Source organism: Neorhodopirellula pilleata, assembly GCF_007859915.1.
Taxonomy (GTDB): Bacteria; Planctomycetota; Planctomycetia; order Pirellulales; family Pirellulaceae; genus Rhodopirellula; species Rhodopirellula pilleata.
The window spans coordinates 1,196,100-1,253,770 of the sequence record NZ_SJPM01000001.1; the positions used below are offsets into that span (position 1 = coordinate 1,196,100).

The window sequence follows — 57,671 nt, forward strand, 5'->3', positions numbered from 1 at the left end:
CGCCATTTCGACAGCATGGCCTTATCTGGCCAACCCCGATCGGTTCTTGCGACACGCCGCGCGAATCGCCGTCGAAAGCCAACCGGTCGATCGCTGGTCGGCGATGGCCCTGAGCAGCACCGATCCTCAAACCGTGATCACTTCGGCTGTTGCGTTGGCTCGTATGGGCAACGAATCGCACGCCGGGCCGTTGCTCGATCATCTTCTGTCGCTACGTGCGGAAGAACTCGACGACGCCAAACTGCTCGGTTTGTTGCGTGCTTACGCATTGACCTTCATGCGTTTGGGCGATCCCGCCGAGGAGCAGCGAGAACGAATTATCTCGCAGCTTGACCCGATGTTGCCCAGCGCTAACGCCGACGTGAACCAAGAGTTGATCCGTGTCTTGGTTGCCCTGCGACACCCCGGTGTCGTTGCCAAGGCGATGCAGTTGATTCGCGACCGAGGCCCTGCGGCGGCACCGGATTGGTCGCAGATTGCTTCACGCAACAGCGGTTACGGCGCGGGCGTTCAACGAATGATCGACAACCCGCCGCCGGCGCGTGAGATCCAATACGCCTTCATGTTGCGAAACATTCGTAAAGGCTGGACGTTGGACTTGCGTCGTGAATACTTCACCTTCTTGAATGAAGCCGCCACAGCGTCTGGAGGGGCGAGCTACCCCGGTTACTTGACCCGCACCCGTGACGAAGCCCTCGCGCTCTGCAGCAGCGAACAACGCAAGGCCCTCGAAGAAATCACAGGTGAGGATTTCAACCCGTTGCCGGATTTCGAGATCCTCCCGATCCGTGGACCCGGTAAGGTATGGACGATGGAGACCGCGTCCGCCGCTTCACGCGGCAAACCCGATTTCGACGCCGGACGGTCGCTGTTCTTCAGCGCCCAATGTGCCGCCTGCCACCGTCTCGCCGGACTCGGAGGTGACATCGGACCGGACCTGACCAGCGTCCGAAACAAGTTTGACGAAAACTACGTGCTCGATGCGATTGTCCACCCCAGTCGGGTGATCTCGGATCAGTACGGTTCCTCGACGGTGCTTTTGGCCGATGGCACGATTTTGACCGGATTGGTGGTCGAACAAGAAAACGGCAATTTATTGGTCTACCCTAATCAGACCCAAGGCAGCCAAGAGCCGCTTCAAGCGATCAAGGTCGACGCGGACGACATCGAAGACATCAGTGCATCGAAGATCTCTCAAATGCCTGAGGGATTGCTCAACAACCTCAACGCCGAAGAAATACGCGATCTGATGGGTTACTTGATGTCCGGCGGCGATCCCAACGATAAACGCTACCGTAAATAGGGTCTGCTCCGTCAAAACGTAAAAATTAGGGTTAGCGAAGTGAGCCGACGGCGCTAGCTGCGGGCATTGCTCAACACCCGACGCTAGCGGGTTGTTGATTTAGTCGTTTAACGGCAAGCCGCAGGCGACAGAGCTTGAGAACGCAGACGCCTGCGGCTTGCCGTTAAACGAAAACGCCCAATCGTGCACTCAATCAACAGCCCGCTAGCGCGTTCGGCTCACCCTGAAACTAAATTTTGACGAAGCACTCGTGTTGAGTGTTGACGATACAACTCTGGACGAGGCAACAAAACCCCAGTTTCCTCTTGACATCGATGTGATGAATCCTGTCTTTAAAACCACCAAGCGGAGGGATGGATTACTATTTGCAATAGACAGAATTGAATAATGGTAATTCAATAAGACTCATCACCAACCTGTCCTGTGTTCCAAATGACTGCATGATGGCTAGCAAAACGAATCCAGCATCCTGCCACCCGTTCAGCTTCGTCCAAGCCCGCACCCTGATCGCCGATCTCCAGCGTCCCAACCCGTGGATTTACTGGGCGGATTTTTTGGTGTCGATCATCATCGGCCACATCACGTTGCACGCCATTTTTTGGATGCATCGGCTGTATGGTTTTGAGCCCTGGTCGATCGCCGTGATGGGGTTGTGCTATGTCGTCACCGTGATTTTGTACATGCGGGCCTTGATGTTCATACATGAACTCGTGCATTTGCCGGACAAAGGATTCACGTTTTTTCGCATCGCCTGGAACGGACTGTGCGGAATCTTTTTCCTGGTTCCATCGTTCCTGTATTACCCGCACGTCGACCATCACCGCCGCAAACACTACGGCACCGAACACGACGGCGAGTACTTGCCGCTAGCGAATCGTGGTCCATGGATGATCGTTGGGTTCATCGCCCAGGCCTTGATCTTGCCATTGCTAGCGGTGCTACGTTTTCTGGTCATCAGTCCGTTGTGTTGGATCGCACCGAAACTTCGTCCGATCGTTCACCGCCACATGTCGACGATGTTGGTCGACCCGACCTACCAACGGCGGGACTCGTCACCGAAGGTGATGCGGATCGTGATCTTGCAGGAGGTTCTGTGCTTCGCTTGGTTGGTTTGGTTCTTCATTCGCGGGTATATCATGCGTGATCAACTGATCGATCCGTTTTGGTTCATTGCGTATTCCGTCGGCGTTGGCATCTTGGTGCTCAACGAAGTGCGTACGTTGGGAGCCCACCGCTGGACCAATGACGGCGGCGAGATGAGTTTCGCCGATCAACTAACCGATTCGGTGAACTTTCCCGAGCGACCTTGGATCACCGAACTTTGGGGACCGATCGGAACCCGTTACCATGCGTTGCACCATCTGTTCCCCCGACTACCCTATCACAACTTGGGCGAAGCCCATCGACGACTCACGGCGGGGCTTCCGGCGGATTCGATTTACCATCAAACGAACGAAGTCTCGTTGACCGCAGCGATCCGAAAATTATGGCAACAATCCCGAGCGGCGGTCGCCCGACAATCGCAAACCAGCCCGACGAAAGTGCCGGCATAGGAAACGACGGCAACCTTCCGACGGACGTATTTGTCCCGATCGGATTTTTCTGTTGTGATGCGATCGGACAAAACGGATGGCTGCCGACCGATCAGATTCGGTTGCCCATCGAGGATCTCGGTTTCCGCCAAGGCGTGACCGCCGTCGAGCGTCTGCGAACCTATGACCGCCGTCCGTTCGCCGTCGATCGTCACTTGCAGCGGTTCGCTCAAACGCTTCGATCGATCGGAATGGACGCGAGTGTTTCGATGGATGCGATCGAGCGGTTGATCGATGAGATCATTGATCGCAATCGCGATTGGGTGAGCCAACAAGTCGACGTCGGTATCACCGTCTGGGCGACTCCCGGTCGTCGCTTGAGCAACCAAGGTGGCGTGACCTATGCCGTGCATCTCAATCCGATCGATCACGAGGCGGTCCGGATTCGCCGCACCGAGGGGCAGTCGGTGGTGCTCACCGATATACGACAGCCCGCCCCGGATTGTTGGCCTCGGTCGGCGAAGGTCCGCAGCCGCTTGCATTATTTCTTGGCCGATCAACAGTCCGAGTCCATTCGGCGAGGCAGCACCGGTGTCTTACGAGACGAAGACGATTCGTGGACCGAATCGAGTGTTGCCAACTTGGCGTTGGTAGTCGACGATGAATTGGTCTTCGCCCCCGTCGACCGGGTGTTGCCTGGCGTGACGCAGTGCATCGTCCGAGAGATCGCATGGAATCAAGGCATTGATTGTCGAAACCAACTGATTCAAACGGTGGATATCGGTCGCGCCCAAGCGATGTTGTTGATGGGCACGGACACCGGATTGTGGTTCGCCAGTGAAGTCTGGGATGGTCAGGGAAATTGCATCCGATCATTCGATCGCCCCACCAAAGTTTCCCTCACCAAGCGTCTGCAAACAGCCATGCCACAATCATCGACAGGGTTGCCACTGTAGGCTGGGTCGCAGCCGCTTCGGCGGAGACCCGGCATTCTGCAGCGCGTGGATCATCAATGCTGGCGTCGCTTGCCCGATTCCTGACCAACTCGCAACGATCTTTGAGATCAACCATCCGAAAGGCGAGAGACTCTACTTCGATTGGGAAGATTCAATGTCGGCAACGTTCGGAACGAGCGGCAGTCGAGTCGCGGCACGTTTACCCCATTCTAATGACACGACACCGATCGGCCCGACGATCCGCCTTTCGGATTTTAAAGATGGTCAGGGAAACACAGTCCTATTCAGCGAATCGCTTTACGCGTTGCCTTGGCACCGATCTGGATTTACCAATGCGGAAGATCTAATCTTCGTCCAGCAGCCAGATGAAATCATTTACCCGGTCCTTAGTCGCTTCACTAACGCAATGGTCTGGCAATCGATTGATTATCGAGTATGGCAAGCACTGATGACTCCCGCTGGGCGAGATCAAGTACCGACTGATGGATGGTAGCGACGTTAAAAATCATCTCGTTAGGATCGACCACGGTGCACGATTCAATTGGCAGCGGATTGTTTTAGATAGTGTCTGCGTTTGCGAACGACCAAAAGGATGATCGCGAGAGCCGCTACACTCGCCAACACGAGTATCCTGACAACGAGACGTTGAGGTGAACGTCGCGGCTGAACGACCAAGGGTGCGATTTGTCCGTAATCGGCCGCAAACATCTCATCTAAGTTTTCTCCGCGTTCGCCCCAGTTCTTTTCATCTTGCTCGATGCGCCGCTGGAGTTGTTCGGCTTGAATTAATTCCGCCCGAAGTTCGGCCTCAACCGATTCGATTGATTCGCCTACCTGCATGGCAATGGCCGCTTGGGCGAGTTCCCGATTTCTTGTGCGAGCTGGTTCGTCGGAATTGTAGGAAGCGACCAAATAAGCACGCGCGGCCAGACGATTCGCGTTGATCGAATCGCGTTGCTCCGGGGCAAGTTGGGAAGCGAGCAGGTCCCCCAACGCGGCCAGTAACACCGGCGAATCGTGGTTTCCGAATCGCAGCATACCGATCAACCCCCGGATACCGGCCTCGTACTCATCTACCGATTCCTCTGCCGATTTATTTTCATCTCGTTGATGATAGAGGTATTCGTCAAAACGCATCGGAAACTGTAAAGCGTGGGTTCGGTTTGTCCGGACGTCTTTTTGCAACAGATATTCAACTAATCGCTTTTGATAGATTTCTCTTCCAAAATGCGCTTTCGGATTGATGGCCAGTGCCGCTTCAATGTGTTCAATCCCTTCTTCCAGTCGACCGGCATGTATCAGGAACGTAGCTAAATTTGCCTCGGACTCATAACGTCCGATCTCAGGCCAACGTGATATCTTGGCGTCGATGACTTCGATGGCTTTGTCGTGTTGGTTAAGTTTTTCGTAGGCGACCGCAATATCGTCATAGTCACTTGGCGAACGCTGATCGACCGGCGTCGATTCACGGTCTTTGATTCGCCACCGGTAGTAATGTTTGCTATGTCGGGGAAAATAGCCGACGATTGATTCCAATGCAGTGGGCACTGCCGAACGTTCCATAATGAGCGTGTCGTAGTCCCACAGACACGCCAAGGGAAGCAATCCGGAAAGGCTTAGAGTCAGTAAAAAAGTTACGCCGTGCGTCATCGTCGTTACTGTGTTGGGTGAGTTATGTCCGCGTCAGCGGAAACTTCGGATGAATAAGCTAATCACTAACAGCCAAAGGCCAATTGCCGTAATGCCGGGTGTTCGTCGCAAAGCCTCCTCCAGCCAGCCTACTTTTGGCCAGCCTATCTTTTCTCTAGGTCGAGCAGGAATGTTTTGCGGGCTAGACCTCCGGCGAAGCCGGTTAGCTTGCCATTGCTACCGACGACGCGATGACAGGGAACGAGGATCGAGATCGGGTTGCGGGCGACCGCCGCTCCGACCGCCCGGATCGCCGCTGGTCGGCCGATTCCGATGGCGACCTCGCGATAGGTTTGAGTCTCGCCGGGAACGATGCGGGTTAGGTAACGCCAAACCTGAGTTTGGAACGGCGTCCCCACGAAATGATAGGGGATGCGGAACTCGGTTCGCTGACCCTGAAAATACTCGTCGAGCTGCTCGACGATGGTGGTTAAGATACCGGCTTCCCCGGTCGCGGATCGGGTGTTCTCAAGCGGATCTCGTGAATTCCAGTAACGGGGCTGCGGTGAATGATCAGGGAAGTACAATCCAAGGCACCCGTCGCGGCGGGCGACGATTCGCAATTCGCCAATCGGACTAACCCAAGCAGTTTGAAAATGGGGCGTCTGATGTTGGCGCGTTGGAGTGGACGTCATGACCGTCATCGTCAATTCCTTGTGAGTTACCTTTGAATCCTTTTTCCTCAAGACGAAGAGTCTATATGATTTCTCAACGCAAGCATGTTTTTTCTCGCCGGCAAGCAGCGGCATGGTCGGTTTTTACCGGCGGCTTGATCGCCGCGACGGTCGGGATCGTGGGGCTCGAACCGGCGAACGCCCAAGAGAAAACGTTCGTTTCCCCGACGATCAATTTGGCGAACCCTCCCGAATCGCTCAATACATCCCCGATGCCGATCGAAGTTGTGCGGGCGTACCCGAACTTGAACATCAGCCGCCCGATCGTGATCACCGGTGCGGGCGATGGCAGCGGTCGTTTGTTTGTCGCCAGCCAAACGGGTGAGATCTTTGTATTTGACGAAAGCAACGAACAGGTCGACGAACCCGAAATGTTTGTCGACTTGAGCGACCGGGTGATCTACAAAGATCGCGAAAACGAAGAAGGCTTTCTCGGGTTGGCGTTTCATCCTCGGTTCAGTGAGAACGGTAAGTTTTACGCTTACTACACCACATCGGACCGGCCGCACGTTTCGGTGCTGAGTGAATTCCGAACCGTCGAAGGCTCGCAAAACCGATTCGGTGACCCGAGTTCGGAGCGGGAACTGATGCGGATCCAACAACCGTTTTGGAACCACAACGGTGGCACCGTCGCGTTCGGTCCGGACGGGTATCTGTATGTCGCGTTGGGCGACGGTGGAAAGGGCAACGATCCGCTGAAGTCCGGACAAGATCTCAGTAAGCTGCTCGGTTCGATCCTGCGGATCGACATCGATCAAACGCAAAATGATTTGCCCTATGCGATTCCGAAGGACAACCCGCTCGTGGGAAGAGGAGCCAGTGTTTGGCCGGAAATCTATGCGTGGGGCGTGAGAAACATTTGGCGAATGTCGTTCGACGAACCGACGGGACGACTGTGGGCGGCCGACGTCGGCCAGAATGAATGGGAAGAGATCAACCTGATTCGTAAGGGCGGCAACTACGGTTGGAGTCTCCGCGAAGCGGCTCATTCATTTACGCTCGATGGCAGCAAGGGATCCGAGGCGACCCCCAGCCTGATCGACCCGTTGATCGAATACCCGCACACCGACGATTGGGGTAAGTCGGTAACCGGCGGGGCGGTTTACCGCGGCAAGGCGACGCCTCAACTGGACGGGTACTATCTCTACGGCGACTACGTCAGCGGCCGTTTATGGGCGATGAAAATTGACGAAAAGACCGAAGCCGTTTTGGAGAACCGCCCGATCGCGTGGCAGCAACTTCCCGTATTCACGTTCGGCAGTACCGACACCGGTGAAGTCTTGATGAGCACGATGATGGGCGGAGGCCAAATCTACCGCTTCGTCGCCAAATAAATTTGAGTGCTTCGTCCAGGTCGAACCTAAGGGTAGCGAAACTCGCCAGTCGTTTCGGTCTGATCTGCTAATCGCCGAAAGTGACGCCTACCAGATTTCCAGTTCGATCGCTTCGCCTTCGGCGGGGCGGTCGATAAGGGCTTCTTCAAACGTGGGCGGCCCAAGTTTTCCGCGGGCCGCGTTGCTGAAGCCATAACGCTCCGTCGGAATGCCCAACGCGTTTCGATCGAGTTTCTCATTGTTGTTTTTGTCGTGATAAACCGCGATTGCAAACGGCTCAGCCAGGACATCGTTCGGAATATCGTAGGTTGCTTGACCGTCCTGTCCCGCTTCGAAAGCTTGTTTCCAGATCGCTTGACCGGGATCGTTGAAACTCTCCGGCGTGCGATAGATCGCGATCCGAATCGATCCCCCTTCTGCGGCCCCGGTAACGATCGTCCGTGTTGCGCCCGCGAGCGAGCCTGATTCGCCGTTTTCCAATCCGGAACTCGGACTGATCAGATTTCCCTGCACGCTTTGGATCGCATCGGCCGAAGGGAACGCGGGTGGGCGAAATCGGTTTTGTTGAAAATAGATCAGCACGCAACCGAGGAGGAAAACGCCACAGGCAAACGCCATCAAAGCTGTCCCGTGATTTTCTTGCCATTGGTTCGAATATGTTTTCCAAGAAACGTCGCCCCGACTGGAAAACCGTGTTGGTTTGGGGGTATCGACGACCGGTTCGGCCTGCGTTTCGACTTCGTTGCTCAATTTCATACCTTTTCAAAAATGACAGAAAAGAACGTTACCTGATAAGGACTAAGACGCTCGGAACCGCTTTCAGGTCCCCGCTCAGGTTAACCGATTGGAACGCCTTTCGCGAACTCACTTGATGTCTTAGACTATAGTGATGACGACACCGCGTGATGGTGGCGACCCTTGCGATTGCAAGCTGTGAACCTGGTCAGGCCTTAACTGGAGCAGCCATAAACGGTGCCGCTCTGTGTGGGGGTCGCCTCCAATGCGCGGTGTTTTTTTCTTTCAACCCCGAACACGTTTCGTCCATGTCCGGAAATCCTGGAGCCGCTGGAAAGTCGCCCGATTCCGGTGATGGATCGTACGTCGTTGTCGCACGACGGTATCGTCCTCGAGATTTCGATCAGCTCGTCGGCCAAGACCATGTCGCCCGTGCTTTGCAAGGCGCGATCGAAACGTCCCGCGTCGGCCACGCGTACTTGTTCACCGGAGCCCGCGGGGTGGGCAAGACCAGCACGGCGCGGATCTTTGCCAAGGCGCTTAATAACCCGGGCGGGCCGACCTCGCATCCCGACAGTGACAACGACATCGCCCAGGCGATCGATTCGGGCGAAGACGTCGACGTGATCGAAATCGACGGGGCGAGCAACCGCGGGATCGATGAAATTCGCTCCCTCCGGGCGAACGTCGGCGTGCGACCGAGTCGTTCGCGGTACAAGATTTATATTATCGACGAAGTCCACATGTTGACCGGTGCGGCCTTCAACGCGTTGCTCAAAACGCTCGAAGAACCGCCCGAACACGTCAAGTTTATCTTTTGCACGACCGACCCGGAAAAAATTCCGATCACGGTCCTCAGCCGTTGTCAACGATTCGACTTCGCGCCGGTCGAAAGTAGCAAGATCGTCGGGCGTTTGCGTGAGATTGTGCAGTCGGAAAGCGGCACGGCCGACGAAGAAGCCTTGGAACTGCTCGCCCGCCGCGCCGCCGGTTCGATGCGAGACAGCCAATCGCTACTGGAGCAAGTCCTCAGCTTCAGCGACGGGCATTTAACGGCCGATCAGGTCCACGTGATGTTGGGTACCGCCGACGACCAGCGGTTGCACCAGCTCGCCCAAGCGATGCAGCAGCGCGACGCGGCCGACGCGTTATTGCAAGTCGACCAGGCCATCGCGGCGGGAGTCGACGCCGGACGCCTGACCGAACAAATGCTTGGTTATTTTCGCGACTTGATGACCGTGGCCGTCGGATGCGATGCCAAGTTGATGCGTTATGCGGCGGCGTCCATGCATCCGGCACTAAGCGAACTGGCGCAAAAATGGGGACTGCAAACGGTCCTTGCGATCGTCGGGCTGGTGGATGAAACGCTCGTGCGGATTCGGCACAGCGTTCACGCTCGCGTGCTACTCGAATCGACGTTGATTCAAATCTGTCACCTGCCCGACTTGCAAGCGATCGTGGACTTGACTTCGGCCAGTGGTGCCGCCGGAGGCTCGGCAACGGTCGCGGCAAAATCAAAACCGGGTAACATCGAAAAAAAAAACGCGATAGTTAACCCGGTCGCCCGGACTGCGGGGATCGCATCGTCGCCGATAGCATCACCGGCAACGGTGGCTACGGACGAAGCCCCGTCAGCGGCGGCCCCACAAGCGGCGGCACGGTCTGCTGCCGTCGCACCTTCGACGCAATCGCCCTCCAAGCCCGCTGATACGTCGCCCCGCGACCAGTACACCGATCCGATCACCAACGACATTTTGCAGTCGACCTGGGAGCAAGTTCTCGCCGAGATCGATCCGATCACGGCGACTTTGGTGCGGGCGACCGAACGGGTCGAAGCCCCCGAACCTGGCGTTGTTTGCCTCACGTTTCCGGAGTCTTCCGGCCTCGCGATGAGCCGCTGCGGATCGCCCACCAACCGCGATGAGATCGTCAAGACGATCTCCCGCGTGACCGGCAAACAGGTTTCGTTGGCGTTCGCCACGGGCACCAAAGCGAACGTGGTTCAAAAAGAAGTTGCCAAACCGAAAGCTAAAAACCGCATGCAGCGGATGCAAGAAATCGAAGCCAAGCCGATCGTGCGGGCTTGCATCGAATTGCTCGGTGCCGAAATCGTCAAGATCGACACGCCCCGCTGAACTGGGCATTCAATCATTCGGTTTTGTTCCGGTTTCGCTACCTTGAGATTCAATCTTGACCGAAGCAACAAGCACACTGCCCAAGTAAATCAACAAAACACATAGGCGAGTCTCTCCGAAACTCGCGGCTTTCAACATCTCGGAGAGACGCTGCTACGTGCGTTTGGCCAAAAACTTATGTTCGTGTGCTTAGGCAATCGGGCGACTTAGCATCGCGGGAACATTAAGTGGTGGCGACTTTCAGTCGCCAAACCCTGAAACGTCGACTGAAAGTCGACGCCACGTTAAGAATCCAGCACTTATTGTTCACGCGATGCTTAACACCCGATACAGGGCGATGCACTGACGGTGGCGCCGCATCCGCCGCAACCACTGCCGACCGCGGGCGCGGTCATCATGACGGGAGCGCCACAGCCATTGCCGCCTCCGCAACCACCTTCCATCACCGAAGGACCCACGTTGATGGTTTCCCCGTGGACCATTCCGACCGAAGCATTGCTGCTCGTGCAAGGCGAGATCGTCTCTTCGACCAAGGTCGGAACCATTTTGCAAACCTGAACGGTTTGTTCTTTGGTTACCGTGTATGGAACGCTCACGGTGTACTCTTCGATTTCTTCTTCGGCGACTTGCTCGTAGCGAGTCGTTTGGTAAGGCTCGACGGTGTACTCAGGCACGTTGTAGGTGTAGCTGACTTCCTTGGTACGCTCTTCGGTCGTGTAGGTGACGTACGGTACAGTCTGCGTCTTGGTGACCGTGTTGTACGTTAACGTCTTACGCATCCGCGTACGGGTCTCTTCGTTGTACTGGACTTGCTTCCGCATGCGGGTGCGAGCCTCGTCGACGTAATCGACGACCTTCTTGGTACCGGTGCGAGTCTCTGGGTGATAAACCAATGTCGTGCACTGATACGGAACTTGGATCGACTCTTGTTCGTAAACCGTGTAGGTGACGACTTGCGATTCTTGACTGCTGGTGGTCACCGGCACCGTTTCGGTTTGAACATTCGGAACCCAAACGCGTTTGGTTTGGGTGGTGGTCGTCGGTCCACAATTCGAGGCCGTTGCGACGATCGGAGCGGAGTGGCTGACGCTGCCCCCGCATCCACCGTAGCTGACGCTCCTGCAGCCACCGCAGCGTGATGAGCAGGGACTTGATCCGCACGGGTTCGACGAACCACATCCACAACCGCTTCCGCTGGCGTAGCTCACACCACTGCCGCAACCACAACCGGTGCCGCTGCTATAAGCGACGTTCGTGGCGACCGGAGCAGCGGCCACTTCCACGATCTGTTCTTCCCAATGTCCATAGTCCTTGGTGACCGTTTTCATTTCCGTCTTGGGGACACAGATCGAAATCGTGCGAGTCTTAGTCACGGGTACCGCGTTGGTGACCGTGCGAGTCTTTTCCTCGGTGACGACTTGCGGGACGTTGACCGTGTAAGTGAAAGACTCGTCGCGAAGTTGTGGAACTTTCACCGTGTATTCTTCGGGCACGTCGACCAATGAGGGAACGCGAACGGTGTAGGTCTCGGGAACCTCATTCCATTGTGGCACCGTCTCGGTGATCTCGACGGACTTTTCGCTTTTGACCGGAACGAGGACCGAATAGGTAACCGTCTTGGTTTCCGTTTTGGGAACATTGACCATCTTGGTGCGGTAGTTTTCCTCGACGATCGGCACCGTCTTGTAAACCGTCTTGGTGCGATAACGGGTTTCGCTGCGAGTTTCCTGAACGCAAACCGCTTGAGTCTCGGTCACATAAGTCGGCTTCATCACGACGCGGTAGGACGTCATCGGCTCGCACAGGGTTTCCGATGCGGGCATGGAACTAACAGACACGGATTGATCGTAGGAATCACCATAGGAAACGACGGATTCGGCGTAGGTGGCACCGCTGGAAACGACGTAGCCTTGGCCACAGCCGATCGCGCCACCACAGTGACTGCTCACAACCGTTGGAGAAACTCCGCACGGGTCAGAACATCCCCCGCATGGCATGCATTGGGCTGACGCGATGCCGGCACAGGAGGCAAGCATCGCGGCAGCGACGCTCAGAAAACGGGGAAGGGTCTTCACGAGAGGTTCCTCTTCAGAGAAATGTGTACACAAGATGACTGGCAAACCAATCTAGGACCAAGCGAACTGGATCCGAGCGGAGCGTTCGTCCACGAGATTAGACGGAACATTTGCCTGTACAATCGTTTTTACCAGTTTTTTTGTCCCATTTTTGCCAACCGTGACATTGAACACATCTCGCCTATTGCATGCAATCCACTTAAACACTTTGTTCGCTGCAAATTAACACGCTTTTTGGACTGCAGCCGAATCGTGCGGCTAGCGGGCTGTTGATTTTGTCCTGATCGAAACCCGATGCGTGACGGGCTGTTGATTTAGTTTGCATCGCAACCCGAAGCGTGAGCGAGGGATACCTACCAAGGATTTAATGGCGTTCGATCCCTCGCTTACGCATCGGGTTACGATTAAATCAACACGCCGGTGAGCGAGGGATACTCAAAAGAGAATTAATAACGTTCAATCCCTCGCTTACGCATCGGGTTACGATTCAATCAACAGACCGCCTGAGCAGAAATCCCTGAAATAAAGCCTGACATTGGCGTTCTCGGGGGTGGGGAGTTTCCGCCAGGCTGTGATAAATTGCGTGCTGCAATGCATTTTCCCCCCTCCTCACCGTCTCGGAAACCACGCGGATGATATCGACGACCTTTCACGGAACTCGGAAATACGCTCGTCATGAACCGCTCCGGCGGATTGTCGGCTGGCTCGGAACAGCCGGTTTTAGCTTGGGAGCGTCGGTCGGTTTGAGCGTCTCGAGCGACGCCGCGAATCCCGGCCAGCCCGTGGTCGCTCGTGTCGAAATGCGGTTTGCGACCGAGGATGAGGTTGTCGACATTATCTCCAAAGGCGACCTGTTAACCGTCGTGGAAGATCGCGGCGAGGATTACGTGATCGTCACCCACGAGGGCACCCGGGGCGCCGTCGACAAGGTCAACGCCGTTGAACTCGCCGAGTCGACCGACATTTATACGGAATTGATCGAGGAGTTCCCCGACGAGGGACGCTATCACACGCTCCGAGCGTCGGCTTGGTGGGCCTTGGGGAAACAAAAAGAAGCGATGGACGATTTCAACGCCGCGATCAAGAAGGGTTACGAAGAAGCTCACGCTTACAGCAGTCGTGGTTTGTTTTACGCGGCTCAAGGAGACCATGACGCAGCCATTCGCGATTATGACAAGGCGCTTCAGATCGACCCCGAAGACGTCACGCCGATGATCAATCGAGCGGCCGTTCACATGGCGCAGAGCGAATTCGTCAAAGCGATCGAGGATTACTCGGCCGCCCTCGAAGTCCGGCAAGATAACGCAGCGTTACTTCGTCAGCGTGCGATCGCCCACAAGGCGGCTGGAAAACTCGATGACGCGATTGCGGATTTCGATCGCATCGTCGACATGAACCCCAAGGACGTCGCGGCGGTGATGGGACGTGGCTACATCCGTTTTCAACAACGTGAGTTTGCCGCTGCCGCATCCGATTTTTCAGCCGCCTTGGAACTCGACGATCAAGACCCGGTGGCGTGGAACAACCGCGGCTACAACCGATATCAATTGGGCAAGTCCGCTGCGGCACTCAAGGACTACAACCAAGCGATCAAGCTGGCCCCGAACTACGCGCTTGCCCACCAAAACCGAGCGTGGTTGTTGGCGACGGCCGATGACGAGTCGTTGCGAGACGGCGAGGCCGCGATCGAATCGGCTGAGAAAGCTTGCGAGATCAACGCCTACGGCAACATCGGCGACCTGTCGGCACTCGCCGCCGCATTGGCGTCGGTCGGCCGCTTCGAAGACGCCGTGGGTTGGCAAGAAAAAGTCGTCGAGTTGGCACCCGAAGATGTCAAAACATTCGCCGAAAGAATGCTGAACCGTTACCGCAACGAAAAACCCTACGCCGCCGATCCGGTCGCGGCCGAGAAATCGGAAAAGGAAGCCGCCGAGGCGAAGGCCAACGCGGAAGCGGAAAAGAAGAACGCGGCGGCTTTGGAAGAGGCGATGAAAAAGAGTAGCGAGTAGCGAGAGGCGAGTGGCGAGATCAATCATCCGTACGGATGAAATCTAACGAATGCCAAGCATGCAACAGGAAGATGCTCGCACCTCGCACCTCGCACCTCGCACCTCGCACCTCGCACCTCGCACCTCGCACCTCGCACCTCGCACCTCGCACCTCGCTACTCGCTACTCGCTACTCGCTACTCGCTACTCGCTACTCGCTACTCGCTACTCGCTACTCGCTACTCGCTACTCGCTACTCGCTTCGACACGTAGACGATCGCTATTCCGACAAACAAACATCCGCCGGCGGTCGCTAGCCAAGTCGGCGGAAGGTGGCGACTGGCTTCCATGTCGGCACCCAAAAAGTCGAGCTTCTCGTGGTAGCGGGCGACGAGTTCCAAAAGTCCGTTGTGCAGGAAGTGCATCAGCATCCCCGGCAACACACTGCCGCTACGATACGCCAACCACCCCAGCAGGAATCCCAAGAAAGTCGTCGGCAAGAATCGTTCGACCAGCAAGGTGCTGCCGACAAAAACGTGAAATAACCCAAACAAAACGGACGTCAACGCGATCGTTTGCCAAGGCCGCAGGGCTTTTGAAAAAGCGGAAAACAGATAACCACGAAAACACAACTCTTCGATCACCGCAGGCGTCAGAGCCATCGTTGCCAAAAGAATGACCGGCGAGATCGTCTTCCATTTTTCAAGGACGCCTTTGGTGCGTTCGATCTGGTCTTCGTTGAGCAACGCGATGCCCCATTGATCGGCAAGCACCAATGCCTCATGTGCGAACGCCCAACCGCCCAGCGCCATCGCACCTCCGCCGATGAAGAACCCGATCGACGTGCGGTGCATCCGATAGGTCGCCCGGTAGCGGTGACGTCCCAGAAACGTCGCCACCAACGGAATCAGCCCAAAGGCGAGGATCAAGCCGATCGCATTGAGCCCTAATTGCCAAGCGACGCTGACTTCGGGCCCTCGGGTGCGGAGCCATTGCATCAACGCGTTGGAAACGATGAACGAGATCGGCAACAGAAGCGCGATCACCATGCCGGCTTCGCCGATGGTCGGGGTCAAGGTCGCTTTGGCCGGACGTTGAAACAGCGATCCGATCGATTGGTCGCTGGTCCGCGTCACCGCGTCGTTGCCGAACAACTTGGCTGCGACGGCCAGCGCCGCGATCGCATACAGCACGGTCGTCGTGATCGCGATCGTGGCACCTAAAACCGGCACGGTTCCGGATAGGATTTCACGCGCCAACAACACGATGTTGATCAACGGCGCGACCGCGAGCGGACCAGATAAATCGATGCCGGGCATCAACGACAACATCGCCGGAGCCAACGACAACAACATCACCGGGATCAAATACGCTTGGGCTTCTTTGAAGGATCGAGCAAAGCTGGTCAACGACAACAACACGGCGGCAAAGAAGGCACTGAAGAGCACCAGCAGCAACAAAATTTGAATGATCTGCGGCAGTCCCAATCCGGCTCCGTCGCCCGATAGCAGCGGCATCAGTCCGGTTAACGAGAGCGTGATGAACATCGCGCCCAAGTTCGCGATTGCGGTCATCATCGCGACGGTCACAACGGCGATGTACTTGGCCAGCAACAGCCACCACCTTGGCACCGGCGATGCCATCAAGGCTTCCATCGTACCTCGTTCGCGTTCGCCTGCCGTCAAGTCGATCGCGGGATAGACGGCCCCGGTGATCGTCATCAGGACGAGCACCAACGGGATGATCGAACTGAGCACGTTCCCGCTCGGCTTTTCGCCGACTTCTTCCGTTCGGACTTCGAAACTCGAAAACTCCGGCAGGACACGTTGCAAGATGTCGACGGCGTCTTTGAGTTTGAGCCATTGCAAACGTTCGACAAGGATCCGTCTGGCCGATTGACTCGCTTGATCACCTACAAACGCGGTAACGGTGATCGAAGTCGGCTCGCCATCTTCGATCACCAATTCCGCTGCGACGTCCAATTGATTGGCTAATAACGCATCGGTCGCCTTGACCTCCTCGGTCACGACGACTTTGAATTCGGCAAGGTTTCCGCCACTGGCCTCCAAAATCGCTTCGGGTGGTTGGCTGCGAGGATCATTGAGCAGCGATTGCAGCCACTCGCTTTCGGCGACCGTGTCGACGCCGACGACGAACCCGGACTCGCCGGGACCACCGGAGGACAGCAAGAATCGATTCAACGCCATGCTCAGCAGCGGATAAACCAAGATCGGCATCATGACTAAGGTCAGGATGGTTCGTCGATCTCGCAGCGTTTCGCGAAGCTCTTTTCGACTCAGACGGGCCAGCCGAGACCAGGAAAGATTCACGCGGGCGTCTCGGTGAGGGTGGGATTCATCAAGTCGTCAAACATTTCAACCAAGTGTTCCCGTCCGGTACTTTGTCGCAATTGTGAAAGCGTTCCGTGATGTCGTAATCGACCGCGGTGCAGCAACCCGAAACGATCGCACAACCGCTCGGCCTCGTCGAGACGGTGAGTACAAACCACAACCGCCTTGCCGGTTTCTCGCAGATGCCCGATGTAACGAAAGATGGTTTGAACGCCGACAACGTCGAGACCCCGAGTCGGTTCGTCGAGCAGCATCACGGGGGGATCATGGATCAAACCGCGAACGAGTGTGACGCGTTGCCGTTGCCCGGTCGAGAGCGAACCGGCCCGGCGATCCAGTAAACCATGGATGTCCATGACGCCGGCGAGTTCGGCTAGGCGGGTCTCGGCGGTCTCAGGCGGGACCCCGTACAGATCCGCGAAGTAAAGCAGCATTTCACGAACGCTCAGCCACGGATAAACCCCGTCACTGGCCGAAACGAACCCCAGTTTGGCCTTGGCCGCGAACGGGTCGACCGAGGTCTGAATTCCCGCAACCTCGGCAATTCCCTCGTCCGGCACCACCAAACCGAGCACCATTCGCAATGTGGTCGTTTTTCCCGCTCCGTTAGGACCGAGCAACCCGTAAACTTCGCCCGGCGCCACCTCCAGCGACAACCGATCGACCGCGTGAACGGTTTCGTTCTCGGCGGTAAAAAACTTCGTCAGTGACTGGATTTTCAGCATCGATTCGTTTGCCGAGTAGAGGAGGTTTCGCGCCGCAGACCCGGCAAAGTCCCTCGCCGACGCGGATCGGCGGGTTGATCTAGTGAGCCGACGGCGCTAGCCGCGGGCTTTACGGCAAATAAGCCACCATTCGGAACCCGTGGCTAGCGGGCTGTTGATTTAGTTTGCATCGTAACCCGAAGCGTGAGCGAGGGATACCTACAAAGGTTTTAATGGCGTTCAATCCCTCGCTGACGCTTCGGGTTACGATTAAATCAACACGCCGCTAGCGCCATCGGCTCACAAAAACTGACGAACGGGATAAATGAACATGCCGGGATGCGACCGGCTCGAGTACGCAACCAGCGAAGCTTTGGGTCGGCACTGGGTTTTCCCAATTCCGACCTTGTCTGATTCTAGGATCGCGGATAGGCTCGAGGGAGTTACACGGATGTTTCACGCGATCAAGGGCCAGGGAGGCCGTCAGATGCGCAAGTTGAGAATCTCGAGTCGACTTAAGGGTCGTTTCCGTCGTTCCCCGAGCGAGGCTTTCACTGAGGGCGGTCCCACTGGTGATTCAAAACCGGGCAATCCCTTGCGCCTCGCCCAAGCCGGGACCACAGCACCTCCGAACGGGGGGATCGCTGACAATTCTCTTGGCCCGCATCGATCCAAGGCATCCGATTCGGCCATTTCACGCCGGGGCACGCCGGTAACCGGACTGCTGCAGCGATATACAATCCGCGGCAAATTGCTGTTCGGAATCGTGATGTTGGTTGCCACGATCATCACCCTTACCCTCGTCGGATTGGCCGGGTTTTATCGCTACCAGGCCCTCGCCGACGCTATCAGCACCCGGGCGACGGAACTGCCTTTGGCCACCGACCTGAGTCAGTGGGCGGCCAGAGCCCGAGACAGCAACGCCAGCATCTGCCAGATGAAATCCCGCGAAGGGATGATCGATTCTTCGGTCCTGGCGACTTCAGATCAACAGCTCGAGCGGCTTCATTTCGACCAAGCCATGCTGGAATTGAATTTGATCTGGAGCCGCTACGGCGATGCGATCGGGCTGAGTTGCTCGATCTGCGATGGTCCTGTTTCACGACATGCGCAAACGATCCAGTCCGACGAACTCGCCGCCATGCTGATCGATACCGAAGAACAGCAAGACTCTCTCGTCGCGATCGGCCAGACGATTCACGAACTCGATCGACAGCGGCAGGACCCGCGGGCTCAAGCGGTCTATCAACAAACCGGTTGCAACGAACTCGCCGAGGTGCTGGATCATCTCGTCGAGCAGTGCAATGAGCACCTCGATCTAATCCACGGCCAAATGGCTCAGTCGAGCGACCACGTCCGCTCGCAACATCGATTCGGAATTGCCTGCGCTTGGATCGCGTTTCTTGTCGCGAGTCTCGTCACATTCGTGATGGTGATCTATTTCCAAATGATGGTCATCGGCCCGTTTAGCAATCTGGTCAGCAGCGCGCGGATGGTGGCCTGCGGGCAATACGAAAACACGATCGACTTGGGAAGCGACGACGAAATCGGGGAACTTGCCGCGATTTTGAATCAAATGACCGATCGGTTCCGCCGCAGTTTGGCGCACATCCAAGAACTCGTTCAACAACAAGACGAGGAAATCAAGATCCGTTCCCGTGAGGTCATCCGCAACGAACAACTCGCCAGCGTTGGTTTTCTCGCTGCCGGATTCGCTCACGAGATCAACAATCCGATGGCCGCGATCGCTTGGAGCGCCGAAGCGTTGGAATCTCGCGTCAGCGAATTGCAAATGCTTGCGCCGGAGAATCGTTTAATGGATGACGAAATGATGGAGTCGTTACAGGAAAGTTTGCAACGGATCGAGGGCGAGGCGTATCGTTGTAAATCGATCACCGAGCGAATGCTCAGTTTCAGTCGCGTCGGGCAAGTCGAACGCGAAATGATCGACGTGGTCCCACTGGTCAAGGACGTCGTGGATCTGATCGGAACGTTGGGGAAATATCGATGCCAAGACGTCTCGGTCACCGGCCTTGAAGAACTGATTGCCTACGCGAACTCGCAAGAAATTCGTCAGGTCGTCTTGAACTTATTGACCAACGCGATGGAGAGCGTCGACGAAGACGGGCGAGTCGTCGTCGAGCTGAAACACGACGGCGACTTCGCGAGCATACGTGTACGTGACACCGGATGCGGGATGAGCAACGAAGTCATGCAACATCTGTTCGAACCGTTTTATACGCGTCGACGCGACGGCTCGGGCACCGGATTGGGGCTGAGTATCTCTTATCGCATCGTGTGCCAACACGGCGGCCAGTTGATTCCTCGCAGCGAAGGAATCGGAAAGGGCACCGAAATGGAACTTCGATTGCCGACCGAACCGGTCGCCCCGCCATCGGCCCAGCAACCGCTCAGGCAAATGAACCAGACACCTTGGCGAGAAACATCACGAGCCGCCTCCACGCCGCAAGCCGCCTAACACACAGTCGTTTCGCGAAACTTTTAGCCATTCAATCACCTACGACCAATCTCACCATGAACGCTACGCCTGTCATCACTGTTGAACCGACCGCTAAATCCAGGTCGAACGGTCCCGCGAAATCCGGCGGCGACTCCTCTGCCAATCGAGGCGCGGCAATGCATGTGTTGTTCGCCGACGATGAAGAGCAAATCCGCGAAGTCATGCGGCGGGAATTGCCCCGTTTGGGATACCGCGTGACGATCTGTCCGGATGGTTTGACCGCGTTGGATGTTCTCAAACGCGAACGGATCGATTGCCTATTGGTCGATCTGCACATGCCGGGACTGACCGGCATCCAATTGATCGAGAAAGCACGCGAGGTCCGTCCAGAAGTCGAAGCGATCTTGATGACGGCCAATCCCGACATCAAGAGTGCGATGGAAGCGTTCAAGCACGGGACCTATCTGTACTTGGACAAACCGACCAAGCTGACCGACATCGCCACGATCTTGGGAAGGGTCAGCGAACGCCGTGAAGGCCGACGGTTGATGGCCGCCCTGATGCACCGGCTCAACCGCGCCGAGGGCAAAGGCGACTTGATCGGGGAACATGATTCCATGAAAGCGGTTCGCAAGTTGATAGGTCGCGTCGCCCCGACCGATTCGACCGTCCTCATCCGAGGCGAAACCGGGTGCGGAAAGGAATTGGTCGCACGAGCGATCCATGAACACAGCCTGCGAGCGGACAAGCCATTCGTGGCCGTCAATTGTGGAGCCCTTCCTGAGACGTTGATCGAAAGCGAATTGTTCGGCCACAACAAGGGTGCTTTCACGGGGGCCGACATGACGCGGGTTGGGCTGTTCGAGGTTGCTAACGGCGGCACGTTGTTCTTAGATGAAATCGGTGAATTGCCGCTCGCCGTCCAAGCCAAATTGTTGCGGGTGTTAGAAACCGGAGACATCCGACGACTCGGCGATAACGAAAACATCCACATCGACGTTCGTATCGTATGCGCGACCCACCGCGACTTGGAAAAGATGGTCAGCGAACAGACTTTCCGAGAAGATCTGATGTTCCGCATCAACACGTTTGAACTACGCGTGCCCGCGTTCCGCGAACGGATCGAAGACTTGGAAACGCTTGCCAACCATTTGGTGCGCCGGCATCGTCGCGACGGCGTCGACGGCCACCTGTTCACCCCCGAAGCGATCGACGAACTCAGGGGGCACCAATGGCCGGGCAATGTTCGCGAGCTCGCCAACGTCATTGAACACGCTTCGGTCCTGTGCGATTCCCTACCCATCGGGGTAGAGCATTTGCCGGCGCACTTCTCGAGACGACGATTGCGTGATGATTTACTCAACGCCAAACCGATGTCCCTGAAAGAGATCGAGCAACTCGCCATCGATCGGGCGATGGAGCGTCATTCAGGAAACAAAAAGGCGGTTGCCGAGGAACTCGGTGTGAGCTTGAAGACGCTCTACAACCGCCTCAACGAAGCTAACGAGAACGACTCCGCAGCCGCCTAACAACCCGTTTTGGTGACACTCCGTCTTTATCCCACTCAACATCGATTGACGCGTCGATCGAAACATCGATGCCAGGGGCTCGAACGGAACTTAGCGAGGCCGGACCAAACGTTCGAGGTAGTCCTCGGTGTCGCGATGCAGCACTTCTGCATCGGTCATCTCGCGTCCAGCCTCCGGCTGTTTTTCTGGAATCAAACGGACACCACTTGATCTCCAAGCGAGCATGGCGCGGCCAACCACGAAGATCACGACGGGCAACGTCGCCGCCAAACAACCTGCCGTTAGTGGGATCAGGTTCATCATCAACAGGAAAACGGGTTCCAATACAAAGTCGGACCCACTATCGAACGGGATCGCGACCGCCGACACCAGCTCCATTGCCGACGAAACCAATCCGACGAGGATCGGTAACAGCGTCAACGGAAAGAAGGAAACCAACAGGTTCTCACGCTTGACCGAAAACGTGAGATACAACGCGATCAACGTTAGCCCGATCGATAGCACCGCGAGAACGATCAAGAGCGGCCACCCGCAAATCTGCAAGAACATCGTCAGTGACATCGGGGCAATCCTTCACAAAGTGGCCGCGTCCATGGGACGGAACAGCAAGGGTATCGAAAAACGAGAATTGTGCAGTCTCTCGCGTTCCCGTCCAGCGTCCTTGTCGCAATCTTCACATTCGCGTTTCGCCAACCTGGACGTGCCTTGATCGCTCAGGGCACCCACACGACATTGACCAATCGGGCGTTCCACTGATTCTCGGTATGATCACGCGTGCTTTGTCCGCGATTCTCATCAAAACGAAACAATGCGATCGTTGCCGCGGTGTCGGTGAGTTGCTCGGCCGTCGCGGCCGGGATGAATCCTTTCCCCATCGAAAGTCGCAAACCATGCAGCTCGCCTGAAAAGAACCGAGGCCCCTGTTCGATCGGCAGGATGCCTTCGGGAACCCCGCCAAGGTATAAGCCGAGCCGGCTCGGAAACGGTTCAAAGTTGAGCGACCGGGTTTGCACACGCTCTCCATCGATCCACAACTGCAACTGATCTGTGTCACGAACGGCGGCGACCATTTGCCGTTGTCCGAATCGTACCGGTTCGGCGGAAACTTCTAAAATGGGTCGCCCCCGATGCATGGCGGCAACACCCCATCGGTCATCCTTCGAAAGGAATAAGATCAAACTCTCGTCGCCTAACCAATTCACCAAGTTGGACGGAGACGGCCCGGGTTGCGGCGTTACCCAAGCCTCGATGATGGCGATGGTATTGATCGGTATGTTGAATCCTTCAACTTCTGCGTAGCTCGCTTGTCCGTCGAATCGCAAGCCGTTGGCGGTTGCCTTTAAGTCGGTTCCAAAACCAAAGAAGTGATTGACCGCTCCTAACATCAATACGACCGCGACCGCTAGACCCGCATACTGGAACGGGCGACTGCGTACGGAATCGTTCGGGGTTCGTACATTTTCGGGATCGCGAGAAGACAACGTCGGCTGATCGCACGGTTCGAGCCATTGCGACAGCGCCTCCTTCACTTCGCTCATCGTTCCAGGCCGTTCGTCGGGAGCCTTGGCCATCATGGATCGAACATAATCGCTCAAAGCGATCGGAATCGATTCGACGCCAACGACATCGACGAGTCCCGGAACTTCCGCTTGGCAATGTTGCAAGACCGTGTCCAACCCGGTATCGCCTTGATAGGGCGCCTTGCCGCTTAGCAAATAAAACAACGTGCAACCAAGACTATAGATGTCGCAGCGCGCATCAACCTGGTCGGGCGAACGCGCCTGTTCTGGTGAAACAAATTCAGCGGTCCCCAACATGTGTTGAGAGCTGGTCAGCGGCTCGCTAGATGAAACGCCATCCAGTTCGCTGCGCAACTTCGCCAGCCCGAGATCGAGGACTTTGATGTCGCCCTTAAAGTCCAACAACAAATTGCTCGGCTTGATATCACGATGGATCACTCCGGATTGATGTGCGTATTGCAACGCCTCCGCGATCTGAATGCCGATTTGCAAGGTTTCTTCGACTGGAATCGGACCATCTTGGGCAACGATCGTTGAAAGCGTTTCACCTTCGACCCACTGGGTAACCAAACACAAGACACCATTGATTTGCCTCGCATCTAACGCGGCTAAGATGTGCGGGTGCGATAGGCCGGCCGTCGCGTGTACCTCCCGTTCGAACCGTTTCCGTGCGAGCGGATCGTGATGGATGGATTGCCGCAACACTTTGATGGCGACTTGCCGCCCCATCAATTCATGCGTGGCTCGATAGACCTCGCCCATTCCTCCGCGTCCGATAAGTGCTTCGATCACGTAGTCACCAACCCTTTGACCGGCCTGCCACTCGTGCGGCGATACGTCCATGCCGATGGCTGATTCCATGAGTTGACTGATTTGATGATCGTCGTAGGTCGGGATGAGTTCTTGATAGGCTTTGGAATGAATCTCGATCCCAAACCGGGTTCGGTAAAATACATCCAAGTAAATCAACTCACGGCGAAACGATTCCGATGCGAGTGGCGGCTCGTCGTCGATCGATTGAAGGTAGTCACGCAACGACGCGTGTTGGGTTTGTTGCCAAAGTCGCTCGAATTCGTCGCATCGGCGATTGATCCAGATCATCGTCGATGAATCGAACCCGCCAAACTTGGTCGACCCGGCGCCGCTCATGGGAGACTATCCGTTTGCCAAAGCTGTTGAATTGTTTTGAGTTTGCGTTGCACGGTGCGTTGAGTACAACCCAGCGCCGCAGCGATCTCGGAGGGCCGACTGCCTTCGATACTCGCGATCGCAATCTCTCGCAAATCCGTGTCACCGGTTAGATCGAGTCGCATCAGCAAACACTCGAGTGAATCCGACGCAGTCGCAACCATATCGGGTGTAGGTTCCACGCTTGAGATTTTTTGCCAGTCCGGAATCGATTGCCCAGTCGTAGTTGTCGATCCGCGTTTTTGACGATTCTCAAATCGAATCGAATCGACGGCCTTGTTCATCGTGATGGTCAACCTGGAGTGCCAATCAGCGATCGTGGAATCGAGCGGTTCGGATCGTTGATTCGAAGGCGTCTTCACAGCAGCTATTACGAACGAATGTGAGTGCGTTTGAAAAAATTCAAAAAAATGTCGCGATCAAGGTCGTTTCGACGAGGAGATCAATAGAAACTTTCTTCTCGCACTTTCATCAAACCTTTTTGAATGAACCTAGTTTACTTCAATCTCGCTGTCGCGTTGGCAGTTCTGGGTGGCGTCACTTCGTCGATTCAGGCAGCTCCGGTGACCGTCATCAACCCCGGATTCGAAGACATCAGCGGGGAATCGACCTTCAATGAATTCACCTTCGGCCCGCTCAACGGTTGGGACCTGTATGACCCCAACGGAATCACCAATGGCGGTGCCGGAAATACTTACTTCATCGGAACGTTGAGACCCACCGCACCGACGTATTTCACCGCCGGAGCACCGGAAGGCCAGCGGGTCGGGATCGCGTTCAATTTCGAGGGCAGTGGCGGAAACGGCGAGTACGGGATGTCGCAAACGCTCACTGAAACCCTCCAGGCGAACACTCGCTATACCCTGCAAGTCGACATCGGTAATATCGCATCGGGAACGGGTCTTAACGGAGATTTCTTTAACCTGGATGGTTTCCCCGGCTATCGCGTCGATTTGCTCGCCGGCGGAGTGCTGTTGGCTCAAGATAACAACTCGCTGAGCGGCTTGATCGGCGAAGGTGATTTCTCGCTGAGTTCGTTTTCATTTCAAACCGGCGCGACTCATGCCCAGCTCGGTCAGTCACTTGAAATACGGTTAGTGAATTTGAATCAAATCGATGCCGCGTTTCCGGCGGCGGATCTGGAAGTGGATTTCGATAACGTGCGATTGTCAGCGACCTCCGTACCCGAACCATCGTCATTCGGTTGGCTCGCGATCGCGTTCGCCGCTTGGTGGAAGCGCCCACAAAAAAGGCCGAGAGCGGGATCAAGATCCCACGCCCGGCCAGAGTAGCAGTTCAATAGACAGCCTGCGGTTTCCTGATATCAAGAGCCGCAGACGACAGCCGCAGACGAGCATGCCTAGGTCTGAGATTTCTCCGTTTCAACCTTTGCCTGATCCTTGGTGTCATGGGCGACCACTTTCGCGTCGTCCTTCAATTGCTTCGGGTGCAAGCCTTCTTCTTTGACAGCCTCGTTGATCGAACCGGCTGCCTTCTCGGCGACGCGTGTGGCCCGTTCGGCCAAACTTTCGCCGGTCAAGCCTTGAGTTTCCGCAGAATGCTTGGCCGTTTCGATTGTATTTTCGACGGCATGTTGGCCACGTTGGTAAGTCTCTTCGGCCTGCTGACGAGCTTGATGGATCGTTTCGTCGGACGTCTCACCCATCCATTCATCTTCAGGACGAGTTCGTGGGATCAAAGCACCAGCTATTGCCCCCAATGCCATGATGCCCAGCCCTAAGGCGAGCGGCGATTCCTGATGAGCCCGTCGCACACGGCGTTCGGCCGAATCATACAAAGCCGAGATTTGCTGTTCGGTCCGGTCGGATGCGGATGACATTCCCCGGCCCGTTCGCTGTTTTAAACGTCTCGTGCCTCGGGCGGCATCTCGGGCCGTTGCACGGCTTCGCAGATAAGCGCGACGCGACGCACCACTGGTCTTGGATCCGGCGGATGACACGGCATCGCCGACCGACGACGCGGCGGACTTAACTCCATCGACGAACGCCGACGCGGTATCACTGATCGCTTCGCCCGCAGAACTAGCTGCACCGGAAACCTTTTCGGATGTCGATGAAGCGGTCGATTTCGCCGAACGAGTGGCCCGATCCAAGACGCTTTCCGACTCGTCATCAAAATCGCTACTTGGAAAGAGAAGGCCCGGATGATCATCCGCCAAGCGGTCCTGTTCTCGGAGCAATAAATCTTCGTCGGTATAATACGGCGAATCGTACTCAGCGACGGGTTCACGATCATCAATGCCGATGAGGTAATCGTCTTGTAAAGCTCGACCCCGTGGGATCGGTTCACACTCGTCCTCGTATTCGTCTCGACGGCTGCCCAGTGCCAACCACGCCAATCCGGCGCCGACCAGGGTCGCACCGATCGGATTGTCTCGCACTTGCCGTCCAAGGTTGTTGGCGAAATCGCCTGCAGCCGCGCCAGCATGCTTGGCCGTGTCGCGGGTTTGCGGACTGCGGAAGATTGAGATCACATCATCGAACAGATTGCGTGGATTCAATCGTTCGCTGAGTTCATCGAGCGTCTCATCCATGGCACCACGTGTTTGATCGATTCGGTGTTTGATCTCGCTACTGTCGCGATACTCCAGATCGTCGGTCGGCGGAATGCGATTGACGTGTCGACTATTCGAGTGATGTCCATTGGTTTCTAGCGGGTCTTGGCTTGTAGCCATTGCTTGTCCTCCTTCAATGATTCTTTGGTTCGTTGGGGCACAGGCGAGATATTCGCGAGTGCCTGTTTCGCGCTGGAAAACATCGCCAATCCGATGCCTCCCACAACGACGCCGACGATCAGCGGGGCGATCCACAAGGCGTGAACCGGCAATCCGGCCAATCCGATGGCAACGTACAGTCCATACGAGGCGGCCAGCAGCAGGAAGATTAAACCGAGGTGCGCGATCGCGCTTCCGGCGATTAACAATCCCGTGTTGCGACCAACCGCACTGGCCTTCTCGCTTATTTCGGTTTTCGCCAGCGCGACTTCTTCGCGAGCCAATGCGACCGATTCGTCGCGAAGTTCTTTGATTAGATCCGACAGCGATCGAGATTCGGGCGCGTCGTACTCGTCAACGCGATTTTTAACGTTGGTTTGATATCCGGTACTCATGATTGGATTCCTCCCTTGGTATGCAGGGCACTGTTCGCACGAGCCTTGACCGGGTCGAGCGAAGCCACCACATCCGTCGTGATCGCGGGATCGGTTGCCGGAGCCGGGGTATCGAGCGATTGAGCCGACTCCACGACCGTATCGGGATGGTGACCGAATGCGGCCGGAGGACGATTGCGATCAAGCGACAGGTCTTGGCGAGGATGATTGCTTCGTGGCGGCTTGGATGCTTTCAAGAATCGCATCGCAGCTAATCCGGCGACAAACATTCCACCGTAGACAATCTCAGGACGCCGACGGGCAAAGTCCTGGACGTCGTCCATCAGCTCGCTAACGTCCTTGGATTCTAACGATTGTCGACAGCGATCAAGTTGCTCGGCGGCAACGTCCACATAGCTTGCAATCGAGTCGTGTTGCTCTTCGTGCAACTTGTGCGATGCCTTTCGGATTGCGTTACTAAAAACGCCGATCTCCTCTGCCATTCGCGTTTTTTTCTGATGCGCATACTGCACTCCGGAACGTTTGGCTTGTTCGGCTGCCTCACAGGCTTTCTGTTTAGCCGCGTCGGCCACCTCAGTGGCTTGACGTTTCAATTCTTCTTCCGTGGCAGATGCTTGCTGTTTCACCGATTCGGCGGCATGCGACGCAGTTCGGCGTGCATGTTCGGTGCCTTGATGGCGATGTTCTTGCGACTTGTCATCGGGCGCGAACGTTGCGCTCGAACTGGCATTGGTCGCACTGTGGGTGGTTTGATCCATTTTCAAACTCCTGTGTGCGAGTAATTGGTTGATACACCATCAACAAGTTGCAACGACTATGCCAAACGGACCTGAGTCACTTCGCCGCTGCGACATCGCTGCATACCAGCAGGTGTTTGAACCAGCAATTCGCCGGAGTCCTCGATTCCTCGGCAAATTCCTTCGACGACTTGTCCGTCAACCACACATCGCACACCCCGCGACGTTAACACGCAACGAGATCGAAATGAGGCCACCACATCGCTAGTCTGGCCCGATAACTCTTGTAATCGCTCGATCAAACGCGGCACCAACTCCGCCAATACCTCCGCTTGCGAAATCAATCGGCCGGTCGCTTCGACCAAAGACGTGGTTGCCAGTTCGTCGAGCCGCGGGCTTGATCCGATATTCAATCCGATACCGATGATCAACAGCGGTTTGCTTTCAATCACCGTTTCGCTCTTGGGCTGATCCACCCGTTCGATCAGAACTCCCGCAACCTTTTGTTCCAACATCCAAACATCATTGGGCCATTTCAGACCGCACCGTGTGGGGCCAACGAGATACTCGATGGTTTCGGCAATCGCCACACCAACGGCAATCGAGGTGAGTTCGTGATAACCGGGCCAGACAAGCGAGAACGCTAATCCATCGTGGCGAGCCGTCCACGATCTTCCCATTCGGCCACGTCCGGCGGTTTGTTCGTCGGCGACAACTAAACGCGGCAACAGGGACTTTTCCAAAGACGATGGCGGGTGCGAATGGCTGATTTGTTGAATCCACCGAGCCGCCTCCGTGTTGGTCGAATCCACCGATGCGAGATGACTCGCCGACGACAAAACACCCTCTTGCAGAAGCGTCTGAATGGCACGTTGAAGTTTGGAATTGAGAGCGGTCACGGTACGCCAATCGACTCAAATAGCCAGTTGCGAGGCAGCCAAACATCCTAGCGTTGCTAGGACCGCAGTGGGATTGGCGATCGTCGGATGCGGTAGAACGGAAGCGTCGACGATCGACAAGTTGGTCAAGCCATGAACGTTGAATCGGTCGTCGACGACCGGGCCGATCGCGCACGTCCCGCCGGGATGATACAACGTTTGCGCATAACGTGCGATCGCGGCGACAAGCTGTTCATCACTCTCTCGCCGGCGTCCAGGCACGGTTTCAAATAACCGCATTCCGGACTCGCTCAGGTGCACGGCCATGTTACGAGTCACTCGCACCCCCTCGATCATTCGCTCGATGTCATTCAGATCGTCCAGATAGCCTGCCTCAATAACGAGTCGGAATCCAGACGACGATGCGAGGTCACGGAACAATCGGAGTTGGCCTCGTGATCGTGGTCGGGTCAGGCTCACCCCGAGGGTTATCGCCGCCTCGGCTTTGGCGTTTGGGTAACGCAGGTAATCCGTCGGCGTGACGTGCCACTGGAACTCATGCTCCCGATCAAATCCACCACACTCGGCGATATTCGAAGCAAGCGGTCCCGTTCGGCCGTGTTGCCAACGCGTCAAATCGCTCATGTTCGGCGGCGTGCCGGGGAACGCTTGGCCGTCGTGCGAATGAACGACCGGCATGATCAGATGATCGTGCAGTGATCGCCCAACCGCCGGCAAATGGACGGACGTCTTCAGACCAAGTTGACTGAGTTCATCGGCGTTCCCGATTCCGCTCTGCATCAACAGCCGAGGCGTGCCGAGAGATCCGGCACAACTGATGATTTTCGTTTGCGATGACAGATTGGTACGGTTCGTTGAATTCGAATCCGACCAAACGACCGACTCGATCCGTCCGTTGCTCACATGCAACGTCGAAACCGATCCACGGATGATTCGCAGCCGAGCGGCGGCAGCGGGATTGTTGTGCCTCACATCGTCCAACAACTGTTCGGTGGTCCAGCGGCGCGAGTTCCGATTGATCCGGCGATAAGCGGCGAACGTTCCAAAGTCAGACCGCATCGCCATGGCAGCAAGAAACAGCCGCGATGGTTCACTGAGGTAACTGGGACTTTCGGTCGCCATCCGATTCATCGCGACTTCAAAAGACCGCTCGAGTTGACTCGGTTCCAGACCAGCCTCACTCAGCATCCGCCAATCGTGACGATGAGGCGGTACCCAAATCATCGCATTGATCCGACCACTTCCGCCGAGCCCGCGTCCACGGGGCCAATCCATCTTCCGACCCGCTAACGAGCGACTCGGTTCGGTCGGGTGTGAATCGTCATCGGACGAACCGAGCAAATGCAACCAGCGGCCCGGTCGCTGTCGATCGGTCGCATTCTCGGCTTGTTCACCGCCCGCTTCGATCAGCCAAACGTTCGCGTCGGTTCGCGTGATTAGCTCGTGGGCAAGCAAGCATCCGCAAACGCCGCCACCGATAATAACAAAACCATCGAAACAATCACGCAATCGTTCAGCTCGCAGGCGTTTGCAGACCTTCGGGAAGGATACCCTGAGCGACTTCGTCGTCCCATTGATCCATCAACGGCCATCCGTCGGCGAGCGTGCCAAAGTCGGCCATGTGCAGATAGCCTTCGACACGACCGATCACGCGATCCAACATCGCGTTGTCTTTGGCGAAGATGGGGCCGTGGCTCGGAGCAAGCCATTTGACGTCACTATCGCGGATGCGGGTCAACGATCCGATAAACGCTTTGATGTCGCTGCCGTGGTGAGCGTCGATCGCGCCGATGCAACCATCGCGATAGATATTGTCACCGGACAACAATACGTCGCCCATTCGAAACGCGAGTTGGCTATCGGTATGCCCCGGTGTATGCCACACCTCGAGTTCCAAGTTCCCGACGCGAATGATATCTCCGTCACTGACTTGATGTTCGATTTCGACCGGTGGCATTTCCAGGTTGAGGTTCTGTGCCTCGATTTCGGCAAGCGTTTTCAACTTGTCGCCGGTCTGCAACGGTTCGACCGCATTGGGGTGTGCCGTCACGGATGTCTTGAGGGCCTGTTTCGCTTTGGCAAGACCTTGAATGTGGTCGACATCGGCGTGGGTCGCGATCAACGTCTTGCACTGCGAAAGCGGAAAATCCAATTCGCGAATGATGTTGATGAAATCATCCACGGTTTCTTCATAACCGATATCTATTAGCACCCATTCGTCCTGGTCGTAAACCAGATACAAGTTACACCCAAGAACCTCGCCGGCTTGGAAGTTGAGTTCGATGACACCAGGAAAAATGGGCTTGCGAGGGATCATGCGGTTCGGTGCAGGAGGAGTGAGAGGAGTCGGGCGGGTCGAGTCGCCGCTCGTTCGGACGCAGTGTAAACCTTTTCAGCGACCTTCGTCAGACCGCCAAGGTTACCAATTCTCGGGCGCAAGCGTCCGCGTTGGCACGGATCGCCTTTTGTTCGAGTTGCTCGTCGACCAAGTGGTAGAAAACATCGCGTTGTCGTGGTTCAAACCCATGCTCGGCGATCGCGTCGCGGATCTGTTGGAGCGATAGAAAATGCACCGTGCCGGCTTCGGCGACGACGTTTTCTTCGATCATCAAGCTGCCCATGTCGTTGGCACCGAACATCAATGCCATCTGGCCGATCTTGAGCCCCTGGGTGACCCAACTGCTCTGCAGGTTGGGGATGTTATCAAGATACAAGCGAGAAACGGCGAGCATTTTCAGGTACTCGAACGAACCCGTTTTGGGGACTTCGCTCATTTCCGTATTTTCGGGCTGAAACGTCCAGCAAATGAAAGCCGTGAAGCCGCCCGTTTCATCCTGGACTTCGCGAAGCCGCCGCAGATGCTCGACCCGCTCGGCCAGAGTTTCGACGTGACCGAACATCATCGTCGCCGACGAGACGCCGCCGAGTCGATGCCAAGCCCGCATCACCCCGAGCCAGTCGTCCGTCATGACTTTGCCGCGGGTAATCTCCGCCCGCACCCGGTCGTTCAGAATCTCCGCACCACCGCCGGGGACACTGCCCAACCCGGCCGCCTTGAGTCGTGATAACACTTCCTCGATCGTCAGCTTGTTGACCTTGGTGAAGTGATGCAATTCCGGAGGCGAGAACCCGTGGATGTTGATCTCGGGAAAATGCGACTTGATGTCGCCGAGCATCTCCTCATACCAATCGAGTTTGTACTTGGGATGCAAACCACCCTGCAGCAAAATTTGGTTGCCGCCAAGCTCGACGGTCTCTTCCACTTTCTTGAGCAACACGTGCCGAGGCAACACGTACCCTTCGTCACTCTTGGGACCACGATAGAACGCACAAAAGTTACAGACCGCGGTGCACACGTTGGTGTAGTTGATGTTCCGATCGATGTTGTACGTTCGGTAGGTCTCCGGGTGCATGCGTCGCGAAACCTGATCGGCGGCCGAGCCGATCGCGGCGAGCTGATTGCTCTTGAGCAACGTTAACGCGTCGTCGTCACCGAGTCGCTCGCCGGCAAGGGTGCGATCCAAAATCGAACGGATGCGGGAATCATTCATGAAGATCAAACGGGATTGAAAAGCGGATTCAAGAAGCGGGTGAAATGGTCTTGGTCGGCACGGGGTTCGATCCGGAAATCAACCCGATCGAGGCGGCCTTCCGGCGAAACGTTTCCAGCCCCGAACGTTCGCCGGGGCCGAGGTGAAAGTGCAAGTTTTCAGCAAAGTAGCGGTGCAGGTCTTCGTTCGTCAAACCTTGTCCGGCCGCTTCGCGGACGGCGATCGATTCGAAACGGTCGATGCCTTCGTCTCGGCTGGCGTCGAGGGCCTGTTCGATCCGGCGGGCTAAACCGGGTTCGATGATGCGATCACGACGGGCGACCCACATCGCGAACACGAATGGTAGCTCCGTCCAACGGCACCATCGATCGCCCAAGTCCCAAATTTCACGATAAGTGCCTCGGGCCGGATGCATCGCGCGATCCCCGATCATCAGCAACGCGTCCGCTTCAATTTCATCGGCCTGCGAACCGATCGGAAACGGCACCGTTCGTGGGGTCAGTCCGTGCATCTCATGGAGCAACACTTGAGCCATCGCCGCCGATGTACGGCTGCCTTCGTCGAGCGCCAACGTGCGGACCTGACGCATCGGCACGCGGCTGAGCAACCGAACGCTCCACACCGGCCCGCGACAGGCGATTGCGGCGGTTGAAACAATCTCGTAGTCGGATTGATTGCGGAAGTATTCGATGCTCGGAATCAATGCCACATCCAATTCGCCAGCCGCCAAATCGCGAGCCAGCCTCGAGGGCAGATCCAAACGCAAGCTGCCCCACCGGCCGAGGTGCTGCGGCAGCGTCTCGACGAGCGGTTTGGTGTTGAGATAGGAAACGGCACCAAAGCGGAGCATGAAAGTTGAGCCGGCGGTAAGGAAAGGGAAACGTTACGAGGGATTAACCGCTTCGGCGAGCCATTTACAACCCCCAATTTCAAGCGAAACGACGACTCGCCAACCGTCGCCACGCCCGCATGTCGTGCGGGCCGGCAAACTGCACCAATATGGAACCCGGGGCGGCGAATTTCGCAAAAACGGTTTCGTGAAACTCATCTTCGCCCGGCCAAGGATAACTGTATACCACCGCAAAATCATCCAGGTCCAACCCGAGTTCATCGTACGCCGACGCGACCGGATGACCGAGGCTTGGTAGCGTCGGATCGTCCGCCAATGCTTCGGCACCGGCGGGAAGGAAATTCCCCACAATGAGTTCCGGCGGCGATGCGTCCCCGACGGTCTCAGCGGCGACGTTTTGTCGCAAGCCATCACGCATCGGCCCGGTCCAGTCCTGAACCGTTTTCCGGCCATGCTCGATCAACGTGACCTCCGATTCGATCCCGATCGCGTTCCAGCCCAAGGCGTCGGCCATCACGGTCACCGCCGCGAAACCACACCCCCACTCGAGGAACCGGTTGCCCGTTTGCACCTGCGATTGGCGGATCCAAGCGAGTGTCTGGAAAACCAACTCATAGTCAGCGGCGACGAATTGCTCGATTTGAGGAACGTCCCAACGATCCTGAAACGCTTCAATCCGTAAATGCAGGTCGTGGATCATCCCACGAACCGCCTTAGGAAGCGGACGTTCATCCAGACCGGCCGGCAAATCAATTTTTTCGAGCATGAAGCGTGGTGAAGAGAGGAGAGACTCGGAACGATCGGAAAACAGAAAACTGACGAGCCAAGTTTGACGCGAAACCAGCAAGACGCGATACCATGAACACACTGCGGGGTTCTAATCCTTCGCCGTCATTCAAGCCACCCGGAGTCGATTTCTGATGTCGTGTCCCGCCCTTTTCCGATTTTTTCAAACCTGTGTAGTGGTCGCGATAGCCATTTCATCCGTTTCCGCTGCCGACACGGTGTCGGAATCGTCTGCGACGTTGCCGTCGTGGTCGTTGACGAACGTTCATGGCGAAACGATCACGGATGAAATCCTGATGGAATCGTCCGGCGATCCGTCACTGGTCGTGGTCGCTTTCTTGGGAACCGAATGCCCGCTGGCCAAGTTATACGCGCGGACGCTCAATCGATTGCATCAAAAATACGAATCCAAAGGCGTTCGTTTTTTAGCCGTGATGAGCAATCGCCAGGATTCCCTCGAAGAGATCGCGGCGTTCGCCAAACGTTCTGAACTTCAGTTCCCGATTGGAAAAGACTTGGCAAACCGGTTCGCTGACGCGATCGGCGCCGAGCGCACCCCCGAGGTTTTCGTCTTCGACGCCGACCGGTTGCTGAGATATCGTGGGCGGATCGACGATCAATACGGAATCGGAACGATCCTTGACTCTCCCCGGCGCAACGACTTGCAAATCGCGATCGACGAACTTCTCAGCGGTCAAACCGTTTCAACTCCGAAAACCGAGGCGGTCGGCTGCATCATCGGTCGACGCAAAGAATCGACGAGCGAGCAAACCGAAGTAACCTTCCACGAACACGTCGCGCCGATTCTCGATCGTCACTGCGTCGAGTGTCACCGTGAGGGCGAGATCGGTCCGTTCGCTTTACAGGACTACGACGAAGTGGCCGGATGGGCGGACATGATCGTCGAGACGACATCCGATCGCCGGATGCCGCCTTGGCACGCGGGCGAACAATCAAGCGTTACTTTTCGCAACGAACGAAGACTGACTGACACCGAACTCGATACGCTACGCCAATGGGCAGAAACGGGAACCGCGCGCGGCAATCCATCTCAACGATCGGAATCCTCCGGCGACATCACCCGTGAAGACGGATTGGTGCGTGACGACGAGGGAAAGGTCTGGCAACTACCTCGGCGACCTGACCACGTCTTCAAGATCACCGAATCCCCCGTCGACATTCCGGCCTCCGGCGAGGTGAAGTATCAGTATTACCGGGTCGACCCCGAGTTTGATCGTGACGTGTGGGTTTCGGCCATGCAATTGCGTCCCGGCAATCGCAGCGTCGTCCACCACATCTTGGTGTTCGCCCGCCCGAAAGGATCCAACGAACGCTTGCACGCCGAACGCGGCTATCTCGATGGATACGTTCCCGGTTATCGCGTGGAGTCCTTCGCGCCCGGTTACGCCAAACGAATCCCGGCTAATAGCGAACTGATCTTTCAAGTTCACTACACGCCAACAGGTGTCGACGAACAAGACCTCAGCGAATTTGCGTTAGTCGAGGTCGACCCGGCCGAAGTGACCCACGAGATCCACACCAATAGCAGTTTGAACGTTCGGTTAAACATTCCTCCCGGTGAAGCGAATTACACGTCGACGGCCCGTTCGCCAAGCATTCCTGCCGGAGCGGAATTACTCGCGATGATGCCACACATGCACGTTCGCGGAAAATCGTTTCGGTATGAACTGCAAACCCCTTCGCCGTTTTGGTCGAAACTGACTGCGGGGACGGCGGAGGATCACCAAATCCTGCTCGATGTGCCACGCTACGATTTCAACTGGCAGACCGCGTACGTGCTCACCGAACCGATCCCACTTCCCCAAGGGGCACGGCTGTTTTGTCGCGCGGTGTTCGACAACAGCGAAGCGAACCTGAGCAACCCCGACCCCACCGCGACCGTCCGCTGGGGCGATCAGACGTGGGACGAAATGATGATCGGCTATTTCCACTACGCCTTACCCAAAAAATAACGACCCGCAAAACCGGGCGTCCGATGCACGCCCCTTAGAACGTGTTTTAAAAAGGGGTCTGACCCTCTCCGGCGAGGCCAAAAACCCAATGAAATCGATTCGCCTCCAAAGGGTCAGACCCCTTTTTAAAACACGTTCTTAGCGTAGGTGCCGCTCGAATAGGCTCTAAATCAATGGCTCGCTAGGTCGACCCTGCAGGGTTAAAACCACGGTTCGCGAGGCAGCCTGGTCGCGGTGCTCGCACAAATAAATCCCCTGCCAAGTCCCCAGCGCCAGCCGACCATCCCGAACCGGAATGGTTACCGACGCCCCCATCATGGAGGCTTTTACGTGCGCCGGCATGTCGTCAGGACCTTCGAGCGTGTGGACGTAGGGGAGATCTTCGGGAACGGCGTGATTCATTGCCGTTTCGAAGTCGACTCGCACATCCGGATCGGCGTTCTCGTTGATGGTCAGTGACGCGCTCGTGTGCTGAATGAAACAATGCAGCAGCCCGATTTCAAGTTCGGAGATCTCCGGAAAAGCAGACGTGATTTCGCGGGTGATCAGATGAAACCCGCGCGGTCGGGCGGGCAGATGCACTTCGGTTTGGTACCAGTTCACTTCCAAATGTCCGTTGAGAAGGAGTCGGGCAAAAAAAAATGGAACTTTTTTTCTTAGCGATTCCGGTCGTTCGGTCTTTCAGGATGTTAACGACAAAAGAATTCGGAGTCTTGCCCCCGCACCCCGCCTTGACAAAATCGGCATCGGGTAAATCGCCCTTGGCCCCGCCAACGCCGAGCAAAGTCGGATTCCGCACCCTTGAAGAAATCGTGAAGATTTTGGGCGGTAAAGAGGGAACCCGTTTCGGAAAAAACAACGCGATCGGAAGGGCTCGCCCAAGCGAACGCAGGCACACGTTCGCACCCTTTTGTGCGACCACCCCCCTTAGAATTTTCTTGACTGGGGCGGAATTGAGCGAATAATCGTTGCGTGTGTGATGCCCAAGGTCGAAATGAGTTTGACGCCGGGCCATCTCAATAACTTGGTTGATCGTGATGCACCAGGATGGAACACGATCGAGATTGGAAATTTAAAGAGCGTATGAGTCACTGCAAGAACGTTTTCGAGGCCATCCTTCGCTACGGCCATGACGAAGACTTCACCCCCCAGGAAGACGAACATTTCGTCGCCACCGACGCGCCAGCGGGCAGCCCCGAGAAAATCGAAGTGCTGCGTCGCCGTGTTGAGTTGGGACAGCCGTTGTGGCATACCACCGACCGAATCGACTACAGCGGTTTGACCGGTGCGATCCGCCCGCGCGAGTAGGCCCCATGGGCCATTGTCATGAATTAGCCCGAGCGCCGAACCACCCTCCCAAGGCTCCGGGCTGACCCAGAAAACCTCGAGTGAAAGTCACTCGAGGTTTTTTCGTGCCCACGCAGATGTTTTGAAAAAGACTCCTCGTGTTGTCAAACGCCATGAACCTAATGCTGGCTAGCGCAGTACACTACGCTTGCGGTTCGGTCATCTTCCACGGGTCGAGCGCTTCGGCAAGTTGATCAGCAGGAAGGATGCCTTTCTGCTCGCACAACTCGCGGATCGTTTGCCCCGTCTTGAAGGCTTCTTTGGCCAGCGCCGCGGCTTGTTCGTATCCGATCAACGGGTTCAAACTCGTACACATCGACAAGCTCTTTTCGACGGCCGCATTGCAGGCTTCTTCGTTCGGTTCCATTCCGTCCAGACAGAACTCAACAAACGCCCCACAGCCGCCGTCGAGCAATGCGATCGATTCCAAGATCGTGTGCGCCATCACGGGCATCATGATGTTCAATTGGAAATTTCCACCGCACCCGCCGCTGATCGTCATGCAACCGTCGTTGCCGATCACACGAGCGGCGATCTGCATCAGCGATTCGCACATCACCGGGTTGACCTTTCCCGGCATAATCGAACTGCCCGGTTGCCGCGTCGGCAACTTGATTTCGTAGTAGCCGCAACGGGGACCGCTGCCCAACCACCGAATGTTGTTGGCCAATCCCAAGAGCGTCTGCGCGATGCATTTGAGTTGACCGTGAGCCTCGACCAGTCCATCGCGATTGGCGTTGCCTTCGAAATGATTGGCGGCTTCGACGAACGCGATCCCCGTCTGTTCGGCTAAATGGGCCGCGACACGTCCGCCAAATTCAGGATGCGTGTTGATACCCGAACCGACCGCCGTGCCACCAACGGGCAACTCGAGAACGGCGTCACGGGCTCGTTCGGCTCGAACGATCGACATCTCCAACTGGCGAGCAAACCCGCCGAACTCCTGGCCCAGACGCAGAGGCGTCGCGTCCATTAAGTGCGTGCGACCGATCTTGATGATTTTGTCCCACGCGGCGGCCTTTTCGACGAGCGACGCGTGCATCCGCCGAAGCGTGGGGATCAAGCGATGCTCGATCTCAACCGCAGTGGCGACATGAATCGCGGTGGGAAACGTGTCGTTGGTGCTCTGCCCCATGTTGACGTGATCGTTGGGGTGGATCGGCTTGGCCTCCGCCAGACGGTCCCCGCCGACGATCTCGATGGCGCGATTGCTCAGCACCTCGTTGACGTTCATGTTGCTGCTCGTCCCGCTGCCGGTTTGAAACACATCGACGGGAAACTGATCGCTCATTTGACCGTCGGCGACTTCTTGGCATGCTGTCAACATGGCTTGGACCTGCTCGTCGCTGAGCGGATTTTTGCCCGAACCGGTCAGTTTTCCCAAATCACGATTCGCGATGCCGCAGGCCAATTTGACCCGGCCCATCGCCGAAATCATCGATGGAGGAAGACGCCAACCGCTGACCGGAAAATTTTCGATCGCGCGTTGGGTTTGGGCACCGTAATAGGCATCGGCGGGAACGTGAACTTCGCCCATCGAGTCACGTTCAGTTCGGGTCGGGGTCATCGCTGGCTATCGATTTGCATGGAGAAACGGGAAGGTTAACTTCCCCAACATGCTAGCCAATTCAGCGACGCTCTCGTAGCCAGGGTCGCGTAGGCTGGGTGAAGGAGGGCTTTGACGACGAACACCCGGCATCGGGCACGGTGGCTGTTGGCTGTTGGCTGTTGGCTGTTGGCTGTTGGCGGTTGGCGGTTGGCGGTTGGCCAAAACCTAATTGCTAATTGCTAATTGCTAATTGCTAATTGCTAATCGCTAATTGCTAATCGCTAATCGCCACCACCCTGCCGGGTCTCCGCCGAAGCGGCTGCGACCCAGCTTACTTTTGGGATCCGATCAAATTGGCCTGAGCGAGTTGGACTTCGGTGGCGACGAAGGGATTGGTTTGGACCTTGCCGGGCGTGAAGGCATTGGCGACCTGCTGCGTTTGCCCACCGTTGGAGGCGTTCGAAACCGTCTCATCACTCGACGTGGATGCCGAGGGCACCGAATCGGATCGGCAGATAAAGGGGTTGCCGACCGGGCCGGAGTAATGGCGTGACCGCACGCCCGAAGCCCCCGGTTGACCGTGGTAACCTGCCGGGGCCGTCACTTGGGGCGGGGCCGCGAACGGGCTGATTCCGTAGGGACGGTAATGGCGGGTGCCGTAGTAGACCGGCGGATTGACGGAAAAATACGGCGGAGTCGCGACGCTGGACCGATACTGAATCCCGTAAGGTTGATAGAAACCGAACGGCTGAAAACCATACAATCCGGGCCCTTGAGCGTAGGAAGCACTTCCAAACGCCAGACTCGCCAAGGCGAACAGAGCGAGCGTCACCCAACGGTTCGAAATCGAGCGAGAGTTTTGGAAAAGAGAAGCCGATGCGCATTTCATGGTGAGACTGCTTTTGTTGATAGACTAGGTGCGGGCATCCCCATGCCGACTCCACGTTAGTCACGACCTACAATCCTCGCAAATAAAACTATTGGCCGTTTTCGCACTTCTTTGCCGTCTTTTTCCTCCGCCAACTTGACTCTTGCCATTTCGTCCTCGTCGCCCGAACCGATATCGACACCACCGGCACGTGCTCTTCGCATCGGCTGTGTCATCCATTCGCTCAACGGCGGAGGCGCCGAACGGGTGATGGCCGGACTGGTTTCCCGATTGGCCGACCGCGGGCACGCCGTTACGTTGATCTCGCTCGATGATGGCCAGAGCGATCGGCACACCGTCTCCGAAACCGTCGCACGTCGACCACTTGATGTCATGTCGACGGTGGACCGTTGGGTCCCCACATTCCAACGGCTTGCTCGTTTACGTCGTGCGGTAGGTAGCAACGCGTTTGACGTCGTCTTGTCATTTTGCGACGCGACAAACGTGTTAGTGCTTTTGGCGACACGCGGGGATCGGTCGGCACCCCCGATCGTTGTCAGTGAACGAAGTGACCCCGCCTTTCAATCTCTCGGAAGGTTGAAAGAGTTCTTACGTAACCGGCTCTATGGCCGCGCTTCGCGCGTCGTATGCTTGAGCGACGAAGTCGCGACGACATTACATCATCGAACCGGCGTCAATCCGATCGTGATTCCCTCGGCCGTTGACCCCGTCAGCGAATCTCGCGATCTTCAATCTCGTGCGAGTCAACACGACGGCGAGCGATTGACGATCATCGCGGCGGGCCGACTCGAACACGAGAAAGGCTTCGATCGTTTACTCAACGCATTGGGGCATTTGAATCGAACCGATGGGATCGCTGACTGGCACTTGGAGATCTTAGGCGAAGGCAGTCAGCGAGACCGCTTAGTCGACTTGGCGGCGAGTCAGGGGGTCGCCGACCACGTGACGTTTCGCGGATGGGTTCGGCCGATCCAACCCAGTCTCCTGTCGTCGGATTTGTTTGTCCTGCCAAGTCGTTACGAAGGTTTTCCGTCGGCGATGCTTGAAGCGATGGCGTGCGGCGTCGCGGTCGTCGCCGTCGACGCCGGTGGCGGCGTCCGCGCGGCGATCGAACACAACGACAACGGATGGTTGGTCGAGAACAACGAGGCCGCACTCGCTGCGGGCATTGCGCATTTGGTGCGGAATCCAACGTTGCGTTCTCGATTGGCATCCAACGCATCGCGGATCAGCGATCGCTACTCGTGGGATACCATGGTCGACGCGTACGAACAAGTGCTCGTCGATGCTTATAGAAAATCGCCTACGGCGCGATAATAAGAGCCTACCCAAAATTGCGGTCGACAAAACAAAGAGGCTCGTAGGCCGACAACAACTAAAACACCGAGATTATTGATGATCGGATTTTGCTCATGGATCTGGTAACATCCTATCACCACTCCATTCTTGTGCCGCTTTTTGATGCGTTAGGGTCTGGTCGGAACACGATCTGGCAAGTTGCCTCCGTGATACTGTTCGGTTGGATGGCGTTTCTTTCCCTCGAGAAATACGCGCCGAAGAGACACTCTCGTTGGCTCTCCTCGGACTGGCACTACTGGCTTGCAATGATTGCCACGATTCTGATCGTTCGAAGCGCCTCTTGGACTTTCGGCGAAAGCAATGTTGACGAGTCAGAGTGGATGGCGGGTGCGATCAAGCTCAAAGACGGATATGCATTATGGGGAAATCATGATGCTCATACCAGCGGTCCGCTCATTGCTCAGACTCTTTATTTCTGGGACTTGGTTTTCGGAAACTTGAATTATGGAACAGCCAAGCTATTGACTTGCCTGATTTGGACGGCAACTTGTGGTTTCACATACCTGACAATATCTCGAATGAGCGGAAGCCGAATCGCGAGGGTCTCTACAACTCCGCTTGTGTGGTGCATCGCTGCGCTACAATCAACTGATTTTGTGGGATACAACGGGGAACACCTACCCATATTGGTTCTTTCCGTTTCGACTTGGATCATGGCCAGCATTCATGATCGACTTCGAGAGCATGGAAGGGTTCATCCAGGGGCGCTGATTGCATTAGGCGCAGCACTTGGCTTGCTTCCATTGACAAAACTACAAGCTGTCCCGATGGGGGTATTCCTTGGGGTAAGCGGGCTCTTCCTTCTCCGTTCGAACAGCGGATGGAAAACCCTGCTTTTGGCAGCCGCCTCACCTACACTGCTGTGGTTCGCTTATTTACTCGCAACCGATCAAGTGAAAGATTTTTCGACCTCATATGTTCTTGAGAACTTCAGCCACGCAACGAGTCGCTCTTCGCTTTCGATGCTAGAGAGAGTCATCTATTTTCCGAGGGCTTGGCTCGGCTTGTTAGATGGCCGCTGGTTTGTTGTTGCAAGTCTTGGTTCGATATCCTTCGGGATTCTATATCGAATTCAAAACTTCCGAGATTTCGTGTTCGTGAGTGACTTTAAAATCGCATTATGGGCGATGTCCTACGTGCTCGTCGCGTGTTACTGCGTGATTCAAACGGGATCTTTCTATAAACACTATTATCTTTTCTTACTTCATCCGCTAGCGATCGCTTCCGCGGCAGTTCATACTTTCATTTTGAATTCTCTCGCCGACCGCAGGGGCGCGATCTTAGCCGTCTTTTACGTTTTGATGTGCTATGCAAGTTCGCTACTGCCAATCTATCGAGGAAATCTGTTTTTAAAAGATTTTTCTTTCATTCAGTCGCAACAATCGAACCTTTCGGAAGTCTCTCGTGAAATCAATCGTATTGCGGACAAAGGGACTAAGTTGGCTGTATGGGGTTGGATGCCCAGGATCTATGTTGAAACAGGATTACCGATGGCAACCAAAGTCGCCCATACTTTCAACGTTTCAACACCCGGTCCGAATCAAGCCTATTTCGTCGGACGTTATGCTGATTCCCTGATGAGCCATGACAAGGTTATTTTCGTAGACACCACCGGCAGTTTTGACTGTGATTTCTTGCCAGCAGAGTCTCATTCGCATCGACAAACACCGCCAATCAAACGCATTATCGATCGCGAGTTCACTTTTGTTGGGCAATGGAGAGGTTGTGCGGTCTATCACAAAGACGCTGCGAATACAATTTCGGTTAGTGACGACGCGGTTTCTCTTCAAGACTCCAAATAGCGGGTCTGACGGGCGGTTGGCAAGCAACTCGCTCTGAATGAATGCTTGGCGAGTGGAGATGGGTTACAATGGAACGTCCCGCCTCGCTCCCGCCCATCCAACCCGCCGCCTCATGAGAAAACCGAAACCTTGCCGCCGTGCCCGTTGGTGCTCGTCCGGTGACGAAGCCCTGTCTGATTTCACGCTGTTGTTGTCAGCAGTTTTGGGGATGTTCTTCACCACCACCCTTAGCTGCGCAGATGATGCATGGCAACGCACTTTGGCGTCGGCGTTGGAACACCACTGTGTCCATTGTCACGGACAAGACGGCCACGCCGAAAGCGACGTGAACTTGGTTTCGATGGATGCCGAGACGCTTTCAACCCAAGTCGAGTTGGTTCAACAGTTGATCGATGTATTGGATCAACACGAGATGCCGCCCGCAGATGAACCGGATCTGAATTCTGATGTGCGACGATCTCTGGTCGAAGGGCTGAAGACAATTCGCGACCAGTCGGCAGCGCCGCGAAGTTACGTCAAGACTCCGATTCGAAGAATGAATCGTTTTCAGTACAACAACGCAGTGCAAGATCTGTTTGAACTTCGGTGCATTGTCTTCACGCTTCCCGAACGCATGATGCGAGCCCACCGAGGATACTTCGATCCGTCAACGGGAAAGATGCCCGACGTCGTCTACGTCGGTAGCCGACCGTTGGGAAAGTCACAAATGATCGAACCGCGCCTTGAGGGTGTCGCCGCCTTTCCTCAAGACTTGCGAGCCGAACATGGGTTCGACAATCGAGGTGACCACCTTTCGCTTTCGCCGCTATTGATGCAGTCGTTTTTGAACCTCGGAGATTCGATCACCGATAGTCGTGATTTTAATTCGATCAACGTCGGTATTTGGAATTCCTTCTTCCGATCGCCCAAGGTGCGTCTGGAGCGTGAACCATTGCGGGCCGAGATCCAGGCTCGCGTCAATCCGTTTCTTCGCCGCGCGTTTCGTGGCCGCGTGGACACCCCAACGAGTGATCGCTACGTCGGCTTTGCATTGTCGCAAATGGATCAGGGTGCTGATTTCACCGAGGCAATGAAACGGGTAGCCGCCGCCGCGCTCGCGTCACCTCGATTCTTGTATCTCTACGATACCAATCACGGAGCAAACGAACTCAACAATCAAGATGGCCGGACGTATCGGATCGACGATCATGAATTCGCGTCGCGACTTTCTTTTTTCTTATGGGGCAGCTCGCCAGATATTGCGTTGTTGGACTTGGCCGACGCGGGGCGACTGAGCCAGCCGGACGTTGTCGACGAACAGGTCGATCGAATGTTTCGAGACAACAATCTCAAACGATTCTGTGATAGCTTTCCGTCTCAGTGGCTGCAGTTGGAACGCATCATTTCATCGGTTCCCGACCGCGAAAAGTTTGATGATTTCTATTTCGCCAAGTACCGCAAAAGCATGCACATGATGATGGAACCGCTGCTGCTTTTCGAGACCATCTTGATCGAGAATCGCCCGATTATCGAATTGATAGATCCCTCGTTCACTTATCGCAGTGGTTTGCTCGAATCTTTTTACGGTGACTTGGCAACCGTCAGCGAGAGCGACCGAACCAAGCCGAGCGGCGAGGTCGGGATAGCCACTTTCACTCGCCGGCCGATTACCGATCGACGTACCGGCGGCGTGATTACCAACGCAGCGGTGATGACGATGACATCAGGGCCTCATCGGACGCAACCGATCACCCGAGGTGCTTGGATCGCGACGGCCATTTTCAACGACCCGCCTGATCCGCCGCCGGCCGATGTACCACCGCTGGCCGAAAAGCCAGCCGCCGACGAAGCCGACATGACGCTGCGTGAGCGATTGGCGATTCATCGTCAGCGTGCGGATTGCCGCGGTTGTCACGAACAGATCGATCCGCTCGGATTCGCGTTGGAGAACTTCGATCCGGTCGGACGCTGGCGCGATCTCTATGACAATGATCGCGAAATCGACGTCAGCGGCCAATTGTTTCGCAAGCACGACTTCGTCGACGTGATTCAGTTCAAGGATGCGATCGTGGCCGAACAACGCCGTTTCGCTCGAGCGTTCACCGAACACCTGCTATCGTTCGCATTGGCCCGGTCCCTGGGGCCCGCCGATCAGATTGCGATCGAGAAGATTGTCCGGGATGCCGAACAAGATGACTATCGGATTCAAGACTTGATCAAGCACATCATTCACAGCGAACCGTTCCAAACCGCAACCTATTCTTCCGGGACATCAACATGAATTCATGGCATCGAAGAACGTTTCTCCGAGGTCTAGGCGGCAGCGTGTTGGCGTTGCCGTGGATGGAAAGTCTGGCTCGTGGTGCGACCGACAACCAAGCGATCCCGTTGCGGATGGTTCATTACTACGTCCCGATCGGCGTGGTCCGGAGGGGCTTCTTTCCAGGCGAAGCGAATGATGTGATCCCCAAAGGCAATTTGGGAAACGTGATGACTTCCTTGGGAAAACAAGATCCGTTCTACAGCGTCAAGCCGCTCGAGGAACTCACGCCGACGATGCAGCCGTTGGAACCGGTCCGTGACAAAATCAATTTGATTACCGGTATGGACCGTACGTTCCAGCAAGGAACCGACGTCCACGCCCAGTGCGCGTCGTGCTATCTCAGCAGCGCCGTGCCGTACACGATCCAAGGGACCGCATGGCCGCTTGATCGAACGCTCGATCACATCGTCGCCGATCACATCGGGCAAAACACTCCGTTCGCAACGCTCGAATTCAGTTGCAACAGCCACCACGACAACAAAGAATCCATTTACTTCGACAATATCTCGTGGTACGGCAGCGGTCATCTCGCGCCTTCAATTCGTGATCCACAAAAAATGTATCGGCGTCTGTTCTCAACGTCACAAAATGAACGTTTTCGCGACGTGACCGATCTGGTGTTGTCGGACGCACGGCAGTTGCAACAAGACCTTAGTTACGGCGACCGGCAGAAGTTTCAAGAGTACTTCGACTCCGTTCGGACGATCGAAAAGCAAATGGACCGGCTTGCCGAAATGAAATCGGAGTTAGCGAAAGTGGACTTTGATGAGCCGGCCGATGCCTATCTTCCTCGGGGTGAGTACATCCGATTGATGGGTGATTTGATGGTCGTGGCACTGCAGACCGGATTGACCAATGTGGCAACCTTCATGGTCGGCCCCGAACGTTGGGACACCCCGTACATGTTCGAGGGTTTGTTCGACAAGCCTCGGAGTCATCACCAGATGTCGCACAACCAAACCAAAATGATCGACGACTTGTTAAAAGTGGATCGCTTTCACATGGAGCAATTCGTTTACTTGATTCGACGAATGGATGGTATCCAACAAGCCGACGGATCATCGCTTTTGGACAACACATTGATGACCTATGGCAGCGGACTCGGTGACGGTTCAACGCACCAGTACAATGATCTACCGATCATTGTCGCCGGAGGATCACATCGCGTTCAGTCCGGACAACACATCAATCTTCCCGAAGGAACCCCGCTGGCAAACCTGTGGTTAACGCAGGCCAGACTGATGGGACTGCCGTTGGAGCGTTTCGCCGATAGTACCGGCACCGTCGACGCTTTGGTGGCCGAGCGATAGCTCGATCAACTAAGAAAGATATCGGTTTCGGTTAACGTCGACGTCCTGACTTTTTATTTCTCCAACGCGGCGAACTGCTTCGCGGTCAATTCGGCGATTCCTTTCTTACCCAGTGCCAACATCCGGACGAGTTGCTCGTCGCCGAATGTTGCCTCTTCGCCGGTTCCTTGAATTTCGATGAATCGTCCGTCGCCGGTCATGACGATGTTCATGTCCACATCGGCGGCTGAATCGAGTAGGTAGTCCAAGTCCAGGACCACGTCGTCGCCGATCACACCCACGCTAATCGCGGCAACACTTTTTGGCAAAACCGCTTGCGGGTCGACCGGTGGTAATGCACCGATAACGGGCATTGCAGCTAATTGTTTCACTGCCAGTGACAAGGCAATGAACCCACCCGTAATCGAAGCCGTTCGTGTGCCCCCGTCGGCCTGCAATACGTCGCAATCCACCGTGATCATTCGCTCGCCCAAAGCGTTGAGATCGATGATCGCCCGTAGGCTGCGACCGATCAAGCGTTGAATCTCTGTGGTCCGCCCGTCGACTTTGCCATCACGATCACGGCGTTTTCGAGGACTCGTGCTGCCGGGCAGCATGTTGTACTCCGCCGTCACCCAGCCCTTCCCTTTGCCTTCCATCCACGGCGGGACGCCACGCTCGATCGACGCAGTGCAAAGCACGATCGTTTTGCCGCTGCGATACAGCACGCTGGCGGGATTCGATTCAAGATAACCGCACTGGATCTGCACCTCACGGAGTTGATCGTGAGGCCGAGTCGGTTCGTTGGAAAGGGTCATGAAAGTCCTGATGTTTAATGAAGCAACGACCACAGCGTTCGAAATGAAAGCACGAACACCACCGCGGTACCGGCAACCACGCTGACGTAAAGCGTCTTGGAAATGCGATGACTTCGCAACGACCACAAGTGCCATAACAAAACGATCGCAAGAATCGGAAACGCGAGCACGGTCAGTGACTGAGCCACGACGATGAACTTAACAAGATTCATCCCCGACAACGAGGCGAGTGCCGCGATCGCAAATCCGACCAACAGTACCGCGACGGTGGCTCGACGAACCGCCGCCGAATCAAATTCACTGGGTTTGCCGATCGCGTCAACGAAGACGACCCCACCGATCAACGCATTGACCACGAACGAACTGACCGCGCCGGCGAATACGCCGACGGAGAAAATAATGCTAGCCCATTTGCCGAACAACGGTTCCATCTGCGACGCCACCGCCGTGGCACTGGTCAATTCGCTGACGTCGACCCTCCCGTGCAAGGCCGCCGCCGAGGTAATGAAAAGAATCATTGTCATGGCGGCCAACGCACCGATCCCCACGACCGCATCGAGCACACCGGTTCGCAATTCGGACGCGTCCCATCCTTTCTCGCGAACCTGGTACGTTTGAAAGAACGCACCGGCGACCGAGAACGTCGTCGCGAACAAAGCCGCAATGCCCAACCATGATATCGTCGCATTGCTTGTCGGTCCGCTCACCTCGGGCAATTGAGGAACGAGCCCGCCAGCGATTCCCGACAACGACGGGGATGCCGCCCACATGCTTGCCCCGAACGCCACCAGCATAACGCCGACCAACAAGGTCATCCCCGTCTCCAAACGGCGGTACAATCCCGTCTTGCCCGCCAATAGAATTCCGATGACAAGGACGTTGAAGAGCAATAGACCCAATACCGCTTTCCAAGGCGACACGACTGAAACGTTGGACTCGGGCATCAAACCGTCCCAAGCCATTAACATGGCGTTATTATTGGACGCTTGAAATAAAGTGATCGCGACGAGCAACGACAAACCCACCAACCAAGCCGCCGGACGCCCGAAATGAACCGCGATCTTTTGACACGGCGTTTGTCGGTCCAAAACGCCGATCGTCATTGCCGCGACGGTCATCCCCATCATCAATAAACCAGCCAACGGAACGACCCACAGCAACGCGTATCCGAACTCGCATCCGACCCGGCTAGCGTTGACGATGCTTCCCGGCCCCAATACAACGGCGGCCACGATGATCGTCGGACCCAAACGTCCTAAACGGGACCACCAGGTTCGCTCCGGTTTCGACGTTAAACTCATTCTCTTTTCTCGCTCACGTATTTTTTCAAACGTTTATTTTGAGAGTCTAACATGTTCACCATCATGACGAACGATCCGGTCGGCATGGGCCGTGTGACCGCAAACTTGGCCGCCGATCATTTGCGAACCCTGCTGCAGAATCAAGATCATGCTTACATCGTCGTCGCCACCGGTGCATCGCAATTCGAAGTCCTATCGCACTTGGTAACCATGCCCGACATCGACTGGGCACGCGTCACCGGGTTTCATCTGGATGAATACGTCGGATTGTCCGATCAACATCCGGCGTCGTTTTGTCGGTACCTTCGCGAACGCTTCGTCAGCCAAGTTCCGCTAGCTGATTTTCATTACTTGCGAGGTGATGCCGACGCCGAGCAAACGATTGCACAGACCGCCGAGATTTTACGTCGTGTTGAAATCGATCTGACACTATGCGGGATCGGCGAGAACGGCCATTTGGCCTTCAACGATCCGCCGGCCGACTTCGAAACCGATTCTGCTTACTTGATCGTCGAACTGGATCAGCCTTGTCGTCAACAACAGGTCGGCGAAGGCTGGTTCGCCAGCCTGGACGAAGTGCCCACGCACGCGATGAGCATGTCGATCCGGCAAATTCTGAAAAGCAAAAAGATCCTCTGCAGCGTGCCAGACCGACGCAAAGCCGAAGCCGTCCGATCGACCTTGGAAGACGAGATCTCCCCGATGATTCCCGCCAGCGTTCTGCGCCGACACGCTGATACCACGTTGATCATTGACCAAGCCGCCGGGGAGCGACTGTCGCCGGAAACACGGTCGGAGATGAAACAAGGATGAATCCGCCGGGCCCTTTTATCGACCTGCAGGTCAACGGTTATGCGGGATTGGACTTCAACGCCGATGAGATCACACTGGACGAAGTCGTGCGAGTCGGACAACGCCTTGCCGACGACGCGGTGGAGAAGGTGTTGGTGACCCTCATCACCGCGCCGTTGGAGACGATGATTCGGCGGATCTCGCGTTGGTGCGAGATTTTGGATCAACTCGATGGTGACGCGTCGCTGAGCCGGTTCCATGTTTTTGCCGGGTTTCACATCGAGGGGCCCTTCATCAGTCCGGTCGATGGGTACGTCGGCGCGCATCCGAGGGAGGCTGTCCGACCGGCCGGTCTGGACGCTGCCGGTCGTTTGGTCGACGCGGCTTGCGGCAGGATTCGTTTGCTCACGCTCGCCCCTGAGCAAGACACCGGCGGCGTGGTCACTCGCTGGTTAACCGATCAAGGCATCACGGTCGCGGCGGGGCACAGCGACGCGTCGTTGGATCAACTGAAAGCCTCGATCGATTCCGGCCTTCGGATGTATACCCATTTGGGCAACGGCTGCCCGGCTCAACTCCCGCGCCACGACAACATTATTCAGCGAGTGCTGCATCTATCCGATCAACTCGCGATCTCATTCATTGCCGACGGCCATCACATTCCCTGTATGTCCCTGGCTAATTACCTGCGGTGCGTCCCGTCGCGTAACGTGATCATCGTCACCGATGCAATCTCGGCGGCCGGCTTGGGACCGGGCCGTTATCCGCTCGGCGATCAGACGGTCGAGGTGGATCAAGACGGCGCGGCATGGTCCGCCGACCGCACTCATTTCGCCGGTTCGGCCGCCACGATGCCGTCGATGTATGCCACGCTGCACGACCGGCTCGGCGTCGAACAGCAGGAGTTACAACACTGGATGCGGGCCAACCCGGCTCGGATGATCGGCGACGAATAGACTTCGGCGGTTTCTATCGAAAAACGACCGGTAGTAAGGTCCGAAGTTGAGCAGGTATCACTTCAGTAGATTTCGAAGGAATTTTTGGTCGGGTTCGCACAGCAGCTGAATTTTCAACACAACTTTCGCGCCATCTCGCTTTTGCAATTGCACGTAGCCTTGCTTCGCCGCCAAGAACTTGGCTTCTGTTTTGTGCTTTCCCGAGTAGTCGGTCCAAGTCCGAAATTCGTCTATATCAGGCACTTCGTCCTGCAGAGGATTGTTTTGATTTGCTATTTTGATCGAAGCGTCGGGGTCACTCTCGGGATTGGATTCTTGAGGCTCGTATCCAGGTAATGGCGTTTTCATTTCAATCAAATGGATTTCCTGAGATTGGTCGGGCAAGACGCAAGCGATAAGGTTGTGCTGTGGACTACAAAAAAAGCGTTCATCCAACGGCAATCCGTCGTTGGCGTCCATACCCATCATATCGAGCGTTAAGTTCCCAGGCAGCACGATCGTCCTATGTACTTTCCCGTCGACGGTGCTCACTACCTCCCAGGAAAAGTCCACTGTTTGAGGTTCGTCACTTCGTGGGCGAGGACCCGACAACGATGCTTCGCGGTTGAGGCGAGCTTCTTCGGCTGTCTCGCGGGTAATGTGGCCGAGCGATAGAAAATAATCGTCGCTCGAGGTGGGTAAGTTCAGTGGACGGTCATAGAGCATGCCGAGGTCGCCAGCCAGGACCGTTCCTGAAGTACAGAGCAGTGCTCCGGTTGGGCTGACGTAAGCGTACGCCGTCTTTTCAAGCTGGTCGTAACGCCATTCTCGTCGCTGCTGCGTCATCAGATGAACGACGGGTTTACTCGTGGCCTCCATCCACATGCTCACAACATTACCTTTATCGTTCATGCGGAGTGAATATTTAGCTTTCAGAGGCATCCGATCGAGCAAGGTTGGTTGCCGTGTTTTTTCGCGTACTTGTCCCTCAAGCAAGAATGAACTGAAACGACCTGTTTTTTGATCCAGTAATAGCGTCGACAAAACTGACTGACCCGGCATTTGGGCGATTACACTAACCGGCCCGTCTGTCGAAGCCCCCCAATCTGCGAGATGGATCACCGCGTCATTGGCTAGGTCTCGTGTCCCAGAGGGGACGAGGTCCGGCAACCGGTAACGCTTTAAGTTCCGCTCCGTCCGTCCGAACGTGACAATCGTTGAACGACCAGCGACAATGATGCGATCACGGCTGTCTTCAATCCGCCCCGATTCGGTCTTCGTTTGCAGGTCGACCAGCACAATCGAGAGATCGGCTAGTTGCACGACCAGATAGCGACCATCTCCCGCTGGGATCACGCGTCTGATCGAACCCTTGAAATCGATTACCGTATCGGTGTCGGTCAACGGTCGATTCTGGGCTCCTCGCGCTGCTGCGACCGCATCGGGCTTTGTGGCGGCATTCATTAATTCGTCAATTTGATCCATATCGACGATGAGCGGGCGACTGTAGTGTTCTCGTCTGGTTGGATTGGGTAAACGAGGATCGCGTGGCATTTTCCATTGCAGAGCAATCACAGGGCCATCCCCAGGGATACGTTCGATCTTTAACGGGATGACGTTATTGAGGGTCGCGCCGGGAGTCAAAGATCCCATTGAACCGATTTTTTGGAGGCCCTCGATCGCCAGCCATCCCATATCATCGCGTTTCAATTTGATCGATGATTTGTTATCAAACCTTGCTGCGGTGAGGACGGGCGTTTGGGTGATACCTCCACCAACGTCGAAGAATGCATTGACTCCGCACTGCAACCCAAAGTCGCCTCGCTGCAGAACAACGTCACCAAATGAATGTGGCATTAATTCGACAAGCTTCCAGGCTGGGACGGCCAAACCGATTTGTGAATGGGTAACCTTCGCCACCGAAATTCCCACGAGATGTCCGTCGGCATCAATAACAGGCCCGCCGGAGTTGCCCGGGTCAATTCCGCCAGATGTTTGCAAGTACTCCGGAATTCCCTCAAGCCCACGCCGAATACTGCTCACGGTTGTTTCAGAGATGGTGACATTCGGTCGACGGCCACCGACACCGAGGATTTCGCCGAACGGAAAACCAGCCACATAGACACGCTGAGTTTCTAAAGGCACAAAGTCTCGCGACGGCTGGAGCACTGCCGGCGGTAAGAAATTCGCAACGGCCAATAAAGCGAGGTCATCTGCGGCTGAATAAGCATGCACCGTCGCAAATACGATTCTCTCTTCGGGGCTGCCCGGATTGCTAATGCATTTTAGCAGAGTATCTCTTGGGGAAAGATTAGGGTTACCGGGAGGTTCGATCGCTTCTGCGACGACGTGATGATTCGTTGCAATGAGCGTATTGTGATTATCAGACCACACAATGAACCCGCTGCCGCTAGAACGATTCTCGCCATCGTCGTACTCAATCAACACGGATGCACGTTTGACAAGGTCGAGAATTTCCGGCCTGAGTTGTGCCATCGCCGGCTTGGGCAACAGCATGCTAGCTAACAGGCACAGCGTCACTGCGGTATCGACTACTCGAGAATAGCGGATCGGCATTCGGCCACTTAACCGAAGAATTGCGAATAACATCAATCATCCTACAAATGGGCTGTCGTTACCTACCCAATAGAGTGCATTTCGATCGAACCTGCAAGCAAATACGGGACTCTGCACAAGGTGATTTGGTCAAGCTTATCTCGAAACAAGGATTATTTTCTGGAGGGCTCTCTCTGGCCTTTTCGCAGAGGTTCTCGATATGGCTTTCGGCTTCGAGTGAGGGGAACTCTCGCGTCTGTTTAATATTCCGTGGAAGTGTTAAGTCGGTCGAGTTTCACGTTGGAATCGTTTTGAGTTCATGACGAGCGGCGAAGATGCCGATCAATCCGATTGAAGCGTGCCCGCACGAAAGCGGCTCGCCCAACAATCCGGGGGGATGTTATGAAATCTACACGCACCACGTGGCGCCGAGTCTTCGCCATCGGGATGGTCATGTTCGGTTTGACCGCCACGCATCTGACCGGGATCGACTGGATGTCCGGCGTTGGAGCTAATAGCGTCGGTAGACACGACAGCGGAAATACCCTGTTGGCTCAATCGCCGCACGGCATTACCCCGATGAATTCGGCGAACTCGCAGGTCTATCAATTACCGCCGGTGGATTCGAGTGTTCGGCAAGTCGTCGTTACGGCGATGGCCGTCGATCCTCGCGGTGAGTTCTTGGCGGTCGCCGGCGACGATCACATCATTCGTATTTTGAACGCTCAGACGATGCAAATCGCTCATGTGTTGGGCGACGGCGTCAATCGTAGCGACAGCGGTGAACAACGCCCCGGGCATTTCGATTGGATCCGCACGCTGGCTTTTGATGCGTCGGGTTCCCGGTTGTGTTCGGCAGGCAATGACGGCCTATTGTTGATTTGGGACCGGCGACGTGACTTTGGCCTGATGCAAAAGATCGATTCGGCTCCGGCGCTCGCGTGCGTTCGTTTTTCGCCATCAGGCAAACAAATCGCCGCCGTCGGTTTCGATTCGCAGGTGTTTTTGATCGGTTCGGCGAGCAGCCAAATGCCGAAATTGACTTGTGATTGCGTGGATCTGCGGTGTTGCCGATATCGCGATGATGGTTCGACGCTCGCCGTCGGCGGACGCAGCGGCGCGGTCCACTTTTTCAACCCGACGACGGGCGAACTGCAACACGAACAGGGAATTCACGAGTCGCGAATTCGAGACTTCACCTTCATGCCGAATTCCAATGTTCTCGTCAGTGTTGCCGAAGACGGGACGGTCGTCCGCTACGACAGCGAACAACGCCAAATGTTAGCGAAGCGACGAATCACTTCCGGTCGTTTGTTCGCCGTCGTGGCGATCGATAGCCAGACGTTCGCGGCTGCGGGAAGCGACGACGAAATCCACTTGGTGAAATTGGTCGACGAAGACTTCGGGATGAACGTGGTGAGTACCTTCAGCGGCCACGTCGGATCAGTCGCCACGCTGGCGATGGTCAACGGAACTTTGGTCTCAGGCGGCTTTGACGCCACGATCCGGCGGTGGTCGTTGCCGGAACTGTCCTCGGGCCCCAACAAAATCGCGTTAAAGAAAACGGGCGTTAGCGGGGTGGACTGAAGCCCGAAAGTCATTGCGACTGCAGCTAAGTCCTTGAACAGCGATCCAATACGAATGATCTCGGCGGCACAGGGAGGTGCCCAACGTGAATCAGAAAATCAATCCAACGCCGCGTCGGAGCACGTTTCGAAAACGCCTTGAAAGCTGGATCGGATCGTGGTCGCCGCTCGGCTCGTCAGTGGGCGGCGCTTCAGCGAACAAGTCGCGATCGATGCGGATCGAACCGTTGGAATCGCGTCGTTTGATGACGGCTGATCCGATTCACGTCGGGGTCGTTTATTTGGAAACCGATTATCTCGAGACCGATTCCGGGAGTGATTCGCAAGGAGACCGCTTCATACTTTCTTTCACCGGTGGCGCGCCGGGTACCAAACTGACGGAGCTTCGTATTCGGACGGACAAGGACTCCGACGGGGTCGGCATCGGCGACCCGATCTTCGATACCGCACCGGGCGGACGTGGAAAGAACGGCTCGCATCCGTTCCTGCTCTCGCCTGGACAATCCGAACAAGTCGCCGTGGAAGTCACCGACGGTGGCCAAGAGTTGATCCTGCGACCGGTGGACTTCCAAGCCGGCGATCAGTTGATGTTTACCATCGATGTCGATGAAGTCTTGCGGAACTTCCCGAATCTGGATCAGTTCAACAAGTCGCTCGACGTGATCACCTCGGGGCAGGAATTTCAAGACTCGATCCTCGAGGCCGTGTTCGACGCCCCCAATTATTACACGGCCAACGCCGACGCCTTGTTCGTCAACGACTATGGCGATCCTCGAGCTTCGTTCGGCTTGAATCTTCCGGCCGATGAGAGCAACGATCCTAACAGCCGCCCCAACCGATCTGCGGCGGCGGTCGGAACGGCGCGACAAGAACCGATACCCGCTTCGATTAGCGGGTTTGTCTATCGCGACGACAATGATTCGGGAACGAAAGACACCGGTGAGATCGGACTCTCGGGCGTACGTGTTCGTCTTGAACCGATCGATACGATCGCACCGCAGGCTTCCTTGGTGACGACCACGGGTGCCGACGGATCTTATCAATTCAATGGCATCATGCCGGGCCGTTACCGCGTTATCGAGATCGACCAACCCGCCGGATTACAGGACGGAACCGACGCGGCCGGTACGATCCGCGGCAGCGTCGTCGGGACTGCGGTGAATCCCGGTGATGAAATCAATGGCATTACTCTTGCCGGTGGCGATGCCGGGATCAACTACAACTTTGGCGAATTACCGCTCGGTTCGATCGGCGGATTCGTTTATTTGGCGGCCCCCGGGGCCGATTGCGACGGCGACCACGAGGCCGACGGGAGCACGCCGGTCGTGGGTGCCGAGATCCAGCTAGTCAATTCGTCTGGACAAGTCATCAAGACCACCACGACCCAAAGCGACGGAAGCTACCGCTTCAACGATTTGCCCAAAGGGGTTTACAGCGTTATCGAGATCACCCCGGCCGGTTTGATCGATGGCGGGGCGCATGCGGGTGAAATGCGGACGTTGGCATCGAATCTGTTAGTCGCCGTGGGACGCGCGGTCGATGCCGGCACGATCAGCGACATCGCATTGCCGGCCGGCGGTCGCGGCGAACATTACAATTTTTGCGAAGCGGCACCGGGATCGATCTCCGGCGTCGTTTACCACGACCGCAACGACGACGGCGTTCGCTCGAGCGGCGAAGAAGCCATTGCGGAGGTATTGTTATCGCTGATCGATTCGATCGGCAACGAAATCGCCACCACCCGTACCGACAATCAGGGCCGTTATCATTTCGCCGATCTGGCACCGGATACCTATCGCGTCGTCGAGACGCAACCCGCTGGATTCATCGACGGCAAAGACAGCGTCGGATTGATCGCCGGTGACCGTGTCGGTGCCCTCGGCGGAGATAAAGACTCATTGGTCGATGTGGTGCTGCGTCAGGGGCTTCATGGTGTCGAGTACAACTTTGGCGAGCGGCAAGTCGCGTCCATCAGCGGCCGCGTTCACGTGGATCTCGACGAGGACTGTGAACTTGATCCAAACGAAGTCACTCTCGAAGGAGTGTTGATCGAACTGAAGGACGCATCGGGAAACACGATCGCCACGACGCGGACCGGTGCCGATGGGATGTATCGATTCGACAATCTTGTGCCCGGAACCTACAGCGTCGTCGAACAACAACCGGCGGGCTACTTTGACGGAGGTGCCAAGGCGGGCAGCGAAGGCGGTCGTGTCGACAGCGGCGATCGCATCAGCCAAATCAACTTGACTTCCGGCGTCAATGCGGAGAACTATGACTTTTGCGAACGTCCGCCAGCGCAGATCTCCGGTTCGGTTTATGTCGACACGGACGCGGATTGCGAGCGGGACGCCGACGAACTCGGGCTCGGCGGCGTCTTGATCGAACTGATCGACGATGCGGGTAATGTGGTGGCGACGACGACCACCGATGCCGACGGCCGGTACACGTTTACCAATCTCCGCGCCGGAGAATACACGGTTCGCGAAACACAGCCGGACGGATTTTTCCACGGCGGACAAGTCGCCGGCAGCCACGGGGGCAACGACTCTGCGGCCGATTTGATTTCTGCGGTCGCGATCGGATGGGGACAAACACTCACCGAATATGATTTTTGCGAACTGCCCCCGTCAGAGATTTCCGGGGTGGTTTATGTCGATCGAGATGAAGATTGTTTCCAGGATCCCAACGAAGAAGGTCTTTCGGGCGTCTTGATCGAATTGATCGACGCGACCGGCAATGTGGTCGCGACGACCACCACCAACGCCGACGGCCAATACTCATTCACCAATCTTCGCGCCGGAGAATACACCGTCCGCGAAACACAACCGGTGGGTTATTTTCACGGCGGTCAAGTCGCCGGCAGTCACGGGGGTAACGATGCGGCAACCGATTTGATCTCGGCCATATCGATCCCTTGGGGCCAAACACTGACCGACTACAACTTTTGCGAACTTCCGCCATCGGAGATTTCCGGTGTGGTCTACGTCGATACCGACCAAGACTGCGTCCGTGATGCCGATGAGGTCGGCTTGGGCGGCGTGTTG

Annotated in this window: 44 protein-coding genes and 1 other RNA gene (2 of these 45 cut by a window edge); 21 read left to right on the forward strand and 24 right to left on the reverse strand. The window is 56.1% G+C overall.

Annotation, left to right across the window (positions count from 1 at the left end):
- The 4 genes from Pla100_RS03795 to Pla100_RS32370 all read left to right on the forward strand — a co-directional run.
- On the forward strand, positions 1 to 1,303 hold the end of the coding sequence (locus Pla100_RS03795) for a family 16 glycoside hydrolase (RefSeq protein ID WP_146576275.1). Its footprint begins 2,522 nt before the window's first position; only the last 1,303 of its 3,825 coding nucleotides appear in the window; its start codon lies beyond the left edge, outside the window; the stop codon is at positions 1,301 to 1,303.
- Positions 1,304 to 1,746: 443 nt separating this feature from the next.
- Positions 1,747 to 2,856: a fatty acid desaturase family protein gene (locus tag Pla100_RS03800; RefSeq protein WP_146576628.1), complete on the forward strand. Its 1,110-nt coding sequence runs from the start codon at positions 1,747 to 1,749 to the stop codon at positions 2,854 to 2,856.
- Positions 2,790 to 3,791 carry an aminotransferase class IV gene (locus tag Pla100_RS03805; protein WP_146576276.1) on the forward strand — a complete coding sequence of 334 codons (1,002 nt, stop codon included), beginning with the start codon at positions 2,790 to 2,792 and terminating at the stop codon, positions 3,789 to 3,791. Before Pla100_RS03800 ends, Pla100_RS03805 begins: the two co-directional genes overlap by 67 nt.
- Positions 3,792 to 3,945: 154 nt before the next feature.
- Positions 3,946 to 4,284, forward strand: coding sequence for a DUF1559 family PulG-like putative transporter (locus Pla100_RS32370; protein WP_231602658.1), 339 nt, complete (start codon positions 3,946 to 3,948; stop codon positions 4,282 to 4,284).
- Between the two features lie 44 nt (positions 4,285 to 4,328).
- Here the strand turns inward: Pla100_RS32370 and Pla100_RS03815 are convergent, their stop codons facing one another.
- Both Pla100_RS03815 and Pla100_RS32145 read right to left on the reverse strand, forming a co-directional pair.
- Complete coding sequence (locus Pla100_RS03815) at positions 4,329 to 5,339, reverse strand: hypothetical protein (RefSeq protein ID WP_146576278.1); 1,011 nt, start codon at positions 5,337 to 5,339, stop codon at positions 4,329 to 4,331.
- A 245-nt stretch (positions 5,340 to 5,584) separates the two neighbouring features.
- The gene (locus tag Pla100_RS32145; protein WP_146576279.1) at positions 5,585 to 6,115 is read right to left on the reverse strand and encodes a methylated-DNA--[protein]-cysteine S-methyltransferase; all 531 of its coding nucleotides are present in this window, start codon (positions 6,113 to 6,115) and stop codon (positions 5,585 to 5,587) included.
- 65 nt (positions 6,116 to 6,180) lie between these two features.
- Here Pla100_RS32145 and Pla100_RS03825 point away from each other — a divergent pair, with 65 nt between their 5' ends.
- Positions 6,181 to 7,488 carry a PQQ-dependent sugar dehydrogenase gene (locus Pla100_RS03825; RefSeq protein WP_146576280.1) on the forward strand — a complete coding sequence of 436 codons (1,308 nt, stop codon included), beginning with the start codon at positions 6,181 to 6,183 and terminating at the stop codon, positions 7,486 to 7,488.
- Between the two features lie 87 nt (positions 7,489 to 7,575).
- Here Pla100_RS03825 and Pla100_RS03830 read toward each other — a convergent pair whose 3' ends face one another.
- A complete protein-coding gene (locus Pla100_RS03830) occupies positions 7,576 to 8,244 on the reverse strand; it encodes a DUF2141 domain-containing protein (RefSeq protein ID WP_146576281.1) in 669 nt (222 codons plus the stop codon).
- 151 nt (positions 8,245 to 8,395) lie between these two features.
- Here Pla100_RS03830 and ffs point away from each other — a divergent pair.
- Positions 8,396 to 8,490: signal recognition particle sRNA small type (ffs, locus tag Pla100_RS03835), an RNA gene on the forward strand.
- Between the two features lie 41 nt (positions 8,491 to 8,531).
- A complete protein-coding gene (gene dnaX / locus Pla100_RS03840) occupies positions 8,532 to 10,358 on the forward strand; it encodes a DNA polymerase III subunit gamma/tau (RefSeq protein ID WP_146576282.1) in 1,827 nt (608 codons plus the stop codon).
- A gap of 317 nt (positions 10,359 to 10,675) precedes the next feature.
- Here the strand turns inward: dnaX and Pla100_RS03845 are convergent, their stop codons facing one another.
- Positions 10,676 to 12,394: a ferredoxin gene (locus Pla100_RS03845; protein ID WP_146576629.1), complete on the reverse strand. Its 1,719-nt coding sequence runs from the start codon at positions 12,392 to 12,394 to the stop codon at positions 10,676 to 10,678.
- A 671-nt stretch (positions 12,395 to 13,065) separates the two neighbouring features.
- On the opposite strand from Pla100_RS03845, the gene Pla100_RS03850 reads away from it, so the two are divergent.
- Positions 13,066 to 14,442, forward strand: coding sequence for a tetratricopeptide repeat protein (locus tag Pla100_RS03850; RefSeq protein WP_146576283.1), 1,377 nt, complete (start codon positions 13,066 to 13,068; stop codon positions 14,440 to 14,442).
- A 218-nt stretch (positions 14,443 to 14,660) separates the two neighbouring features.
- Here Pla100_RS03850 and Pla100_RS03855 read toward each other — a convergent pair whose 3' ends face one another.
- Positions 14,661 to 16,751, reverse strand: a complete 2,091-nt coding sequence (locus Pla100_RS03855) for an ABC transporter permease subunit/CPBP intramembrane protease (protein ID WP_146576284.1) — start codon at positions 16,749 to 16,751, stop codon at positions 14,661 to 14,663.
- A complete protein-coding gene (locus Pla100_RS03860) occupies positions 16,748 to 17,497 on the reverse strand; it encodes an ATP-binding cassette domain-containing protein (protein ID WP_146576285.1) in 750 nt (249 codons plus the stop codon). Before Pla100_RS03860 ends, Pla100_RS03855 begins: the two co-directional genes overlap by 4 nt.
- Before the next feature lie 430 nt (positions 17,498 to 17,927).
- On the opposite strand from Pla100_RS03860, the gene Pla100_RS03865 reads away from it, so the two are divergent.
- Positions 17,928 to 19,955 (forward strand): sensor histidine kinase, encoded by a 2,028-nt coding sequence (locus tag Pla100_RS03865; protein ID WP_231602661.1) that lies wholly within the window; start codon positions 17,928 to 17,930, stop codon positions 19,953 to 19,955.
- 158 nt (positions 19,956 to 20,113) lie between these two features.
- Positions 20,114 to 21,466, forward strand: coding sequence for a sigma-54-dependent transcriptional regulator (locus Pla100_RS03870; protein WP_146576631.1), 1,353 nt, complete (start codon positions 20,114 to 20,116; stop codon positions 21,464 to 21,466).
- A 90-nt stretch (positions 21,467 to 21,556) separates the two neighbouring features.
- Here Pla100_RS03870 and Pla100_RS03875 read toward each other — a convergent pair whose 3' ends face one another.
- The 3 genes from Pla100_RS03875 to Pla100_RS03885 form a co-directional block, all read right to left on the reverse strand.
- The gene (locus Pla100_RS03875) at positions 21,557 to 22,027 is read right to left on the reverse strand and encodes a hypothetical protein (protein WP_146576286.1); all 471 of its coding nucleotides are present in this window, start codon (positions 22,025 to 22,027) and stop codon (positions 21,557 to 21,559) included.
- A 152-nt stretch (positions 22,028 to 22,179) separates the two neighbouring features.
- Entirely contained in the window at positions 22,180 to 24,135 is a 1,956-nt protein-coding gene (locus Pla100_RS03880; protein ID WP_146576287.1) for a serine/threonine protein kinase, read from the reverse strand.
- Positions 24,132 to 24,536 carry an ECF-type sigma factor gene (locus tag Pla100_RS03885; RefSeq protein WP_197167675.1) on the reverse strand — a complete coding sequence of 135 codons (405 nt, stop codon included), beginning with the start codon at positions 24,534 to 24,536 and terminating at the stop codon, positions 24,132 to 24,134. The genes Pla100_RS03880 and Pla100_RS03885 overlap by 4 nt, the downstream gene beginning before the upstream one ends.
- A gap of 123 nt (positions 24,537 to 24,659) precedes the next feature.
- Here Pla100_RS03885 and Pla100_RS03890 point away from each other — a divergent pair, with 123 nt between their 5' ends.
- Entirely contained in the window at positions 24,660 to 25,466 is an 807-nt protein-coding gene (locus Pla100_RS03890; protein WP_146576289.1) for a hypothetical protein, read from the forward strand.
- Positions 25,467 to 25,534: 68 nt separating this feature from the next.
- Here the strand turns inward: Pla100_RS03890 and Pla100_RS03895 are convergent, their stop codons facing one another.
- From Pla100_RS03895 to Pla100_RS03935, 9 genes are all read right to left on the reverse strand, one after another.
- The gene (locus Pla100_RS03895) at positions 25,535 to 26,869 is read right to left on the reverse strand and encodes a DUF3618 domain-containing protein (RefSeq protein ID WP_146576290.1); all 1,335 of its coding nucleotides are present in this window, start codon (positions 26,867 to 26,869) and stop codon (positions 25,535 to 25,537) included.
- On the reverse strand, positions 26,845 to 27,303 hold the full coding sequence (locus Pla100_RS03900) for a phage holin family protein (protein WP_146576291.1): 459 nt from the start codon (positions 27,301 to 27,303) through the stop codon (positions 26,845 to 26,847). The genes Pla100_RS03895 and Pla100_RS03900 overlap by 25 nt, the downstream gene beginning before the upstream one ends.
- On the reverse strand, positions 27,300 to 28,061 hold the full coding sequence (locus Pla100_RS03905; RefSeq protein ID WP_146576292.1) for a hypothetical protein: 762 nt from the start codon (positions 28,059 to 28,061) through the stop codon (positions 27,300 to 27,302). Before Pla100_RS03905 ends, Pla100_RS03900 begins: the two co-directional genes overlap by 4 nt.
- 56 nt (positions 28,062 to 28,117) lie before the next feature.
- Positions 28,118 to 28,939, reverse strand: coding sequence for a biotin--[acetyl-CoA-carboxylase] ligase (locus Pla100_RS03910; protein WP_231602663.1), 822 nt, complete (start codon positions 28,937 to 28,939; stop codon positions 28,118 to 28,120).
- A 15-nt stretch (positions 28,940 to 28,954) separates the two neighbouring features.
- Positions 28,955 to 30,448, reverse strand: coding sequence for a GMC family oxidoreductase (locus tag Pla100_RS03915; protein ID WP_146576293.1), 1,494 nt, complete (start codon positions 30,446 to 30,448; stop codon positions 28,955 to 28,957).
- 4 nt (positions 30,449 to 30,452) lie between these two features.
- On the reverse strand, positions 30,453 to 31,256 hold the full coding sequence (locus tag Pla100_RS03920) for an MBL fold metallo-hydrolase (protein ID WP_146576294.1): 804 nt from the start codon (positions 31,254 to 31,256) through the stop codon (positions 30,453 to 30,455).
- 88 nt (positions 31,257 to 31,344) lie between these two features.
- Positions 31,345 to 32,490, reverse strand: coding sequence for a cyclic dehypoxanthinyl futalosine synthase (mqnC, locus tag Pla100_RS03925; protein WP_146576295.1), 1,146 nt, complete (start codon positions 32,488 to 32,490; stop codon positions 31,345 to 31,347).
- A gap of 28 nt (positions 32,491 to 32,518) precedes the next feature.
- A complete protein-coding gene (locus Pla100_RS03930; protein ID WP_146576296.1) occupies positions 32,519 to 33,340 on the reverse strand; it encodes a menaquinone biosynthetic enzyme MqnA/MqnD family protein in 822 nt (273 codons plus the stop codon).
- Positions 33,341 to 33,419: 79 nt separating this feature from the next.
- A complete protein-coding gene (locus Pla100_RS03935; RefSeq protein ID WP_146576297.1) occupies positions 33,420 to 34,106 on the reverse strand; it encodes a class I SAM-dependent methyltransferase in 687 nt (228 codons plus the stop codon).
- Positions 34,107 to 34,260: 154 nt separating this feature from the next.
- On the opposite strand from Pla100_RS03935, the gene Pla100_RS03940 reads away from it, so the two are divergent.
- Positions 34,261 to 36,099: a redoxin domain-containing protein gene (locus Pla100_RS03940; RefSeq protein WP_146576298.1), complete on the forward strand. Its 1,839-nt coding sequence runs from the start codon at positions 34,261 to 34,263 to the stop codon at positions 36,097 to 36,099.
- Between the two features lie 165 nt (positions 36,100 to 36,264).
- On the opposite strand, the gene Pla100_RS03945 is transcribed toward Pla100_RS03940, so the two are convergent.
- The gene (locus tag Pla100_RS03945) at positions 36,265 to 36,702 is read right to left on the reverse strand and encodes a secondary thiamine-phosphate synthase enzyme YjbQ (protein ID WP_146576299.1); all 438 of its coding nucleotides are present in this window, start codon (positions 36,700 to 36,702) and stop codon (positions 36,265 to 36,267) included.
- A gap of 480 nt (positions 36,703 to 37,182) precedes the next feature.
- On the opposite strand from Pla100_RS03945, the gene Pla100_RS03950 reads away from it, so the two are divergent.
- Positions 37,183 to 37,407: a hypothetical protein gene (locus Pla100_RS03950; RefSeq protein WP_146576300.1), complete on the forward strand. Its 225-nt coding sequence runs from the start codon at positions 37,183 to 37,185 to the stop codon at positions 37,405 to 37,407.
- A gap of 181 nt (positions 37,408 to 37,588) precedes the next feature.
- Here the strand turns inward: Pla100_RS03950 and Pla100_RS03955 are convergent, their stop codons facing one another.
- Both Pla100_RS03955 and Pla100_RS03960 read right to left on the reverse strand, forming a co-directional pair.
- The gene (locus Pla100_RS03955) at positions 37,589 to 39,013 is read right to left on the reverse strand and encodes a class II fumarate hydratase (RefSeq protein ID WP_146576301.1); all 1,425 of its coding nucleotides are present in this window, start codon (positions 39,011 to 39,013) and stop codon (positions 37,589 to 37,591) included.
- Between the two features lie 313 nt (positions 39,014 to 39,326).
- The gene (locus Pla100_RS03960; protein ID WP_231602664.1) at positions 39,327 to 39,827 is read right to left on the reverse strand and encodes a hypothetical protein; all 501 of its coding nucleotides are present in this window, start codon (positions 39,825 to 39,827) and stop codon (positions 39,327 to 39,329) included.
- A 168-nt stretch (positions 39,828 to 39,995) separates the two neighbouring features.
- Between Pla100_RS03960 and Pla100_RS03965 the strand changes: the two genes are divergently transcribed.
- The 4 genes from Pla100_RS03965 (at position 39,996) to Pla100_RS03980 (ending at position 46,657) form a co-directional block, all read left to right on the forward strand.
- Positions 39,996 to 41,201, forward strand: a complete 1,206-nt coding sequence (locus Pla100_RS03965; RefSeq protein ID WP_231602666.1) for a glycosyltransferase — start codon at positions 39,996 to 39,998, stop codon at positions 41,199 to 41,201.
- A 95-nt stretch (positions 41,202 to 41,296) separates the two neighbouring features.
- Positions 41,297 to 43,045, forward strand: coding sequence for a hypothetical protein (locus Pla100_RS03970; RefSeq protein ID WP_146576303.1), 1,749 nt, complete (start codon positions 41,297 to 41,299; stop codon positions 43,043 to 43,045).
- A gap of 112 nt (positions 43,046 to 43,157) precedes the next feature.
- Positions 43,158 to 45,305 carry a DUF1592 domain-containing protein gene (locus Pla100_RS03975; RefSeq protein WP_231602668.1) on the forward strand — a complete coding sequence of 716 codons (2,148 nt, stop codon included), beginning with the start codon at positions 43,158 to 43,160 and terminating at the stop codon, positions 45,303 to 45,305.
- On the forward strand, positions 45,302 to 46,657 hold the full coding sequence (locus Pla100_RS03980; RefSeq protein WP_146576304.1) for a DUF1552 domain-containing protein: 1,356 nt from the start codon (positions 45,302 to 45,304) through the stop codon (positions 46,655 to 46,657). The genes Pla100_RS03975 and Pla100_RS03980 overlap by 4 nt, the downstream gene beginning before the upstream one ends.
- A gap of 53 nt (positions 46,658 to 46,710) precedes the next feature.
- Here Pla100_RS03980 and rph read toward each other — a convergent pair whose 3' ends face one another.
- Together rph and Pla100_RS03990 are read right to left on the reverse strand one after the other, a co-directional pair.
- Positions 46,711 to 47,454, reverse strand: a complete 744-nt coding sequence (gene rph, locus Pla100_RS03985; protein ID WP_146576305.1) for a ribonuclease PH — start codon at positions 47,452 to 47,454, stop codon at positions 46,711 to 46,713.
- Positions 47,455 to 47,468: 14 nt separating this feature from the next.
- Complete coding sequence (locus Pla100_RS03990; protein ID WP_146576306.1) at positions 47,469 to 48,755, reverse strand: NRAMP family divalent metal transporter; 1,287 nt, start codon at positions 48,753 to 48,755, stop codon at positions 47,469 to 47,471.
- A 51-nt stretch (positions 48,756 to 48,806) separates the two neighbouring features.
- Here Pla100_RS03990 and Pla100_RS03995 point away from each other — a divergent pair, with 51 nt between their 5' ends.
- Positions 48,807 to 49,568, forward strand: a complete 762-nt coding sequence (locus Pla100_RS03995; protein WP_146576307.1) for a glucosamine-6-phosphate deaminase — start codon at positions 48,807 to 48,809, stop codon at positions 49,566 to 49,568.
- Positions 49,565 to 50,503 carry an N-acetylglucosamine-6-phosphate deacetylase gene (locus tag Pla100_RS04000; protein ID WP_146576308.1) on the forward strand — a complete coding sequence of 313 codons (939 nt, stop codon included), beginning with the start codon at positions 49,565 to 49,567 and terminating at the stop codon, positions 50,501 to 50,503. The genes Pla100_RS03995 and Pla100_RS04000 overlap by 4 nt, the downstream gene beginning before the upstream one ends.
- A gap of 57 nt (positions 50,504 to 50,560) precedes the next feature.
- On the opposite strand, the gene Pla100_RS04005 is transcribed toward Pla100_RS04000, so the two are convergent.
- Positions 50,561 to 53,092 carry a trypsin-like peptidase domain-containing protein gene (locus Pla100_RS04005; RefSeq protein ID WP_146576309.1) on the reverse strand — a complete coding sequence of 844 codons (2,532 nt, stop codon included), beginning with the start codon at positions 53,090 to 53,092 and terminating at the stop codon, positions 50,561 to 50,563.
- Between the two features lie 348 nt (positions 53,093 to 53,440).
- Between Pla100_RS04005 and Pla100_RS04010 the strand changes: the two genes are divergently transcribed.
- Both Pla100_RS04010 and Pla100_RS04015 read left to right on the forward strand, forming a co-directional pair.
- The gene (locus tag Pla100_RS04010) at positions 53,441 to 54,625 is read left to right on the forward strand and encodes a WD40 repeat domain-containing protein (RefSeq protein WP_231602669.1); all 1,185 of its coding nucleotides are present in this window, start codon (positions 53,441 to 53,443) and stop codon (positions 54,623 to 54,625) included.
- Between the two features lie 211 nt (positions 54,626 to 54,836).
- A protein-coding gene (locus Pla100_RS04015; protein ID WP_146576636.1) for an SdrD B-like domain-containing protein crosses the window boundary here: on the forward strand, positions 54,837 to 57,671 show its 5' portion. Its footprint extends 2,286 nt past the window's final position; 2,835 of the gene's 5,121 nt are visible here — the first part of the coding sequence; the start codon lies at positions 54,837 to 54,839; its stop codon lies beyond the right edge, outside the window.

What these genes read in the sequence shown, in the direction of transcription:
- Pla100_RS03825 (WP_146576280.1), top strand. Translation starts at nt 6,181, where the DNA reads ATGATTTCTCAACGCAAGCATGTTTTTTCTCGCCGGCAAGCAGCGGCA.
- Pla100_RS03800 (WP_146576628.1), top strand. Translation starts at nt 1,747, where the DNA reads ATGGCTAGCAAAACGAATCCAGCATCCTGCCACCCGTTCAGCTTCGTC.
- Pla100_RS32370 (WP_231602658.1), top strand. Translation starts at nt 3,946, where the DNA reads ATGTCGGCAACGTTCGGAACGAGCGGCAGTCGAGTCGCGGCACGTTTA.
- Pla100_RS04000 (WP_146576308.1), top strand. Translation starts at nt 49,565, where the DNA reads ATGAATCCGCCGGGCCCTTTTATCGACCTGCAGGTCAACGGTTATGCG.
- Pla100_RS03805 (WP_146576276.1), top strand. Translation starts at nt 2,790, where the DNA reads ATGGCAACAATCCCGAGCGGCGGTCGCCCGACAATCGCAAACCAGCCC.
- Pla100_RS03900 (WP_146576291.1), bottom strand. Translation starts at nt 27,303, where the DNA reads ATGAGTACCGGATATCAAACCAACGTTAAAAATCGCGTTGACGAGTAC.
- Pla100_RS32145 (WP_146576279.1), bottom strand. Translation starts at nt 6,115, where the DNA reads ATGACGTCCACTCCAACGCGCCAACATCAGACGCCCCATTTTCAAACT.
- Pla100_RS03875 (WP_146576286.1), bottom strand. Translation starts at nt 22,027, where the DNA reads ATGTCACTGACGATGTTCTTGCAGATTTGCGGGTGGCCGCTCTTGATC.
- dnaX (WP_146576282.1), top strand. Translation starts at nt 8,532, where the DNA reads ATGTCCGGAAATCCTGGAGCCGCTGGAAAGTCGCCCGATTCCGGTGAT.
- Pla100_RS03975 (WP_231602668.1), top strand. Translation starts at nt 43,158, where the DNA reads ATGAGAAAACCGAAACCTTGCCGCCGTGCCCGTTGGTGCTCGTCCGGT.
- Pla100_RS03905 (WP_146576292.1), bottom strand. Translation starts at nt 28,061, where the DNA reads ATGGATCAAACCACCCACAGTGCGACCAATGCCAGTTCGAGCGCAACG.
- Pla100_RS04010 (WP_231602669.1), top strand. Translation starts at nt 53,441, where the DNA reads ATGAAATCTACACGCACCACGTGGCGCCGAGTCTTCGCCATCGGGATG.
- Pla100_RS03830 (WP_146576281.1), bottom strand. Translation starts at nt 8,244, where the DNA reads ATGAAATTGAGCAACGAAGTCGAAACGCAGGCCGAACCGGTCGTCGAT.
- Pla100_RS03935 (WP_146576297.1), bottom strand. Translation starts at nt 34,106, where the DNA reads ATGCTCGAAAAAATTGATTTGCCGGCCGGTCTGGATGAACGTCCGCTT.
- Pla100_RS03845 (WP_146576629.1), bottom strand. Translation starts at nt 12,394, where the DNA reads ATGCTTGCCTCCTGTGCCGGCATCGCGTCAGCCCAATGCATGCCATGC.
- Pla100_RS03980 (WP_146576304.1), top strand. Translation starts at nt 45,302, where the DNA reads ATGAATTCATGGCATCGAAGAACGTTTCTCCGAGGTCTAGGCGGCAGC.
- Pla100_RS03930 (WP_146576296.1), bottom strand. Translation starts at nt 33,340, where the DNA reads ATGCTCCGCTTTGGTGCCGTTTCCTATCTCAACACCAAACCGCTCGTC.
- Pla100_RS03850 (WP_146576283.1), top strand. Translation starts at nt 13,066, where the DNA reads ATGATATCGACGACCTTTCACGGAACTCGGAAATACGCTCGTCATGAA.
- Pla100_RS03990 (WP_146576306.1), bottom strand. Translation starts at nt 48,755, where the DNA reads ATGAGTTTAACGTCGAAACCGGAGCGAACCTGGTGGTCCCGTTTAGGA.
- rph (WP_146576305.1), bottom strand. Translation starts at nt 47,454, where the DNA reads ATGACCCTTTCCAACGAACCGACTCGGCCTCACGATCAACTCCGTGAG.
- Pla100_RS03955 (WP_146576301.1), bottom strand. Translation starts at nt 39,013, where the DNA reads ATGACCCCGACCCGAACTGAACGTGACTCGATGGGCGAAGTTCACGTT.
- Pla100_RS03895 (WP_146576290.1), bottom strand. Translation starts at nt 26,869, where the DNA reads ATGGCTACAAGCCAAGACCCGCTAGAAACCAATGGACATCACTCGAAT.
- Pla100_RS04005 (WP_146576309.1), bottom strand. Translation starts at nt 53,092, where the DNA reads ATGTTATTCGCAATTCTTCGGTTAAGTGGCCGAATGCCGATCCGCTAT.
- Pla100_RS03870 (WP_146576631.1), top strand. Translation starts at nt 20,114, where the DNA reads ATGCATGTGTTGTTCGCCGACGATGAAGAGCAAATCCGCGAAGTCATG.
- Pla100_RS03920 (WP_146576294.1), bottom strand. Translation starts at nt 31,256, where the DNA reads ATGATCCCTCGCAAGCCCATTTTTCCTGGTGTCATCGAACTCAACTTC.
- Pla100_RS03890 (WP_146576289.1), top strand. Translation starts at nt 24,660, where the DNA reads ATGAACCTAGTTTACTTCAATCTCGCTGTCGCGTTGGCAGTTCTGGGT.
- Pla100_RS03970 (WP_146576303.1), top strand. Translation starts at nt 41,297, where the DNA reads ATGGATCTGGTAACATCCTATCACCACTCCATTCTTGTGCCGCTTTTT.
- mqnC (WP_146576295.1), bottom strand. Translation starts at nt 32,490, where the DNA reads ATGAATGATTCCCGCATCCGTTCGATTTTGGATCGCACCCTTGCCGGC.
- Pla100_RS03880 (WP_146576287.1), bottom strand. Translation starts at nt 24,135, where the DNA reads ATGAGCGGCGCCGGGTCGACCAAGTTTGGCGGGTTCGATTCATCGACG.
- Pla100_RS03995 (WP_146576307.1), top strand. Translation starts at nt 48,807, where the DNA reads ATGTTCACCATCATGACGAACGATCCGGTCGGCATGGGCCGTGTGACC.
- Pla100_RS03950 (WP_146576300.1), top strand. Translation starts at nt 37,183, where the DNA reads ATGAGTCACTGCAAGAACGTTTTCGAGGCCATCCTTCGCTACGGCCAT.
- Pla100_RS03860 (WP_146576285.1), bottom strand. Translation starts at nt 17,497, where the DNA reads ATGCTGAAAATCCAGTCACTGACGAAGTTTTTTACCGCCGAGAACGAA.
- Pla100_RS03940 (WP_146576298.1), top strand. Translation starts at nt 34,261, where the DNA reads ATGTCGTGTCCCGCCCTTTTCCGATTTTTTCAAACCTGTGTAGTGGTC.
- Pla100_RS03865 (WP_231602661.1), top strand. Translation starts at nt 17,928, where the DNA reads ATGTTTCACGCGATCAAGGGCCAGGGAGGCCGTCAGATGCGCAAGTTG.